Origin of the sequence: Acinetobacter sp. Gutcm_16 (assembly GCF_028649355.1) — a bacterium.
GTDB classification, from domain to species: domain Bacteria; phylum Pseudomonadota; class Gammaproteobacteria; order Pseudomonadales; family Moraxellaceae; genus Acinetobacter; species Acinetobacter johnsonii.
Genome location: NZ_JAQSUV010000037.1, coordinates 57672 through 115342 on the forward strand (window position 1 = coordinate 57672; position 57671 = coordinate 115342).

Consider the following 57671-nt stretch of genomic DNA (forward strand, 5'->3'; position numbering starts at 1 on the left):
CCATCTGGAGAAGGTTGAACTTTATAACTCAGCGCAATACCAAATTGAGAACCATCCCCTAAAAGTTTCTCAAAGTTTGGTAAGTCCTCTGGTGTTGAGATAATCAAAATCTCTTTTATGCCCGCCAACATCAGCACTGATAAAGGATAATAAATCATCGGCTTATCATAAATAGGCAACAGTTGCTTCGATACCCCTTTCGTAATAGGGTGCAGACGAGTTCCTGAGCCTCCAGCAAGAATAATACCTTTACGTTTTAAACTCATTTCTTGAGTATCTCCACTAGTGTTCTTTCTACACCTAACTGCCAATCAGGCAAATATAGGTTAAATGTATTTTGAATTTTTTGATTATTCAATCTTGAATTATGTGGTCGTTTGGCTGGTGTCGGATAAGATGATGTCGGAATAGGATGAACCTGTTTGACCACTAAGTTTTCACCCAACAATTGTGCCTGTTCGAAAATAAACTTGGCATAACCAAACCAGCTTGTTTCTCCACTTGCAACCAAATGATAAATCCCAGTCTTAGCTTGCGAGGATTGAATTTGCGGTATGATCTGTGCAGTGACATCTGCAATCAGTTCAGCCGATGTCGGAGCACCAATCTGATCATTAATCACCGAAAGTTCTTCTCTATTTTGAGCAAGCATCAACATCGTTTTAAGGAAGTTTTTTCCTTTCGCTGCATACACCCAAGATGTTCTAAAAATTAAATGTCTGCAACCTGAATTTACAATCGCTTGCTCGCCCAGTACTTTGGTTTGACCATAAGTATTGATCGGTTGTGTATTATCATCCTCAGTAAATGCATCAATCCCATCACCATGAAAAACATAATCGGTCGAGTAATGGACAAATAATGCATTAATTTGGGTACATGCCTCGGCAATTTTTTGAACCGCAATATGGTTTACGATATCAGCAGTGACTTGATCTGTCTCTGCCAAATCAACAGCCGTATATGCGCTAGCATTCACAACAATATCTGGTTTTATCGCTAAAATTGTTTGAACAACATCTTCTGGTAGACTTAAATCCCCAGACCACTCATTTAAGCCATGTCGATCAAGCGCTATCAGCTCCCCCAACGGTGCTAAGGAACGTTGCAACTCCCAGCCTACTTGACCATTCTTACCCAATAATAAAATTTTCATGCGTTAACCGTGATAATGTTTTTCTAACCAAGATGTATACGCTCCACTTTGTACGTGTGAGACCCATTCTTGATTATTTAAATACCACTCAACGGTTTTACGTAAACCCGTTTCAAATGATTCTTCTGGTACCCAACCTAATTCATTTTGAATTTTAGATGCGTCAATCGCGTATCGAACATCATGACCAGGTCGATCTGTAACATAGGTGATCAAGTCTTTATAATGCTGAATCCCTTCAGGTTTATTTGGTGCTAACTCTTCAAGTAAATTACAAATACTGTGGACCACATCAATATTGGCTTTTTCATTGTGACCACCAATATTATAGGTTTCCCCCACAACGCCCTCTGTAACGACTTTATAAAGTGCGCGTGCATGATCTTCAACAAAGAGCCAGTCACGGATTTGCTGACCATTACCATACACAGGCAAAGCTTTAGCCTGTAGTGCATTTAAAATCATCAGGGGAATAAGTTTTTCTGGGAAATGGTAAGGGCCATAGTTGTTGGAGCAATTCGTTACAATCACAGGCAAACCATAGGTACGGTGCCATGCACGTACCAAATGATCTGAACTCGCTTTAGATGCCGAATAAGGTGAGCTTGGAGAGTAAGCAGTCGTTTCCGTAAATAAATCTGTAGTCCCTTCTAAATCACCATAAACCTCATCGGTCGAAATATGATGAAATCTAAATTTTTGTTTTGCATCATCATCCAAACTAAACCAGTATTTACGCGCTGCTTCCAAAAGCTGATATGTACCAATGATATTGGTTTCAATAAAATCCAATGGGCCTGAAATAGAGCGGTCCACATGTGATTCAGCAGCCAGATGCATGACGGCATCAGGCTTGAAGTCACCAAATAAAGTATCTAATGCTTCCCTATTGCAGATATCTGTATAACTGAATTGATATCTTTCATGGTTTTCCACGAGAGCAAGTGACTCAAGGTTACCTGCATATGTCAACTTATCGACATTCAGTACAGTATGATTGGTGTTTTTGATTATATGACGAATTACAGCAGATCCAATAAATCCTGCTCCGCCAGTCACAAGAATTCTCACGCGGCCTCCTCAATTTCTTATTCAATATTAAATTTTCGCGATTCTAGCATATGTTCAATCCCGACCTATCCTTGTCAAAATGGTTTCACGTATTATTTTCTTTTCAGGCTTTCAATTGATGTTTTTTTGATTTCCTCTACGTTACTTGGACACAGTCTTTTAGAGCATGAAGATGTAGCTTTGATGCAACACACATCGTGTTCATGCAACTTAGATTCGTCTGTATTTAAAATTTCAAAAGCCGAACAATGATTTTTCGGATAACCCTTGTATACTAGTCAGGCGATGACTGCTTCCCTCTCAAATAGATTAATCATGATCCAACTATCCATTCTTATTGTTAATTATAATACTGAGACTTTCATTGAAAGCTTACTCATTGATTTAAAAAAACAATCCATACAAAAAAATGCTTTTGAAATTATTATTGTGAACAATGTTCAAAATACACTGCTCAATGAGGTTATCGAAAAAAATACTAAATTACATGACCTAAATATTAAGATTATCAGCTCTGAAAAGAATGTCGGATTCGGGCGAGCAATGAACCTCGCTGCAGCGCATGCCGAAGGTGCCGAGTTATTAATAGGCAATCCAGATCTAAGAATGCTACAAACAGATTATCTAGAACAACTATTAAAACATGCAAAACAACATCAGAATTATGGCGTCATTACTACACGCCAACTCAATGATGACGACAAAGATACTTCCGAATATAAAAACTACGAATTTGGTCAAAACCTAGGGTATGAGAATCAAACCAATTGGCTTTGTGGTGCACTCCTGCTGATACAAAAAACAGTATTTGATCAAATTTTTGGTTTTGATCCTGATTTTTTTATGTATTGTGAGGATGAAGATCTCTGTCTCAGAGTTAAAAAATTAGATCTCCCTTTAATCAAAATCAATGAATTAAAAATTTATCATAAAGGTGGATCAAGCGAGCCACTAAAAGACTACGCGTTTTATCATCGTTGGTTTAAGTCAAAAATCCTGTTTGCGTATAAACACTACCCTACGGATATGTTTCATGAAATTCTCAACAGCTTAGAAAAAAAATCAACATCAAAAGCTCGCCTCTATGGGCTGATTGCACTCAGTAACATAAAAAAATATCAGTCAAGAAAAGACAAATGGAATGCAATGAAAGATTGCATTCAAAAAACAAAAGCAGAATCAGTTGATTGGTTGTATTTTAAATCAGTATAAAATGATTTAGCCGCAGTACATGACTGCGGCTGAAATTATTTAAATTCAATCGTTTTCTTATAGCGTGAAGTCTGTAATTGCTGATTTAAACGCTTCCATTCGCGTGCTAATTTCTCGCCAAAGGTACGTGCTTTGCTTTCAGTCTGACGACGCTCCACACGCTCATTTTCCAGCATGCTACCAAACTGATGCTCTTGAGCTTGGTCATATAAATAGCTCTGGATACATAAAGCAGGTTTCATCTGATACAGTCGCATATCCTGCGTATGATATTGCGGATCAAATAAAAGATGATCCAGCGGCTCTTTAATTTCAGCCTGTCTTAATAATGCCATCAAATATTGTGCGGCATTTAAGCTTAGAATATAGCCTGCTGCCCCAACATGTCTTCCCTTCAGCTTAAACAGACTACGCTGTTTTCCTAAATCTAACCCTTGGCGTTCGTGTAGAATTTTTTTTGCAAACGCTTCAAGTTTAATGATCTGCCAATCGGACTGAATCCAAGTGTCGCTACTGAGAAAATAGTCAGCATTCTGCCCCAAATACACATCATCTTCAAAAATAGCCAAATGAGGAATGTGCTCATCTACCATTTTTTGCCAAATCGAGACATGACTCATAAAACAAGCCAATTCACCTGGACTTAAAAAGTCTTCCTGAATATTAAGCTGCATTTTTTCAGCTAGAGGACGTGCTAAATCGGGCGTTAGCGCATCGAAAAACTCAAACCCAATTTTTTGTTTGCCAAACTCTTGCACGATGTGCTCACGACGCGCTGTGGCTGTCTTTAAGCTGATGACTATATTTTTCATATCAATACTACTTATTTCGATGCAACCAAATGCTTTACAGCATAAAACTTATCACGCCACATCCGTTTTTGTTTTTTAAGGCCGTGAGAAAAACTACGCCCTTCTTTTTCTTTACGAGAAATACCTTGTGCTGCCACGGTGCCCAAGATATCACTATCCAAGCCAGCAGGTTTCACTAAAGCAGGCCACACGCCTAAACCCTTCCCATTTTTACTGAGCCATGTTTGAAAGAAAATATCGACAGGCATGGTCATTTTTCTCCCAGCTTGCATAAATGCTTCTGCACCTTGACGTGACCACACCAAACCTAAACCACGAATAGGAAAATAAAAAGCATGCCACAAACTCATACCATCAACATTCGTAATATCTTTAGCTAGCTTTTTCTTTTTGGCTGCAATATTAATCAGATACCAATCCAGTTCTTTATGCTGATCAAGATACTCAATCACACCATCAAGCTTGTCTTTAAAGTCTTGGTTGATTTTCATATCATCTTCAAGTACCACCAAATAGTCAGCATCCGTACTTAAAAATTTTTCCGCACAGCCATAATGACTTAAATAGCAGCCCAATTCCGAATTCATCAATCTGCGACCGAGCACGTCATTCGCCCCTTGATCATCGTAGTTTACAAATTCAGTTAACTCTTTACCACGTCCATCGACTGCAGAAAAGCGTTCAAAAGGCCAGTTGACTTGATTCAGCTGCTGAGTTGCTCTTTCAAGTCGTTCCTGACTGCCGTCCAAATTAATCAAATAAGTAACAACTTTCATCATGAACCTTTAAACTAAAACTGAATGGGGCAAATAGCCTGCTAATTTTTCCTGCATAGCCGTACTGATTTTATTCGCAGCATCACTATCAAGCTGATCTAAACTCTGTATACAACCGTACTTAATATCAGGATTATGCAACGCTTGTATAAAACTATTCAAACTGTCCTGATTTTTAAGGTAGGCCAATTCAAGATCTGGTTTCAACTCTGCCTGCTGTTTTTGAATCTTAATGTGGTTCATTAATGAAATGGGATTCAACTGCTCTACACTACGAAATTTAAACTTGATCTGAGTTTCTAAAAGCTGTGGATGTTCCAGCAAATAATCTTTTAATGCGTGACGATCTACAATATGTGGATAATGATGGATTTCAAAAAATTTATTGAATCCCAAAACATCCGCACCAAGCATCTGCGCAATCATATGTTTCGGCTGAATTGGCTTTCCAAATTGGCGACTCATCAGCTGACGATATTTGAGCTTTGCCTTGAGTGCAAAACTATTCTGCCAATGACCATAGATCACCAAGTTTTCCGCTTTTAAAAAGTCTTCGACTTGTGCAGGCGCATTAAAAAAGAAATCATCATTCAGATAAATAAAATAATCTGATAAGCCTTCAATATTCCAAAGCATACTTTCAATGGAACGGGTATTGAAGGTCGGTAAATGCTCTTCAAAACCTCTAAAAATTTCTCGGTGATCAACCACACGAATTTTATCGGCAGCGCACAAACCTTGCGCTGCAAATTCATCGATAAACTCAGGACGCTGACTATCTGCCACCACATAGATATGTCGACAGAACGGTACATATTTCAAAATGGAAGCGATGTTATAATAAATTTCGTTATTACTGGCAAAGCGCGTCGCACTGACTGCGTCAGATGCATCTTCACCAGTCAGATATTTATGACGTTTCTTTTTTAATTCAAGATCATTGCCATCTACCCAGGCAATCACGATATCAATATTTTGCATTCACTTGATCACTTCAAAATCTGAGTCTAATAGGCATTTATTGCCAAGCATCCTTAATCCACTGTGAAGGCAATACATAACGATACCATTTTCCACCACCACCATTAATAGCATCAGGTGGATTGATTTCACCATGGAAAATAATGACCTTAACCCCTTCAGGTTTTACAGGGGGTTTAAAGTATGCCAACGGAATTTTTTGCAAACAGTGATATTTGTAACTCTTACACCAACTATCAGGCCAGTAAGAAAGTTTTTTCTCTTGATCGACATACCAAGACAAATAAGCTTGCTCATTGCGGAATTTTTGACGAATTTCATCAAAATGCTCCCGAAAATAAGGCATCAGTCCAGGGAAAGCACCCAGTTTAAAACGGTAAACCGAGCTGTTGCCTGTAATCCGCCAAGGACGTTTCCAGTCATGAATAATTAGGAAGTCCCCAGGATGGGTAAAGAAACTGTCAATATTGTCAACAATCACCACATCCAAATCTAAAAAGAGCGCATTACCTTGTAAACCGTACAAGTCTGGCTCGAATGTAGACAATTTATTCCAACCTCGTTCAGGACTTCCCTCTGGAAGCGCTAAAGGTGGAATGGGAAAACAATCAACTGCAGGATCGATCCCTTCGGTGCGGTCTGTTAGACAAACCATTTTAAAATCAACCGTGGTGTGACGCTTCACCATGTTATATAAACGATTGACGTACTCGGCCCCATATTTGGTGCCCCATTTCATGCATAACACAATATTTTGATCTGTCTGTGTTTCAGCCTGTTTTGACAACGAGTCGTTTACGTTTTCCAGCATGTTCTATCATCCACCAGCATTCTGCGTTGTATCATAACATTTCTTGCAATAAGTTAGTGTATGGCTTTTTCAAAGCCCTCATAATACTCAAAAATAGTTTGTGCTATGATACGGAGTCGCTTAGATAAATCCTTTACAGGGTTCACTTAGCTCTCATATGAAGAATATATAATCAGGTTGATATGAAAATAGCAGTTGCAGGCACAGGTTACGTCGGCCTTTCTAATGCCATGATCTTCTCACAACACCATGAAGTGATTGCACTAGACATCATCGACACGAAAGTTGACATGTTGAATCAAAAAATCTCCCCGATTCAAGACACAGATATATCAACATTTTTAAGCGAGAAACCGCTCAATTTTCGTGCCACAACTGACAAATATGAAGCCTATCGAGGCGCTGATTTTGTCATCATTGCAACACCCACCGACTATGATGTGCAAACTAATTATTTCAACACGCAGAGTGTGGAAAGTGTTATTCGAGATGTCGTCGAGATTAATCCTCAGGCAACGATGATTATCAAATCAACCGTGCCAGTGGGCTTTACGCAAAAAGTCAAAAGCCAGTACAACACTGACAATGTGATCTTCTCCCCAGAGTTTTTACGTGAAGGCAAGGCTCTGCATGACAACCTTTATCCCTCTCGGATTATTGTTGGTGAAAAGTCAGAACGTGCTCAATTGTTTGCAGATATGCTGATCGAAGGTGCAATCAAAAAAGACAGTCCTGTATTGTTTACTGACTCAACTGAAGCCGAAGCGATCAAGTTATTTGCCAACACCTATCTCGCGATGCGTGTCGCTTACTTTAATGAACTCGATACTTATGCCCAGTCTTTCGGTCTAGACACTCGTCAAATTATTGAAGGCGTATGTTTAGATCAACGCATTGGCAATCATTATAACAACCCATCGTTTGGCTATGGTGGCTATTGTCTACCAAAGGATACAAAACAACTTCTTGCCAACTACAATCAAGTGCCAAGTAACCTGATTCAGGCTATTGTAGATTCTAACAGTACCCGTAAAGACTTTATTGCAGACTCTATCATTGCAAAAAATCCCAATACTGTCGGTATTTATCGTTTAGTGATGAAAAGTGGCTCCGATAACTTCCGTGCCTCCGCAATTCAAGGCGTCATGAAACGCATCAAAGCAAAAGGCATTGATGTGATTGTTTATGAACCAACCTTAAATGAAGATGAATTTTTCAAATCCAAAGTCATTAATGATTTAGAACAATTTAAACAACAAAGTGATGTCATCATCGCCAATCGCAAGTCGCAAGATTTAAGTGATGTTGAGGATAAAATCTATACCCGGGATATTTTTGGAGGCGATGAATGAACGTTTTAGTAACAGGCGCAGCAGGGTTTATCGGCTTTCATGTCTCTAAAAAACTACTTGAACGTGGTGATAATGTTGTCGGTTTTGACAATATGAATGATTATTATGATCCTGCTTTAAAGCAAGCTCGTATCGACTTATTACATCAAACTGCTCAGCAAAGTGCTAGCCAATTTGACTTCATTCAAGCCAATCTTGCAGATAAAACAGCAGTTGATCAATGCTTTCAACAACACCAGTTTGACCGTGTGATTCACTTGGCTGCACAAGCAGGCGTGCGCTACTCACTTGAAAATCCAATGAGTTATGTAGAAAGTAATATTATTGGCTTTACCAATATTATTGAAGCTTGCCGCTATGCGAAAACACCACATCTGACCTATGCCAGCACCAGCAGCGTATACGGTGCAAATACCACCATGCCTTTTAGCGAGCAGCATGGCGTAGACCATCCTATTCAGTTTTATGCAGCAACAAAACGTGCAAATGAATTAATGGCGCATAGCTATAGTCACCTATTTCAATTGCCAACCACAGGCTTACGTTTCTTTACGGTCTATGGACCTTGGGGACGCCCCGATATGGCGCTGTTTAAGTTCACCAAAAACATCATTGCGGGTCAATCAATTCCCGTATTTAACCATGGTAATCACACCCGCGATTTCACATTTGTCGAAGACATTGCTGAAGGCGTGATTCGCTCAAGTGATCAAATTGCTGAGGTCAACCCAAATTGGGACAGCAATCATCCAGATCCAGCGACCAGCAATGCGCCTTTCCGTATATTCAACATCGGCAATAACAATCCAGTGAAACTCATCGAATATATTCAAGCAATTGAAAAAGCCGTTGGCCAAGAAGCCATTTTAGAATTACTCCCACTTCAAGCAGGTGATGTACCTGATACCTTCGCAGATAGCAGCGCTTTAGAAAAAAGTGTGGGGTATAAACCATCTGTTTCTGTTGAAGATGGTGTGAAACAATTTGTAGATTGGTATCGCGACTTTTATCTGGTTTAAATAAAAACCACTATCTAATTAATTAAACCAATCTAAAATAAAACCCTAATTACACAGTAGTTAGGGTTTCTAAATACAAGTCTATTTAAATTAAATTGTAGATTATTACACCATAAAATTTTTCTTACCAAATCACCACCCAACACAAAACAGTCTCCTATACCCATAAAAATTCTTTGAGATAAAAAAAACCTATCCTTCGGTTGAAGATCCTCAACTAAATAAACGAAACTTATTTTTAAATAGCAACATCTTAGCAATAGGATAACTTTTACTTATACTCGCTGAGGTTAATGAAAATGGCTTTTATTAAAAATTACAGTATCAAAAAACCATTAAGCTTATACAAAATATTGGCTTAAATTACTCAAGAGAAATAATAAATTAAACACCACCGAGCAATCATAGATAATCCTATGACGACTCTACTCTTACAAAAACAATTTATTCATTTTAATTTTTTCATACATTTATCAATATATGATTAAGAACGCCATAATTCTCCAAGTTTTACATCCCACTCAACAGGAGAAATAACCATACGCCCTGCATTTGGGGTCAATGTGATTTCACTAAACAGCACTTCATCTTGTGACAATAGGAAGTCAATTCGGCTATAACCATATTCCAAACATAACTGCTCAGACAGCTCAACCATTTTATACATCTTGCACGGTTCTATCACCGCTTCTGGCGTATTCTCTTTGCAATCTACGGTAAAAGGCTGTAGCACCCAAGAGGTATCATAAATATTTGAATACTCTGTACCATCACTCCCTTGGACATCGACTTCAATATACTTAGGCTGCCCCTCAAAACAATGGACACGACATGTTGTAATGGTGGCATGCGTGTTAGCATCACGGTATAAATCAACATAATGCTCTGCCAAAATGAGCGGCGAAATATTTTTATAGTGCCACTCTCGCTTGCGGTAGTACATATTCATTTTTAAACTGTTATTTAGTTTACTTTCCGCTCTATTAACATCAAATGTACCTTTATCGCGACAAACAATAGCGCTTCCACTGTCGTGGGTACATTTCAAAACAAACTGGCTTGGAAATTGATCAAAATCAATATTCTTAAAGTCACAATATGTGCCTATAAGTGGGACCAGATGTTTTTCTCCAATCCGATCTATAATCAACTCTCTTACTGCCGATTTATCAGCTAATTTGGTATGTAATGCACTCCTTTCAAAAATCATTCGTGCAGTAACTTTCTCATTAAAACTTTCAGGTTGATTAAAATTTGGCATATACCCTAATTTATTAATAAACCTCTTTTTTAAATATCTCTCATCAGAAACAAACAATGTTCTAAATACTTTTGCTTTATATATAAGACTGTTAATCATGGGTAAGAATTTTAAATACATCTCATTTTTACCAAATAATAACAAATTAAATTATATTATGTATGCTTTAAGAATATTATTTTTACTAAAAGTTCAAAATATTCGATCCTTTATAAACAATTAAATGCTATAAAATATAATCCATATATCTTTTTAAATAATGAAAACAAAAAAGGGCTCCAAAGAGCCCTTTTTTTTCATCGAACCACTTATTTTACATAAGTTAGCCAGTGTGCATATTTCGGGTCTTTACCCTGTACTGCATTAAAGAATGTGGTTTGAATTTGTTCAGTGATTGGACCACGTGTACCCGAACCAATTTCACGGTCATCATATTCACGAATAGGCGTCACTTCAGCAGCAGTACCTGTAAAGAATGCTTCATCCGCAATGTAGAATTCATCACGTGTAATACGACGCTCAACTACGTCATAGCCCAAGTCTTTTGCAATCGTAATAATGGTCTGGCGCGTAATGCCATCAAGTGCACCGCCCGCGATATCTGGCGTATGTAAAACACCATCTTTTACCAAGAATACGTTTTCGCCAGAACCTTGGCATACATAACCTTGAGGGTCGAGCAACATTGCTTCGTCATAACCTGAGTGCGCTACTTCTTGGTGAGCTAAAATCGACAAGGTATAGTTACCTGACGCTTTTGCTTTACACATCGTCACGTTTGGATGGTGATGGGTAAATGATGAAGTTTTCACACGAATACCTTTCGCCATTGCTTCATCACCTAAGTACGCACCCCAGCTCCACGCAGCAACCACCGCATGAATCGTATTGTCTGTTGCAGCAATACCTAATTTTTCAGAACCAATAAAAATAATTGGACGCAAGTAGCAAGACGCTAATTTATTTTCACGAACCACATCAATTTGAGCTTGCTCTAGTGTTGCTTGATCAAATGGGACTTTCATTTGATAAATTTTTGCAGAATTCAATAAACGCTTAGTGTGTTCTTTTAGACGGAAAATAGCCGTGCCATTCGGTGTTTCATAGGCACGGACACCTTCAAACACACCCATGCTGTAGTGCAAGGTATGTGTTAATACGTGAGTTTTTGCCTCACGCCAGTCAACCAATTGTCCATCTTGCCAAATAAAACCATCACGATCAGCCAAATTCATGACACACACTCCAAATTTATATACACAGTCATGTTACCCAATGCTCACGATTGAGCTTGGATCAATTAATCTTTGCCATAATTTGCAAACGATCACTCGGGTATCGCGCCAGTCCGCAGCATTTACTTGCATGGATTGATTCGCAAGGGCTAAACGGTGGCTCTCGGCTCGTTCACTGAGATAAGCTTGAATCAATGCAGTCGCATCGTCACTGGATAAGCAACTGGCTTTTGCAGCGTCCTCAAGGATTCGTACATTGTCGGAATAATGGGCAAGATCTGGATGAGATCCGCTCCATGCCAACACAGCATACTGTGCCATAAATTCGATATCGACGATACCACCTGCGTCTTGTTTTAAATGAAAAATTCCATCTTTTTGTTGTTCTTTAGAAGAACCCAAATGGTCTTTCATTTTTTGACGCATCTTCAGCACTTCTGCGCGTACATTTTCCTCATCTCGTGGCTGCGTCAAAATCCGACAGCGCAATGCTTCAAACTTATCACGCAAACTTTGCTCACCCGCAATCGAACGAGCACGTACCAAGGCTTGATGCTCCCAGACCCATGCATTTTTCAACTGATATTGCTCAAAGGCTTTTAAACTGGTGACCAACACCCCTGCTTCACCCGATGGGCGTAAGCGCGTATCGATTTCATAAACCCGACCATCGAGGGTCTGCGTAGTCATCAGCGACATAAATTTCTGTGCAACACGCATTGCAAACTCAAATCCACTGATCGACTTCAGCCCATCTGTATCGGCTTGCTCATCCATATAATGAATAAAGACCAGATCTAAGTCCGAGCCATAACCCAGCTCAATCCCGCCAACTTTTCCATACCCCACCACAGCAAATGCCAAATGATCAATCGAACAGCGCTGTCCTTCAACATCGAGCGGATAACCATGTTTCTTTGCCGTCATTTGGTAAGCCAAATTTAAAGTTGTACTGACCGAAACTTCTGCAATATCGGTCAAAGCATCGGATACTTTCATCAACGGACTTTCAGCCAAGACATCACTAGCCGCAACTGCCAAAACATTGGATTTTTTAAATAGGCGCAGCACACGCATCAAATCTTCAACGTCATCAAGTTCAATGCGAAGCAACTGTTGACGCAACGAATCTTCCAAATCTTGACGGCGCGGCAACTCAAAGTCCATGGACAAAAATTCATCCAAGAGCACTGGATAATGGGTCAATTCTTCACAAATCCATGGACTTACGGTTGCCATTTTCACCAAGCGCTGTAACGCCCCTTTACTCTCAATCAACATGACCAAATATACGGTACGTCGCATCACCGACTCGACCAAAGGCATGAGGCGAAGCAACGCGGCTTGCGGCTTATCTGACTGTAAAATCGCTTCAATCAAATGCGGCCAAAACATTTTTAAACGCTGCACCGCTTTTGCAGGCAGTTTTTTCAGCGCATGACCATTCCAAAATTCATGAATGAGGTTTTTTGCATTCGCATCCAACGCCTCATTTAACCGCGCTTCTAACTGACTAAAACTTTCTACGAAAGGGTCATGCTCTTTTTCTTTAATTAAATGCTCAAACTGGTAAATGACTTTGGCGCGCTTTTGATTTAAATGTTCAATAAAAGCATCCCAGCTTACAAAGCCTAAGGTGTCAATCATCCTTTGTCTAAGTTCTGGTTCCAATGGCAAAGACTGGGTTTGCTGATCATTTAAGGCTTGAATTGCATGTTCTACACGGCGCAGAAATAAGTAGGCATCTTCCAGCTCACTGACTGCTTGCCCATCCAGCAAACCCACTTCGCCCAAATGATGTAAGCTGACTAAACATTGACGGTCTTGTAATTCTAATTTTGCCCCACCATAAATCAGCTGAAAAACCTGCACAATAAATTCGACTTCTCGAATACCACCCGCCCCCAGCTTAATATCATCTTCGATATTACGGCGTAATACTTCACGCTCAATCATGGCTTTCATTTCGCGCATGGCTTCAAAAGCGGTGTAATCGACATACTTACGGAACACGAAAGGACGAGTCATGTCCAACAACTCATCCCCCTCTTTGCCCCCTGTCACAATCCGCGCCTTAATCCACGCATAGCGCTCCCACTCGCGCCCATGCTGGCTTAAATACTTCTCCAGCGCCGCATGACTAATCGCCAATGCAGAACCATCACCCCAAGGACGTAAGCGCATATCCACACGGAACACAAAACCATCAGCCGTGATATGGTCCAACAAGTAAATGAGCTTCTGACCCCACAAAATACAGAACTGTTGTACATCAATACATTTACGACCATCGGTTTCACCTTGCTCATCAAAGGCAAAAATCAAGTCGATATCACTGGAGAGATTCAGCTCTTGTGCACCGAGCTTCCCCATTGCGACCACAATTAAATCTTGAATTTTATGGTTATAACCCACAGGCTGACCATGTTTAGTCACCAATGGCGCTAAGGCAAACGCTTTTGCCACACAAATGGCTGCATCGGCAAAATCCGATAACTCTCGCGTTAGCGTCATCACATCGATCAGTTGATTGGCATCCTGCCAAATCCAGCGAAACATTAAACGCGCACGTAAAATTCGGATGGTGCGCATCCATGTGCTTTCATCACTGATCTCTTTTAAGCTGTTTTGAACGACATTGAAAATTTGTTCGGTGGTCAATGGCTGAGAAAATTGATCAATTGCATAATCTTGTTCAAGATAAACCTGATGTATAGATAGGACTTGTTCCGCATATTGACTTGCGCGCAATGTCTTTTGCAATTGCTCAGCATTCATGATCGACCCTTTCGCATTGTTTTGGTTATTTATAACAGCAGATCATGAGATTAGGGGAATTATTTTATAAGAAAAATATGATTATTCACTAAATTCTTGCTGGGATGTCTCGAGTGACAATGCTTGATGTGCGCTGTTCGAACGTGGCAGGCTGACGATAAAAGTTGAACCTACACCTTCTTTCGATGTGACTGAAATTTCACCTTTATTCAAATCAACAAAACGCTTACACAACACCAGACCTAGACCAGTCCCTTTCTCCCCAGCTGTCCCCTTAAAACTAACGGTTAGTTTCGGTTCAAACAAAGATTCGATTTGCCCCAAGGTCATACCTAGACCCGTATCTTGAATGTAGATATCGATAAAATCATCACGTTTTTTGGCATCAATCGTCACAACACCTTCGCCATGCATATGGGTAAATTTCAGCGCATTTGAGACCAAGTTTTGGATCACCGAGGTCACCATATTGATATCTGCAAAAATTTTTAAATCATCGGGGACACGGTCAATCAGTTGAATATTTTTATTGATGGCCAACGCATGCAACACATCAAAAACAATTTGAGAGGACTGCTTAAGCTTGTAATGGATGGGGTGATAAACAAAGCGCCCGCCTTCTGCCATCGCCCAATTCAATAAACTCTCTAACAAGCTATAAGTCGATTGTGCTGTATCATGCAGATAATCTGCAATGCTTTGCACACCAGACTCATCCAAACTTTTGCGCTCTTCAGCCAACACTTCTGAGAAACCAATTAAGCCATGAAAAGGCGCTCTTAAGTCATGTGCAATAATTTGGAAAAATTTAGTTTTACTGACATTCATAGCCACCTGTTGTTCATACAACTCTTTGAGCTCCGCATTTTCCATGCGCAAATGCAGCAGATTAAGAAAACCAGAGGCCAGTTCATAGACATTTTCTACAGCATCTTGCGTAAAAGCGTCCAACTGTTCATCAAAGAAAATCACTTGCCCCACGGATTTATCCGATGCCTTTAAATCCAATGCGATGATCCGCTGATGTTTAAACCCTAAAGCACTCACCTGCTGAGAAAGATGATGATAATGGCGATGCAGGGCATCAATCGTGCTATCACCTTCAAAATGAGTAGCAAAATTGGCTTCAGCGGGTAACTGAAAAGCATTGAATGCATGTTTTCCCGCATACCAACTATAAGGTTCATTGCTAAACGTTAAAATTGCGGCATGTGCACCTAAAATTTTTCGCGCAAATTTGAGAAAACTCTTAATTTTATTGTCATTACTGTTCACGCCCAATAACAAAGCTAAGTGACAAGCACTTAACTGTTCTGTATCAGACCCGACATCTAGCAATTGAATACCCATTTCTGCCTCATCTTTTGTGATTTTTTCGGCACAAACCTATTATTTACTTCTATTTATTAGCAAATTTTCAGCATTAAAACAATATAAAAATACAACAATACAAGCGTGGCAGTTAACAAAAAAATCAATTATGTCAGACTTTTATCTTGTGACTGCTTTTGCTTTTTGAAAAATCTTTATTTATCAGAAGGATTAAAACAAAATTTGAGTCCATCATATGAGGAAACAATCAATCAAACCCACACCAAACATTCAATTGCTTTAAGCCATCTGTAATGTTTTACAGTGATTTAATTCAAATCTTAAATTTCAGGCAATAAAAAACCCAAGACTGAATATGCTTGGGCTTTTAATATCTTGGTCCCGAGGGTCGGACTCGAACCGACACGTCATCTCTGACAGCGGATTTTGAGTCCGCCGCGTCTACCAATTTCACCACCTCGGGAAGGTGTTGATGCGTATATTAAACTTTTTGAAAAACTTGTCAACGCAAGTTGGTGGTGATTGGCTATTTTTAAGTCACATTTAATTTTTTAGCTTTATATTTGTGCAATTTCAGCGTTTTTCTGCAAAAACGCATATACTAAGCGCAATTTTGACCTCCCTTATTTTGACGCTGTTTTACCATCATGCAACTTTCTGATTTTAATTTCGACCTCCCCGATGAACTCATTGCCCGTTATCCTTTAGACACGCGCAGTGCTTCTCGACTGTTACACCTCGATGCTCAAGGTCAGCATCATGACTTTCAATTCACCGACATTTTAGATTTGCTCGATGCAGGTGATTTACTGGTCTTAAATGACACCAAAGTGATGAAAGCACGTCTCAAAGGCAAACGTGCCAGCGGTGGAGCTGTCGAGGTTCTGGTAGAACGCATGCAAGATGCATTTATTGCACACTGCCACATCAAAGCAAGCAACACACCCAAAGCCAGCGCTGAGCTCTTTATTGGCCCTGATGCCGTTAAAGTCACGGTGCTAGGTCGTCATGAAAATTTATTTATTGTAGAGTTTTCCCAGCCAATTTTAACGGTGCTGGATTTATACGGACAACTTCCGATCCCTCCTTACTTCAACCGTGAAGCTGAAGCCATTGATACCGAGCGTTATCAAACAGTATTTAATGATCCAACCAAGTTAGCCAGTGTCGCTGCACCTACCGCAAGCTTACACTTCGACCAAAAGCTGTTGGATCAACTCGAAGCCAAAGGTATTCAAAAAACCTTTGTCACTTTACATGTGGGTGCTGGTACCTTTCTGCCTGTACGTACCGATGACATTGCCAATCACATTATGCACAGTGAATGGTGTGATGTTCCAGAGCACGCCGTTGAGCTGATTCGCCAAACCAAAGCTCGTGGCAACAAAGTCATTTCTGTTGGAACAACCGCCACCCGTGCCGTAGAAAGTGCAGCGCAGGCACATGATGGTGAACTCAAAGCATGGACGGGAGATACTCAAATTTTTATCTATCCAGGTTATGAGTTCAAAGTGGTGGATCGTCTTATCACCAACTTCCATCTGCCTGAATCGACCCTCTTGATGTTGGTTTCAGCGTTGTCAAATCGTGATAATATTTTGGCAGCTTATCAACATGCGGTAGCCAACCAGTATCGTTTCTTTAGTTATGGCGATGCCATGTTAGTCGACCAACTTCAACCCAAATAAGAACCTCACATGCCTATCGATACGATTAAACATTCCATTCATATTCGACGTAAAAAGAATAAAGTTGTGTTTGATAATATCGACAGGCTTTGGGACATCGGTCAAGGGGCAGATTCTGCACAAGATATTCTTGATCGACTGCATCCTTGGAATGCCCCGATTACCCTGAAATTTGAAAATGTGCTGCCTATTCTACTTGGAATAGTCGGCATTTTTTTTATTGTGCCAGTGTTCTTTGCGGGAGAGCACATTTGGACCTTATTCAGCTTTTTATTCGGCTTAGGCTGTCTACTTTGGGCCTATTTAAGTTATGAGCAAGATGATCCTCTTGAAGAGGTCACCGACTATCTCGAAAAACAAATTATTCATAAAAAATACCAGCTCAACGAGTTTAGCCCTCCGCAGCATATGGGCGTGGCCCTACAACCTGCATTTTTTATTGCCCATTTAAAGCAGCTGTTTCCAATTTTTAATCAAGGCACCATCAGCAACGATATTCCTTACTACGCCAGTACCACTTGGCAGGATGAAGCAGGACAACAACATCAGGTTTTGTTGTTTCAATATCATTTTGTTGATGAAATTCGCCTACGTGATAAAGATGGCAATGAGCTAAAAGTGAAAGAAGTGCATAAAGACTTATGGGGATGTTTTGTCTTTGAGGTACCCACGCAAGGACTCGCGATTACCGCATACAATAAAAAATTTTATTATCCTTATAGTTTTCCATGGCATAGCAGTGATATTCAGATTAACCAGAAACTCAAATTTTTTGGTACTGACCAGATGCTGATGGCCAAACTTCTCTCCCCTGCATTTGTGCTGCGTACTGCCGATTTTTTCCGTTCTCGTGAAGGAGATTTACTTTTTCATCCTGAAAAAAATATCTTGTGCTATATCAGCCCACAAAACCTGTTTGAAATATCCAGCAAAGCAAAAAAAATCAATGACATTTCGACATTGCGTGGACACTTACGCACTTTTAAATTACCTTATCTAGAGCGCTTAGAATCTGATCTAACGCAATTTTTAAAATAATGACATTTTGCCGTTTGAGGACTGTATGGGGCTATTGATTTTCTTATTGATTATTATTGCAATCGTGTTTGGCGTGATCGTCATTCGCAATAATATTGTGCGACACCACAATGCAACCATTCGCGCATGGTCGGATGTAGCAACCTATGAGCGTCAGAAAATAAAAATTCTAGATGGCTTAGAACCTTTGGTCGAACAATACTCTAGCTTTGAAAAAGGTACCTTGGAAAAAGTCACGGAACTGCGTCAAAACATTCTAAACCTGAACTTAAACAATACAGATGTCAATCAGTTGCAGCGTATCGAAGCATTAAACCAAGAGCTAATGCGCAGCCTCAATGTTGTAGTCGAAAACTACCCTGAGCTCAAGGCCAATGAGATTTATCTAAAGATGATGAATGAAATTGAAGAGCAAAATGAAAATGTCGGTGCTGCGATCAGCATCTTTAACCGCAATGTCGAGTTATTTAACAACCACATTCAAGTTTTTCCAAACAACATTGTCAACACCATGACCGTGGGTAAAAAAGCGGTACGTCCTTTCCGCGACGCGACTGCACTACAAAATTTTGATTACCGTCCAAATTTCAATTAAAGCCGTAATAAGCCAAAGGTATATTTAAAGGCACTCCGATGAGTGCCTTTTTCATCTCCTGTGTTATTTTTTCCAGCAAAGCCTCCCATCACATCTAACACCACTCCACAGCATCAACACAACTTTAAACAACCGTAACCAGCTACGATTCAACTTAAAAAGCTTTGCTTTAAAAGTGTTACAACACTGGTGTTTATTTGCATAATCAAGGAAAATAGCCTCCTTTTAGCGGCGAACTGTTTTTTCGCTCTTGCGCTGCAAGCAGAGCAGTGCTTTGCTCTTGTTCAGGATATTCTATGAAGTTTGAAAAATTAGGTCAGTCGGGTCGCGCCCGTCGTGGTCGTTTAACTTTAGAGCACGGTGTGGTTGAAACCCCTGTGTTCATGCCTGTCGGTACTTATGGTACGGTGAAAGGCATGCTCCCGCGTGATATTGAAGACATCAAAGCGCAAATTATTTTAGGTAACACCTTCCATCTTTACCTACGCCCTGGCCTTGAAGTAATTAAAGAGCACGGCGGCCTGCATAAATTCATGAAGTGGGATAAACCCATTCTGACCGATTCAGGCGGCTTCCAAGTCTTCAGTTTGGGCGCGATGCGTAAAATTAAAGAAGATGGCGTAACGTTCCGCTCTCCAATTGACGGTTCTAAAGTATTTTTGTCTCCTGAAATCTCAATGGACATCCAACATACATTGAACTCAGATATCGTGATGATTTTTGACGAATGTACGCCTTATCCTGCAACGCATGAAGAAGCGCAAAAGTCGCTACAATTGTCATTGCGTTGGGCAAAGCGTTGTAAGACTCAGCATCATGATGTGCTTGAAAATAAAAATGCGCTATTCGGCATTATTCAAGGCGGTATGTATGAAGACTTACGTGATGAGTCTTTAAAAGGCTTGCTTGAAGTGGGTTTTGACGGTTATGCCATTGGTGGGCTGTCCGTCGGTGAACCGAAAGAAGAAATGATTAAAGTGCTGGATTATCTTCCAGAAAAAATGCCAGCAGACAAACCGCGCTACCTGATGGGCGTGGGTAAACCTGAAGACATCGTGGAAGGCATCCGCCGTGGCGTCGATATGTTTGACTGTGTCATGCCTACACGTAATGCCCGAAATGGACATTATTTTGTAACCGACGGTTTAGTACGTATCCGTAACAGTAAATACCGTCATGATCAAAGTCCGCTGGATCCACACTGCGACTGTTATACCTGTACCAACTTTACTCGCGCGTACTTATTCCATTTGGAAAAATGTGGTGAGATGCTGGGTTCAATGCTCGGTACTATTCACAACTTACGTTACTACCAACGTTTCACTCAAGACATTCGTGATGCATTGGATAACGATCGCTTTGATGCCTTTGTTGAAGATTTTTATGCACGTCGTGGTTTAGAAGTTCCACCTTGCCCCCAAGATTAATTGTTGTGAGCATTTGCGCTTGGTAAAAAGACAAGGTAAATTGCAGAACAAGTCTATTTATGATCAATTCGTTGGTCACCGTTTTTTTAGTTTAGGAATTTGAAATGAGCCTTTTTATTTCTACAGCTCACGCAGCGGGTGAAGCTGCACAACAACCAAGTATGGTCGCAAACTTATTGATGATTGCTGTTTTTATTGCAATCTTCTACTTCTTAATTTGGCGCCCTCAAGCAAAACGTGCCAAAGAGCACCGCTCTTTGGTTGAAAGTCTTGGAGTAGGCAGCGAAGTGGTATTTGCTGGTGGCTTAATGGGTAAAATCACTAAACTCGAAGGTGACTTTGCAGTGGTTGAACTGAGCCGCGGTGTAGACGTAAAAATTCAACGCGCAAGTGTGATTTCAGTTCTTCCTGAAGGCACATTAAATAACCTTTAATCAAAAAAATTAGTCGTGCATCCGCACGACTTTTTTCATTTTAAGAAGAAAACAAATGCGTTACCCAGCATGGAAATATCTACTGATTCTCGTGGTTTTGACGATCAGTACATTATATGCCCTGCCTAGTTTGTATCCGGATGAGCCTGCGGTTCAAATTTCTGGTGCCAAAGCTGGTACCCAAATTGACCAAAGCATCGTACAAAAAGCAGAGCAGATTTTAAAATCTGAAAGTATCTCAAGCCATGACAACAGTTTTAGCAATAATGCTGCACTGTTACGTCTTGACTCTAGCGAAGCACAATTAAAAGCCAAAGAAGCGTTACGTCGTGGCCTTGGTGATGACTATGTTGTCGCGTTGAACTTGGCGCCAACCACGCCAGAGTGGCTACAAAAAATTGGTGCAAAACCAATGAAGCTCGGTCTGGACTTACGTGGTGGTGTTCACTTCTTATTAGAAGTGGATATGGATAAAGCGATTGCTCAGCGCATGGAAACCTCTGCGACGGATTTACGTCGTCAGTTCCGTGACAACAAAATTAAATTTAACAGCCTTGCATTAAACAACAACACCATTACCGTTCAGTTCGCCAACAATGATGATCGTACTGCGGCTCAAGACTACTTACGTAGCAATGGTAATGAGTTTAATCAGCAAGCGGTCGCAACTGCGACAGGTTCAACCTTACGCTTAACCTATACCGATGTTCGCCGCCAAGAAATTCAGTCTTATGCAGTGAACCAAAACTTAACCACTTTACGTAACCGTATTAATGAGTTAGGTGTGGCAGAAGCCTTGGTACAAACACAGGGTAGTAACCGTATCGTGGTTGAGCTTCCAGGTGTTCAGGACACTGCTGAAGCAAAACGTGTCTTGGGTCGTACAGCAAACCTAGAGTTCCGTTTGGTCTCTGACCAAAATGACCAAGTGATTGACCCTTATACGGGCAAGAGCAATGGTCAACCGCTTCCACCAGGAACCGAGCTTTTTGCATATCAGTCTTTAGACAGCGGACGTGAATTACTTTTAAACCGTAACCGTATTTTAACGGGTGAACGTGTTCAAAACGCATCAAGTGGCTTTAGCCAAGACACAGGCGGTGCTGAGGTAAACATTACCTTAGACACAGCAGGTGGTAAACTGATGGCGGATGCAACCCGTAATGCAGTGGGTAAGCGTATGGCTGTGTTGTTCATTGAAAATAAACAACGTATTAGCTATATCACCGATCCTGCGACTGGTGCGCAAACCGAAGTCCGTACACCTTATGCAGAGTCTGTCGTGATTAACGCTGCAACTATTCAAGCAGTCCTCGGCTCTCAATTCCGTATTACGGGTCTAGATTCACCTCAAGAAGCGTCTGAACTCGCACTAATGCTACGTGCGGGTGCACTTGCTGCGCCAATGTACTTTGTTGAAGAACGTGTAGTGGGTCCAAGCCTCGGTCAAGAAAACATTGATAAAGGTGTGCTATCAACTCAAATCGGCTTCTTACTAGTCGCGATCTGGATGGTGGTGTTCTTCCGTCTCTTTGGCTTAATTGCTAATTTTGCCTTGGTCTTCAACTTAGCCATGATTCTAACCGTCATGTCTTGGATTGGTGCTTCCCTCACCCTGCCGGGTATTGCGGGTATCGTGATTACCATTGGTATGGCGGTCGATGCCAACGTCTTGATCTGTGAGCGAATACGTGAAGAAATGAAGTGGGGAGCATCACCCAAACAAGCCATTGTGGCGGGTTATGACCGTGCTTATAACACCATTTTCGACTCAAACTTAACCACATTCTTGGTTGCGTTTATCCTATTTGCTATCGGTACAGGCCCAATTAAAGGCTTCGCTGTGACCTTAATGATCGGTATTATCTGCTCTATGTTTACTGCTATTACAGTAACACGTGCGATTGTACAGCTCATTTATGGCAAAAAACGTAACTTGAAAAAGTTGAGCATATAAGGAGATCGATGATGACTGATGTGACTCAACAAGATTCAAAAAAATACGGCCGTCCAGATGATGAACGTGTGATTGATTTTATGAAGATTGCGCTGCCTGCAGCCATTCTTTCTATTGTCTTAACCATCGGCAGCCTATTCTTTATTTTCACCAAGGGTCTTAACTTAGGTTTGGACTTTACTGGTGGTATTTCTGCCGAACTAAACTATAGCAAACCCGTGAAGTCAGCCGATGTCTCTGCTGCACTAACCAAAGCTGGCTTTCATGACCCTGTGGTACAAACCATTGGTTCAGATCGTGATTTGATTGTGCGTATGCCTGTACAAGAGGACACAGCCGCAGAAGACTTAACCAAAACCATTACCCAAGCTGTACAGCTACCGGGTAACTCAGCTTCGGTCAACAAGGTTGATGTAGTGGGTGGGCAAGTCGGTAATGAACTCTACATTCGCTCAGCGGGTGCTGTGGCTTTAGCGTTACTGCTGATGTTGGTCTACGTAACGATTCGCTTTGAATTCAAACTGGCGATGGGTGCAGTACTGTCTTTGTTCCATGACGTGGTGGTCACCATCGGTATTTTTGCCATGATGCAGTGGCCATTTGACTTAACTGTATTGGCTGCAATTCTGGCTCTGATTGGTTTCTCATTGAATGACAACATTGTCGTTTCGGATCGTATTCGTGAAAACTTCCGTAAGATTCGTGGCGCTTCGCCTTTAGAGATCGTTAACATCGCTTTAACTGAGACCCTACGTCGTACCATTCACACCTCAATGACTTTATTGTTGGTAGTGATCTCAATGATGCTTCTTGGTGGTGATGGCCTTAAATGGTTCTCCGTTGCAATGTTTGTGGGCGTCTTTGTGGGGACTTACTCTTCAATCTACATCGGTACAGCTTTTGCTTTATGGCGTGGCTTAAACCGTCAAGACTTCATTGTTCAAGTGAAGCCTGAGTTTGAAGAAGAAAATGAAATTCCATAAATGCACACCATAGTGTGAAAAAGAAAGCCTCTCAATCGAGAGGCTTTTTTATGTCGGTGAGAAGGTGTTGTACCAGCTCAATCTGAGGCAACGCATAGCCACGGCAGGACTGTTCTGCCCGCCAAGCCACGGTCAACATCACATCTCCCAACTCAAAATTTTGATAGGCAAAACTCCCAATCAGCGGATGACTACACATGCCGCCATTATGCGTTGGATGTGCTTGGGTATTCAGTTCATTTAAGTTTAAACGAATGCCTAAACCCGAGGCTTTAAGCACCGCTTCTTTGGTGGTCCAGACCTTAAACCAGTATGCTTTGTCCTGATCATACTGTTGCCACACGCGAAGTTCCTCTACGTGAAAAGCATGTTTAGCCAAAGCCTCAAAGCGTACTTTTCGGCTTAATTCTTCCACGTCCACGCCTAGATCTTGCATCCGCTCACTGGTAGCTAAAGCATAGTAATTTTGGCTGTGACTATGATTAAAATGAAAGGAAGGCTGATCAAGCAAATAAGGTTTACCTGTCTCACTCAACGCAATGGAGTGATCATCCACAATCATCTGCCGTTGTTCGGATAAGCATTGATTGCGATATTGATAAATGGCTTGTTTTCGCTGTGCAATTTGCTCAACACGTGACAGGTTGTGATCCACCAGCACAATGTCCTCAATCTTTTTCAGCTCAACACGTATTGTCCTTGCCACTTTGCCTTCCTATCATAGTTTCATGCATCATAAAATAAAAAAGCCCAAAGATCACTTTGGGCTTTTCAGCATCAAAACCTTAATGCCTGATTAGCGTTTGAATTTCTTCTCAGCTTTCTTAAATTTCTGAACATAACGACGCTTACGCGCTGCTGTACGTTCATCCACCTGTGATTTACGTCCTTCAAATGGGTTTTCAGAGGTTTTAAACTCAATACGTACTGGCGTACCTTCAAGTTTGTACACTTTACGGAATACGTTTTCTAAATAACGACGATAATCCGCAGGCGTTTTATCAACTTTGTTACCATGCACCACAATCGTAGGTGGATTTTGTCCACCCATATGGGCATAACGCATTTTAATACGGCGACCACCGACCATTGGCGGTTGGTGCGCATCCGTAGCATCACTTAAAATTTGTGTGATTTTTGCAGGTGAAACTTTCAAATGTGACGAATCATAAGCACGGTGAATCGATGGATATAGATCCCCCACACCCGTACCATGCAATGCAGAAATCAAATGCACTTTCGCCCAAGGAATAAAGTCAAAGCGACGATCGACATCCAATTTACATTGTTTGCGATCATACTCAGACATATTGTCCCATTTGTTAATCGCAATCACCATCGCACGGCCCGCTTCAAGCGCGTAACCAATCAAATGTAGATCTTGCTCAACCACACCTTCACGTGCATCAAGTACAACCACGATAACATGGGCATCTTTAATCGCCTGTAACGTTTTCACAATTGAGAACTTCTCAATCATTTCATCGACTTTACCTTTACGGCGCACACCTGCAGTATCGATTAAGGTGTACTGACGACCATCACGTTCATACGGGATATAAATCGAGTCGCGGGTTGTCCCCGGTTGGTCAAATGCAACCACACGCTCTTCACCCAATAAACGGTTCACTAGCGTCGATTTACCGACGTTTGGACGACCAATAATCGCTAAACGTAAGCCTGTGTTCTTGTCGTGCTCATCTGCATCTTCATCTTCAGGCACACTTGAAAGCACATCTTCAAGCATTTGCTGCACACCGCGACCATGGCTCGCAGCCACTTGCATGGGTTCGCCCATACCCAACTTGTAAAATTCAACAAGTGCAGCTTCGGCATGTACACCATCAACTTTGTTCGCCACAAGGTAAACTTTCTTACCGAGTGTACGTAGCTCACGCGCAATTTGCTCATCCGATGCGAGTAGGCCTGCGCGTGCATCGACGACGAAGACAATAATATCGGCTTCATTGATGGCAGTTTTAGACTGTTCTGCCATGTAAGAGTCGATACCGCCTTCATTTTCGCCAATACCACCAGTATCAACCACAATGAAAGACTTATTTTGAAATACAGCATCACCATATTTACGGTCACGAGTCAGACCGGCAAAGTCAGCAACAAGCGCGTCTCGGCTTTTGGTGATCTGGTTAAATAGCGTTGATTTTCCGACGTTCGGACGACCAATGAGCGCAATTACGGGTTTCATAGATTAACCTTTATTCAAGATCAGCCAGTGAGACTGGTCTGAACATCAGAAACTGGAAGAAAATTAGGTGAAAAACCTGAATAAAAACTCGGGGTTTTGACTAAGCAAACACCCCGAGGAATTTAAAAAATACGAATTTCGACTAGTTTAACATAAGTCGAACAGAATTAACGATTCTGCCAAATGCTTAATGCACCCTTTCGTGTCGCAACATAGAGCTGATCATTAATCACACGTAACGTACGCACTTCGCCAGACGTCTTCGCACGACCGATCAGTTCACCTGTCGCAGGGTTCAGCATGTGCAATACGCCATCCAAATCACCAACAATCAGATCTTGGCCCAACATCACTGGATTACTCAATTGGCGGTTCAGCAAGCTGTCATTTTCCCAAAGCTTTTGACCCGTGCTAATTTCATAAGCCACCAACTTGCCATCAGTTTGCGCCACAAATACACCATTACCCACCACTTCAGGGCGCTGCGTACTGCTTGAGTCTTCACTCCACACCACCTGCTGTGAAGCCAAATCTGTCATGGTCACTTGACCTTGATAGCTAGTCGTAATCAAGTACTGACCTGCCACTACAGGATCACCATCAACATCATTCAAACGTTGAATATCCGAACGACCATCCGACACAGCTACACGGCGCTGCATACGTGGCACGCCTGTAAGCACATCTAAAGCATAAACATAGGCATTAGCTGAAGAAATCAGCACTGTACGCGCATCAACAGGAACAGGCGCTGCATTACCACGTAAGCTAAGTTGTACATTTGGTAAGTTATAAGTCCACACTTGCTGACCTGTTGCCAAATCATGCGCAAAAACAGTGCCATCATTACTGACAGAAATGACACGACCAGCTTGAATCAACGATGGCGCAAGAAGTGCACCTGTTAATTGTGCTGTCCATTTTTGCTCGCCAGTTGCCTGATCTAAAGCAAACAATTGACCTTTGGCGTTACCTACAATGACATGACCATCGGCAGCTTCAACGCCTGAACTCAAACCGGCTTTAGATACTTCTTTCTGCCATAGTTTTTGTTTACCTTGATATGCCGTCACTAGACCTTTAGGGTCAAGTGCAAAAACTACACCGTTGTCTGCATCTAAGCGTAAACGTAAAGGATCAGCAGTCGAAGTTGAAGACACACTTTGAGAAAATACAGGAGTCAGGGTTTTCGCCTGCGTCAGTTTTGGAAGTGGATTCGGCTTAACTTCTTCTACTTTTCCGCTACTTGCACAACCCGCAAGTGCTAAAGTTAATACGGTTAATGCGCACGAAATTTTGTATTTTCTATTCATTCAGTTTCTTCCGCTGCTGTTTCTATAAGTGGACGTTCGATTTCAGGATCATCAACTAAAATACCAACACTTTCGAGTTTAATTTGTAAAATTTGGCGTTCTTGTTTACGTTCAACCAACTGATCCCATGCACTTTGGTAGGCTTTTTTCGCATTTTCGATGTCATTTTTAGCCACATAGACATCGCCCAAAGCTTCATCGGCTGTCGCTTTAAAAGCAGGATCTTTTACCAATGCGAGGTTTTTAATCGCATCATCAAACTTCTTTTGCGCCAATTGTGCATACGCTAAACGCAATTTCACAATTTGCACTAAGCCGTCGTCATCCACTTTCGAGTTTTCAACTTTCTTCAACGCTTTTTCAGCACTGGCATAATCCGCTTTGTCATAGGCCAATTTTGCCATTAACAATTGCGTTTGAATGGCTTGCGCCGAATCTGGTGCTTCTTTCACAATTTTGTCCGCAGTTGCAGACAAGGCTGTAAATGCATCGCCTTGCGTTGCACGTGCTTCATCCATCAATTGCTGAACTTTAGCCGTGTTCATTTGGTTCTCGGCCAAAGTTTTCTTCTGCCAGTATTGCCATCCAAAAAAGGCAATCAGCGCAATTAAAATCCCACTAATAATGGCTGAACCATATTTCTTAGTGAAAGACTTTAAACTATCAAGTTGTTCTTCATCACTTAATGCGCTCATGTGACTACCCTTTCCTTATATTTTGGCTTATTTTGAAGAAAATTTTTCAATCATAAATGGCACGATGTCATCCACCGCAACCAAAGTTTGTTCAGCTGTCGCCAACTCTTTTACGGCAAACTGAGCAGCTTCCACCTCGCGCTCACCCAAAATGAGGGCAAACAATGCGCCAGACTGATCCGCTTTTTTCATTTGCGACTTCATTGAACCATGTGATCCAACTTTCAAACGAAGCGCACTTGATGCAGCATCTAACTGGTTACGAATTTGTTCTGCAAGGACCAAAGCTTTGCCTTGAGAAGCGGGATCTGCCAATAAAAACATTTCGCAGTCACGTACAGGTGTAGCGTCTTCGACTTGCTCAAGCAACAACAATAAACGCTCCATGCCCATCGCAAAACCAACTGCAGGTACAGACTGATCTGCCTTGCCTTTAAGCTGACCCACTAAGCCATCGTAACGACCGCCCGCACAGACTGTGCCTTGTGAACCTAAATGCGTGGTGGTCCACTCAAATACAGTTTTATTGTAATAATCTAAGCCACGCACCAGTTTTTGGTTAATCACGAAGCTCACACCTGCATCGGTTAAATACTGCTGCAAAGTGGCAAAATGCTGTAGTGTCTCCTCTCCCATAAAGTCATGCAACTTCGGCGCATTTTCTAAAATGGCTTGGGTTTTTGCATCTTTAGAGTCAAGAATACGTAGTGGGTTGGTGGTTAAACGACGCTGTGAATCTTCATCTAAATCATTTTTATGTGATTCTAAGAACTCCACCAATGCCGCACGGTAAGCTGCACGCTCATCAGACTCACCGAGAGTATTCAACTCAAGTTGAACTTTATCTGCCACACCCATGCGTTTCCATAGACGTGCTGTCATCAAAATCAGCTCAGCATCCATATCTGGGGTTGCGACACCAAAGGTTTCCACGCCGAACTGGTGGAACTGACGGTAACGACCCTTTTGCGGCTTTTCATAACGGAACATCGGCCCGATATACCAGACACGAGGCGTCGCACCTCGAAGCAAGTTATGCTCCAGCATGGCGCGTACACAGCCTGCTGTTCCTTCAGGACGCAAAGTCAAAGACTCAGGCGGATTACCTTTGTCCAAGAAGGTGTACATTTCTTTTTCAACGATATCCGTTGCATCACCAATTGAGCGTTTGAACAAATTGGTTTGTTCAACAATAGGCAAACGAATTTGCTGGTAGCCATACGCATCCATCAATGATGCGAGATGCTGTTCAAGACGTCTCCACGCTGGTGTTTGCGTAGGAAGAATGTCATTAAAACCTTTGATTGCGACAATTGAACTCATGATGAACTACGGATGATCTCTTTAGATTTAGCTTCTTCAAGCTCTGAAACACGCTGACGAACCATCGTTTCGATTTCGTCAACCAACTGATTTGTGTCAATTAAATGGCTCTTTTCACCATTACGATACACCAGTGAACGTGGACTTGCACCAACTACACCAATATCGGCTTCTTTGGCTTCACCCGGACCATTCACTTTACACCCAATCACCGACACATCCATTGGGGTACGAATATCTTCTAAACGCTCTTCTAAGGCTTGCATCACTGAAATCACGTTGAACTCTTGACGTGAACAACTTGGACAAGCAATGAAGTTAATGCCATTTGAGCGAAGACTGAGTGACTTTAAAATATCAAAACCAATCTTAATCTCTTCTTCAGGTTCCGCTGCCAAGGAAATACGCATGGTGTCACCAATGCCATCCAATAACAAACCGCCCAATGCAATCGCAGACTTCACTGAACCTGTACGGTAAATCCCAGCTTCCGTTACACCCAGGTGTAACGGATTATCAATTTGCTGTGAAAGTAGGCGATAAGCGTCCATGGTTAAAAACACATTGGATGCTTTCACTGAGACTTTGAATTCGTGGAAATCTAAACGGTCTAGAATATCAATATGACGCATCGCCGATTCAAGCAAAGCCTGACCAGTTGGCTCACCATATTTCTTTTGAATATCTTTTTCCAGTGAACCTGCATTCACCCCAATACGCATAGAAATATCGTTATGGCGCGCTGCAGCTACCACTTCACGGATTTTAGCTTCAGAGCCAATATTCCCGGGATTAATCCTTAAACAGTCCGCACCCAAGTCTGCAACACGCAGTGCAATCTTGTAATCAAAATGAATATCTGCAACCAACGGCACTGATGAACGCTTGCGAATTTCACCAAAAGCCTCTGCCGCTTCCATCGTCGGTACAGAAACACGCATGATGTCCGCACCCACATCTGCACAACGCTGAATTTGCGCCAGCGTTGCTTCCACATCACAAGTTTCAGTATTGGTCATACTTTGAATGCTGATAGGTGCATCACCACCGACATAGACCGAACCTACACGAATCTTGCGAGTAGGCTTGCGTTTAATTGGATTTACAATCATTGCTTTTCCTTGATCCCATTAACGTGACAAGCGGAAATCTGCTTTTCCACCGACGGTATATGGTGACAATGAAATACTTTCATTATTTAAGCTGAGTGACACAGCAGCGGCATCATCGATACGAATTTGAAAAGGTGTCTCGCCAGCAAGCTCAAGTGTAGAGGCTTGACGCCCTGTTGCCAGTACTTTCCCAGTTGAATCGACAATATGTACAGACGTAGGACGATTGAACTCAAGTTTCAACTGATCCCCTGTAGTTGCAGCAGCCCCATTCATATTGATGATTTGTACATCAGATTCAGTCTGCGGAGTCGTAGCCTCATCTGTACTGCCTGACCAATTCTGAATCATGCCGAACAACGCTGCCAAAATCGCAATTACAATAATCGCAATCAGTCCACGTTTCAACCATTTACGGTTACGGTCACGGTTAGAGCCAGGTAATTTACCCATGATTTTAATCGGTGAATTATTCAATGCATGATTTGGCAATAGCCCCGTATCATTGGCATAGATATCATCAAAACGCTGAATAATCGTAGTAGCATCCACTTTTAGGAACTTCGCATAAGTACGATAGTAACCCTTAATAAAAGTTGCTTCTGGAAGCGCCGTATATTCATCCTGCTCAAGCGCAGTTAAAGTCTTGAGTGGAATATTCAACTCTTTGGCAACGTCGCTTAATTCACGTTTTTGCGTAATACGAATTTGACGAAGATAATCACCCGGACGTTGGATATTTCCTAAAGCATTGCTAGAACCATTCGATTGTGGTGAATTAGGATTTACTTCCATACGGCCTCAGTAGTGTACTGTAATTGCAAATAACGTTTGTATTCTTGACTGTCTGGATACAATGCACGTAACTGGTTGACCAGTACTTGCGAACCCATCGTGTCATGATTTGCTCGCGCAATTCGGATCCCAATCCAAAGCGCACGTGCATCTAAGTTTTTCTCGCCAACCGCTCGCACAAACTGTTCATAGTACTGCGTAGCTTCAGCATTTTGCTGACGTAAATATGAAATTTCCGCCATTTCGATCATGGCAAGATAGGCACCTGAGTTTACCTGTAGGGCTTGTTTAAAAGCAGCTTCTGCTTCCGCCACTCGACCTACTTGTAGATACGCACGACCTAAATTTTCCAATGCTCGATAACGTTGATCATACCCTAAAGTTGAACCTGCAACTTGAAGTTGATCAATCGCGTCATTATAACGCCCAATTTGATATAAATACGTACCGTAGTTGTTACGAGCCTGTGCATTTTTTGGCTCAGCCGCAATTGCATGCTTAAAATAACGCTCTGCCTTTTCCACATTTTGCGGACTGCCTTCGCGCTGTAACAACACCCCCATCATCATATTTGCAGATGCATCACGAGAGTCGATATCTAATGCCTGATCCAATGTACGTTTCGCAGCATCGTAATCATTCGACTTAATATATTCAGCCGCCAATTGCGTTCTAACTTGTACTGCTTTACTTGGGTCACCTTTCGTATTCACGGTTTGGCAACCCACCAAGTACCACACTGACACACCCAGTGTCAGCGCAAGGTAAAGTTTAGAAACGGGTTTTTTCAATTGGCATCCCCTTATATTATCCTTGTGAACGTAGAATCTCGTTTTTCTCTGCTACTTTCTTTTTCCACTGCTCAGCACGACGTGTTCGATCAGCCACTTGACCAACCAATTGTCCGCAGGCAGCATCAATATCATCACCACGCGTTTGACGAATCGTACACACAAATCCGGCGTCAGACAAAGTTTTTTGGAAAGAAATAATGCGGTTGCGACTTGAACGACCATAAGGCGCATGTGGAAATGGATTAAACGGAATTAAATTAATTTTACTTGGTAAGTTCTTCAACAGTTTAATCATCTGCTGTGCATGCTCAGGATGATCATTCACCCCATCCAACATCACATATTCAATCGTGACATGCTTACGCGCACTTTCATTACCGTCTTTAGCAATATAACGCTGACATGCTGCAATAAGTTGTGCCAATGGATATTTTTTATTGATTGGAACCAATTCATTTCGCAGTTCGTCATTTGGCGCGTGTAGGGAGATTGCCAGTGCAACATCAATATCTTGTGCCAATTGATCAATTTTCGGCACCACACCTGAAGTTGACAAGGTCACACGGCGCTTAGACATACCATAAGCAAAGTCATCAAGCATAATACGCATTGAGCTCAATACAGCATCATAGTTCAGTAATGGCTCGCCCATCCCCATCATTACGACGTTGGTCACCGAGCGCTCACGCTCAGCCACAGGCACATCTTCCATATAAGAATAGTTTGCAACCCATAGCTGACCAATAATTTCATCTGGGTTTAAGTCGCGCTGAAAGCCTTGTTTACCGGTTGAACAGAATGAACAATCCAGTGCACAGCCTACTTGAGATGAAATACATAAAGTACGGCGCAAACCACTGCGATGTTCAGCAGGAATCAATACGGTTTCAACCAAAGAACCTTCGCCCTCACCAACACGAAACACCCACTTACGCGTACCATCTTTAGAATAATTTTTATGCACCACTTCTGGCGCTTTAATTTCACAAAGTTTTTCAAGTTTTTCACGTAACTTGCCTGAGATATTGGTCATCTCTGCAAAATCAGTCACAAAAAACTGGTGAATCCATTTCATCACCTGTCCTGCGCGAAACTTTTTTTCTCCCATATCTTCGAAGAATTTTTCAAGCTGCGGACGTGACATGCCAAGTAAGTTCACTTTCGCAACAGAATTTTGCTGTGCAGGAGCGGATGGAGATTGTTGCTGTTCAGCCGAAACTGTAGAGACAGCGACCACTTCAGTACTCATGTGTATTACCTAAACCATGTCTAACGATGAAAGGAGAAGCTCAATAAACGAGCAGAAATTTATTCAGGGAATAAAAAAACCAGATAAGTATAATAACACTTATCTGGTTTAAATACTTCGAATTAACGAGTACGTGGAGCAATCTCAGTTTGAGCGAAGAAGTAGTTAACTTCACGATCAGCAGATGCTACAGAGTCAGAACCATGAGCAGCATTTTCGTCGATGCTTACAGCGAAGTCAGCGCGGATAGTACCTGGAGCAGCTTCTTTAGGGTTAGTTGCGCCAAGGATTTCGCGGTGAGCAAGAACTGCGTTTTCACCTTCAAGAACTGAAACAACAACTGGACCAGAAGTCATGAACGCAACTAGATCAGCAAAGAAACCACGTTCTTTGTGCTCTGCGTAGAAACCTTCAGCTTCAGTTTGAGTCAAGTGTTTCATTTTAGTTGCAACGATTTGAAGACCAGCTTTTTCAAAACGAGCAAAGATGTCACCGATGTGGTTTTTAGCAACTGCGTCTGGTTTTACGATAGATAAAGTACGTTCAATAGCCATGATTGGCTCCTTAAGTCAATGTAGACATGAAAATTTTGGCGCATTATACCGACATAATGCACAATTTTCTGCTTTTACTCTGTAAAAAGTTGCTTTTTTCGATGCAAGGATTATCGTGCTTCGTCAATCCATGCCATTTGAATTGCTTCAAGCAAACCTTCAGTCGACTTGGTCGGATCATCACTAAAGTCTGGTAAGGCACACACCCAAGCATGTAAGTCTGTAAAGCGAATCCACTGCGGATCGACATCTGGATGAGCTTCATACAACTCAATAGCAATATCAATAGTGTCTGACCAACGTAAGCCCATGGTGGAGTCTCATAACAATGTAGAAGATGCTGTACTGTAGCAAACTCTGAAATTTAAGCGCTAGTTTGTTTGGGATAAAATTGGGCTTTTTTACAACACGATATTTAAAAATGGTGCACTACAAATTAAAGTAACAGCTACCACCGCACCTATAGCCGCTCCCACCAACACATCACTTGGATAATGTAGCCCTAAAATCATGCGTGACGCGGCAACCAAAATAGTAAAAGGCAACATGAGCACCAATAAAATTGGCTGTACAAAGCCCAATAACGTACTGACCATCACCGCATGTAAAGTATGACCAGAAGGAAAACTAAAATGGTCAAGCGGTCGCTCACCCATTCGAATTACCTGATGCACTTGATAAGGTCTTGGGCGAATAGTTTTGATTTTTAAGACTTTATAAATTAAAGTCCCGCACAATGAACCAAGAACCAAATACACGATTTGTAAACTGTAGACCAATCCTTGCAACAACCAAGTTAAAGCCAACATCGTGTACCAAAAGATGCCATCTCCCAATCGACTGATCCGCTTAAAAAAATTGGCTACGGTATGCGAATGGGAAAAATGATTGAGATAAACACAGCCTTTTAAATCTAAATCTAATATTCTTATTTTTGCAGTTTTAAGATTCATACCACTTCTCCTTAACAACAATGTTGAAAGTTCAGCTGGAAAATCATTGTTATATGACGATTTAATTCATCAAAATCGCTTCTCGTTAAGCTCATATTAAAGGGTGTTTTTGACAGTTTGATGATTTAAGTTAAAACTCATCAAAATTACCCAACTCATCTTTATCACTGACACTTTTAAAACAGCTATTGGCTAAGGTGCTGCCTTAATATTGGCCACATGATATAAGGCTTGCTCAAACTGTTTCACAGGATACTGCCAGCCTACACTTTCAATATCTTGACGTGCTTGAGTTCCCATACATCTAAGCACCTTTTGCTCTGGCAGTTGAATAATAGTCTGCATAAAATGTGCCACTTGTCCAAAAGGACTTAACCACCCTGTTATACCTTGCTTGATATAACGCTGCGGACTGGCATAGTTATAGGCCACCACGGGCAAGCCACTGGACATGGCTTCGAGTACCACATTACCAAAAGTCTCTATTTGACTAGCAAAAACAAAAGCATCTGCACTGGCGTAGACTTGAGCGAGTGACTGCCCTGTTAAGCTTCCCGTAAAAATAACATCTGAGCCATTTGCCATCTCAGTTAAGCGCTTGCGATCTGGCCCATCTCCCACAATCACCATTTTCAACTTGCGTGATTGCTGCTTCTTGATATTCAAATAACTTTGAATGAGCACATCGACTTCTTTTTCCGGAGATAAACGTCCCACATATAGCAACACAGAAGTATTGGCATCTGCTTGCCAACGCTGACGCAATTGTTCTGAGCGATACTCTGGATGGAAGCGAGTTGTATCGACTCCTCGTCCAACCTCAACCAAAGGACAAGTCACACCAAAGGCCTGGAGTTGATTTAACGTCGTTTGACTCGGCACACAGGTGAGTACCGTATGGTTATGAAACCAGCGAAGATAACTTTCAATCGGTTTAACCAGTAAAGCCAAATCAAAGAAGCGACTAAAGTCATGAAAAGTTGAATGAAATCCACTTGATACTGGAATCTGATGCGCTTGAGCAGCATACAGTGCGGTCAGCCCTAGAGGACCTTCCGTCACAATATGGACCACATCTGGCGCGAAGCGTTCAATCGCTTTGCTGACTTTGACATACTGTGGCATACCAAATTGCATGTCGGCATATTTAGGAATGCTTTTTGCCCAGACCAAACACTCATGTTCTACCTGAAAGTCAGTACATATAGTTTTTTGTATTGGGCGGATGAGCTGAATACGATGTCCCAGTGTCTGCAAACCTTTACACAGTTGTAACAAAGAGTTCGCCACACCATTAATTTCTGGTGACCATGTTTCCGTCACGATGGTTATTTTTAACTTGGGCTTGAGTGTTTCTTGAAGGATAAAAAGCTCTTGCTGAATATTATGCTGATGTTGTTGCTTGAGATAAAATCGCTGAGGTTCTGGGAAATTGTGCTGTTTGAATAATTTTGTTGTCATTGAACCGATCATGTTATTCCAAACTTTTCTTATTTTGGTCCAAGTTTAGTTAAACTTTTTGACAGTTTTATGATAATGAATGCAATCAAATAAAAAGATACCTATGATTAGTAGGTATCTTTTTACATATTAATAGTTTAAAGACCTAAAATTTAAAACATCAAATTAATATACAAGCTATCCTTATACACACCTGCTGGGGTTAAGGCAGTTGGGCGTTCCATCAATTGCACCAAGACTACAAACTTATTTTGCTCAGTTGCTGGTTGAGCAATAGGGCTATTCCAACGTGATGCACTTGCTCCTGAAATATTCATTTGAGTTCTCAATTTATAGTTTTTCTCATTGACTAAATAACTACTCCCTGTTGCATTAGTTAAATTACGCGAATTGAATTTAATCGCGTAATTACTATCACAAGCCACTGAGAAAGAAGTTGCAGCTTGACTAAGATACGATGAACTTAGATTCAACTGGCTTGAAGTTAAACGCTCAATTTGACACTGTTTTGCATAAGCTATTGGGGTAGCCGCCACACAAAACAGCAGTATAATAATGTTCAGTTTCATGGCTCTACTCCATTTATTTACACTGAAGATCCAGTACTGATGAGTTGTCATCATTCTTAGTATCTGTAATTGTAAGTTCTGCCGAACAACTGCGTGCTTCTTTAGTTTTAATTTGTATCTTATATATTCCCGGAATCAAACCATAAAGCGTTACGCTACCATCGGTAGAAATCGGATAAACCTCTCCTTCACCATTATTATCAATATAAAGCTCTGAACCAGCAGCAAAAGACCGATTGTTACTATCTACTGGCTTAACAGTGACTTGTTTCGCATGGAATACTGGGAAATTGATGATATAGCCGCGTTGATTTAAAGCTGTTAATTGTTTGCTTGAATACTGTATTTTATCTTCGATAGGTAGTTGATTTTGATCAAATGCAATGTCGTATTTAACATAAGGAATAACATCATGAATAAAGGCATACCCCTTTTTATTAGTTTTATCAACATAGGTCAGCGATCTTAAAATATCAATATCTTGATAATCCCCTACTTTGACTAGAGTAAATGCGTTATCAACCATTTTAGTAAAACTGATTTTATTACCCAACCAAACAACTGCTCCTCGATAATTTAACTGTGATTCACGATCTTCACGACCTTGCACATGATAGAAATCTAAATCTCCTACATCTGTTTTAACAACACCATTAAAGTTAAACATCGTGTCTTCACTACGACGGTTTACTCCAAGAGAATAATCGAAACCGACTTGATTGGAATCATATTTCACCAACTGGAGGTTTGTATTTTGGTCTGCTGATTGACTAAAGTAAACGGACTTATTATCAAAACTGTAGCTAAGTGAAAGAATGCCGCCTGAGTCTTTCCTGTCACCAAAAGAGTTGAAATAGCTTAAACCAAATGAAATTCGACGACCAAAATTCCGATTAAACCCAACATTTATTACCTTTTGGTTACTATTAGGAAACTCAGGATTTTCATAATATTTTTGTTCTGCATAGTTAATATTTAGATTATGTAAATAGGGCACATTACTCATACCAAAATATGCAAGATTTTCAAATTTCGGATAGTTAGAATTGGCACCTAACTCATCTCCTAAAAATTTAAAATCTTTTTCTGTATATTTTGAACTTGCCCCCATTGAAAATCGACCAAAGTCTTTACTTGCGGATATCCCATAGGAATAATTAAATTGGTTTTCATCATCATGAGAAGCAAGAACAACACTATCGAGAACAAAAATATTACTAATCGCCTGTGTCCACATGAACCCTATATTTTGTATATCTTTACTGTAAGATAAATTGCTTCCTAACGTAGTTGAGTTTGACATACCTCTGCGAAAATAAGTATTCACAAAGAAGTCCCTATAATCACTGCTATCCAAATTATAGTTATAACGAAGTTTACCTGCTGCAACACTATATTCATTCAAACCAGATCGTAATAGTCTATTGGTCACCATAATAGGAAAGCTTTGTACACTTCGATTCCCGAGTACATCCTCAACTACAATTTGCGCATTACCTGCCTGTTGGATTTGTGCCCCCATCAGTAAGTTATAATCACCAGGGCTCACCTTTTGATTATAAATATTTACGCCATTTATATATAAGTCAACAGTAGAAGGAACGCGCGCACTCCCTTGTAAGCTTGGCATATTCCAGTACACAAAATTTGGTCTTTCAGTGTAATTCGTCCCCCAATTTAAACCTGCAAAACGTAAAGAATTAATCAAAGGGTTATATGTAGTTGTAGTATCCCCTATCGTTAAGCGGGTCATATGTTTAGGAAATTCAAAATCGACACTACTACTCAGGCGAACCACCCGCTCATCAGTGGGGGTATTCTGATACAACATCGAGTTTTTCATGATCCAATAATCTTTGAAAACCCCTAGCTCCATAAGTCCACTATATGAGTTATTAGAATTACTAGTTGCATAAAGAAAATCATAATTTATGAAACCACCAAAACTGGCTTTTTCTGGAATAACACTTCCATTTAAGTTATTAAAATCAGATTCAAAAGAGTCTGTAGGAATAGTCAATTTAATGGATTGTGATGTGTCATCAAACGCTGACTGAATTACTCCTGATGATACTGAACAAAACTCTGGCCGAGAGGAGAGCGTTTTTAATTGGCTTGTTGTAATTTGACGTTCTGCCAGTATATTACATTCAATATAGTATTGATCGCCTTCTTTTAATAAGGCAACATCCGTATGATGATCTAAATCATTAATCCATAAATTTGCAATATTTTCTTCCAGCACAGCTTCACTGGCATTCACATTTAGTGCAAAAAAAATATGAATAACGATAAGTATTCTTATTTTCGTATTCATCGTAAACTCCCCACCTCAGACTAATCCGAGAATTTGAGTTCCACCATTTTATCGTTCTTATCAGTAAACAATTGAACATAATAATTTTTAGGATTTGATATTCGTGTATTGTTTAAATCATAAGACGTGCTTTTATTTGCAAGCAAATAACTCATAGTCTCCGTTTTAAAAACTTCTTTTTTATTAGCATCGACAATCTTCAAATTTGCAATTTGAAGATGTGACTTCGCCACATTTTTAACAATTAGCTTATTATTTTCTATATTAAATTTCAATTGTATATCTTCTTGCTTTCCAACAAAGAGTGGTAAGTTAAAACTTACAAGAAAATTCACAGATGACTCTTTCACTGCCTGCGGAATCTCATCAACCATCACACGCCATGTACCTTCTTGCTGTCCACTTAAAATAGACTCAATGGGACGGTTAAAGCCCACACGAATAGTCTGTTTACCATTCGGCTGCAAAATAAAGTTTTTAGGATTAATAATTAAGGAGTTATCAGGCTCCAGTACGTTTTCGCCATTTTCTTTTTGCGTCCACTTAAATGCTTTTACTTCAAAAATTCTCTTCTCAGTTTCATCTTTAGATTCTAAGGTAAGTGTTGTGGTTCTTTGTTTTGTTGGATTTTGAATATACATTTGGACTGGATCAACTGAAACACCAGCATTTGATACCGACATATAAAACATCGAAGACACCAAAATCGCTATTATTTTTTTCATGTTACACCGCCTTATTATAATTTATAAAAAAACCTAACCTGATGCTGTGATCAAGTTAGGTTTAGTAAAAAATTAGTAATAGACTTTGATACGATAAGTATCAGTATATGTACCCGCACGTTGGAATGCACCAACTGCTGCATTAGTTACCGAAACAGAATATTGATCGTCAGCTAGACCATTATGATTTGAATTACCGAATGGAATTACACCGCCACCTGTTTTATTTGTAACAATTGTTGTTGGTACACGAACACTGCCATCGTCCTCATGTTTAACATAAGTACTTGCACTTGTACCTGTGTTCGCTGTTTGAATGTTAAGTGTATAGTGCGTATTACTACGTACAGTGTAATTTGAACTTTGTGTTCCACCATTTTTATTCAGCGTAATGGCACTACCGCCAAGCACTTCACATTTTTTAGGGATTTCTAATTTAATAGGAATATCTTTTTCACAACCTAGAGAAGTACAGTTCCCCCAGTTATAACTAGGGCGTGATGCTGTATCATCCTCTGCATAAAGGGCTGTAGAACCTGCACCTAATAGTGTTGCAACTAGTGATGCTTGAAGTATTTTATTCATAGCTATTCTCCGAGATTTTTCTTCTAAACCAAATTAATTGTTATGGTGTTTACCCTTAATCAAACTGGGCCTTGCATGGCTACCAAGCTTTTCTTAAGTGTGTGTTTATTCTAATTGTTCTGTACAAAAAACCACCTATGCACCCTTTTTCACTCAAATAGAGGACCAACTTTAAAACTCCAAAAAAATAAAATTAAAATAATGTTTTTATTTATATTTTATTTATTAATTAACTTTATAAATCCCTAAAAACAGTTACACCACTTTCAGTGATGCACAATTTTAGTGCTTTTTTATATTTTAAATAGATCTCTGTTTTATTTTAGAAATTCACTTTTACATTTCATTACATCTTCAGTTGGATAATTTCTTAAATCGCTAAAAAATTCATTTTTCATCTTTTTTTTACTTTATATTTCCATTAATTTTTTAATTCAGGCCGATCATCTAGCTAAAATCCAAAGTTTATTCACATGCTATTTACCCAATTTCAGTGATTGAACAACATAACTAAAATCACATAATCAAGCCTTAAATTTACATGACCCACTATTTTAGAAAACTAAATCTCACACTAAAAACCCAAACGTAAGCATAAATACACTTTGTTGAGAGTTTCATTTATTGCAATAAAGCCCATTGATACGTTATTAATCCAATAATTTTTTGACAATATATGCTGCCCATATATCTAGCACTGAAATGGAATTCTCGTTGACTCCTTATAACGATTTTGAACACGGGTAAGATCAACTTATAGCTGTGTACCGATAGCCATATCAGCACCCTATTTATACTCACATCTTTTTAATTACTAGCTTTTCCCTACATAAAACATGATAGTAGATCAATAAAAAAACCCTACCGAAGCAGGGTTTTATTACTTAAAATCAGCTAGATCATAACCTTAGTTCTTCTCTTTATCTACAATCTTGTTCGCTTGAATCCAAGGCATCATCGCGCGTAACTTACCACCTGTTACTTCAATACCATGCGCTGCGTTTTGACGACGACGTGCAGTCATTGATGGGTAGTTCAACGCACCTTCGTTAATAAACATCTTCGCGTATTCACCAGATTGAATACGTTTAAGAGCATTACGCATCGCTTCACGAGACTGTTCATTGATGACTTCAACGCCAGTTACGTATTCGCCATATTCAGCATTATTAGACACTGAATAGTTCATGTCCGCGATACCGCCTTCAAACATTAAGTCAACGATTAACTTAAGTTCGTGTAAGCATTCGAAGTAAGCCATTTCTGGTGCATAACCCGCTTCAACCAAAGTTTCGAAGCCCATTTTCACCAATTCAACTGCACCACCACAAAGAACTGCTTGCTCACCAAATAAGTCAGTTTCAGTTTCTTCACGGAATGAAGTTTCGATGATACCTGTACGACCACCACCTACGCCAGAAGCATAAGAAAGTGCTACGTTACGTGCATTACCAGACGCATCTTGGTGAATTGCGATTAAATCAGGAACACCTGAGCCACGTTGGTATTCTGAACGTACAGTATGACCTGGTGCTTTTGGAGCAACCATGATGACATCAAGGTCAGCACGTGGAACTACTTGGTTATAAAGAACAGAGAAACCATGAGCAAATGCTAAAGTTGCGCCTTCTTTAATGTTCGGTTCAATGACATCACGATAAAGTTGTGATTGGAACTCATCTGGAGTCAAGATCATGACGACGTCAGCTTGAGCAACTGCAGCAGGAACTTCAGATACTTTAAGACCTGAATTTTCAGCTTTTTTCCAAGAAGTAGAACCAGCGCGTAAACCTACAGTTACGTCTACACCAGAATCTTTAAGGTTAAGCGCGTGTGCGTGACCTTGTGAACCGTAACCAATGATCGCTACTTTCTTAGATTGGATGATAGATAAGTCGCAGTCTTTATCGTAAAAAATTTGCATTGCTGTCTCCGCTAAAATGCTTGGTATTCTGTAATTCCATCAAGGGGTTTATTGTTTGATGAAATCCTCCTCTTTCTCAAAAGGAGGTTGAATCGTGTTGATTAATTAAATGGTTAAAACTTTTTCGCCACGCGCGATGCCTGAAACACCTGAGCGCACAACTTCCAAAATGGTGTTCTCTGCTAAAGCATCAATAAAACCATCAATTTTTTCAGTCGTACCCGCGATTTGAATGGTATATGTCGTTGGGGTGACATCAACAATTTGCGCACGGAAAATGTCCGCAGTTCGTTTGATTTCAGCACGTGCCGAGCCAAGTGATTTGACTTTAATCAACATCAACTCACGCTCAATGTGCGCACCTTCAGACAAATCAACCACTTTCACCACTTCAACCAATTTGTTGAGCTGTTTGGTGATTTGTTCAATTTTATGATCATCGCCATAAGTCGTTAATGTCAAACGAGATAAGGTCGGATCTTCCGTTGGCGCAACGTTTAAGGTCTCAATGTTATAACCACGTTGAGAAAATAAACCCACCAAACGAGAAAGCGCACCAGCTTCGTTTTCTACAAGTACAGAGATAATGTGTCTCATGACGTGCGCTCCCCTTTGCCTAACCACATATCTTGCATTGACTGACCTGCAATAAGCATTGGATAAACATGCTCTGTACGATCAACCATCACATTAATAAATACACATTTATCATTGATCGCCATTGCTTCAGCAAGCTTCGACTCTAGCTCATCCGCATGGTCAATTTGAATACCAACATGACCATATGCTTCCATCAATTTAGGGAAGTCAGGCAATGAATCGATATAAGAACTTGAGTGACGTCCTTCATAGTTCATATCTTGCCACTGCTTCACCATCCCTAAAGCTTGGTTATTCAAGCAGAGGATTTTTACGTTTAGACCATATTGCTTACAGGTCGAAAGCTCTTGGATACACATCTGAATCGATGCTTCACCCGTGATACACACTACTTGCTGATCGGGGAAAGCCAATTTCGCCGCCATCGCATAGGGTAAACCAACACCCATGGTACCTAGGCCACCTGAGTTAATCCATTGGCGTGGACGTTTATACTTGTAATAGTTCGCACCAAACATTTGATGCTGACCTACGTCAGAAGTAATGATCGCATCACCATTGGTGATTTTATCCAACGCTTCCACTACTTGTTGTGGTTTCATTACGCCGTTTGCACCAGACTCATAACGCATGCCATGAACTTTACGCCATTCATTGATTTGCGCCCACCAAGCAGCGATATCTTCAGGATTTGGTTTAGACACATTCATTTGTTTCAACTGTGTCAACATTTCTTGAAGGACAGGTTCTACCGCACCCACGATCGGGATATGCGCCATGATGGTTTTTGAAATCGTCGCAGGGTCGATATCAATATGAATCACTTTGGCATTTGGACAGAATTTTGCTGGATTATTGGTTACACGGTCATCGAAACGCGCGCCGATACACAAAATCACATCAGCATTGTGCATGGTCATATTGGCTTCATAAGTACCATGCATACCCAACATGCCAATAAACTGCGGATCATTGCCAGGAAAGGCACCAAGCCCCATCAAGGTATTGGTGACTGGGAAGCCCAAAATATGTGCCAGTTCGGTCAATTGTGCAGAAGCATTGCCTTGTACCACGCCACCGCCAGTATAAATCACAGGACGTTTAGCGTGAATCAACTCTTCAATCGCTTTACGAATTTGACCTGAGTGACCACGATGCGGCGGTTGATACGAACGCATCTTCACTTTTTCTGGGTATTCGTAAGCAAATTTCTCAGCAGGATTGGTTGCATCTTTTGGAATATCGACCACAACTGGACCCGGACGACCAGAAGCTGCAATATAAAATGCCTTCTTAATAATCGAAGGAATTTCGCTGGCATGGCGCACTTGGAAACTATGTTTTACGATTGGACGAGAAATACCGACCATATCTGTTTCTTGGAATGCATCTTCACCAATTAAATGTGACGCAACCTGACCCGACAAAATCACCATTGGGATTGAGTCCATATAAGCCGTTGCAATTGGAGTCACAGTATTGGTTGCACCCGGACCTGAAGTCACGAGGACCACACCCGTCTTACCTGTTACGCGTGAGTAAGCATCTGCCATATGACCAGCAGCTTGTTCATGGCGCACGAGGTAATGATTGATTTTGTCTTGTTGAAAGAACGCGTCGTAGATATGTAAAACTGCGCCGCCTGGGTATCCAAATACATGTTCAACGCCTTCGTCCGCCAATGCGCGAACGAGCATTTCACCACCAGATAAAAGTTCCAACGTGATTCACCCTAATCTTTATCACTGCAATGGTGGAAGGCACCAGCAGTGTTTCATTCATTGATTGTCTGCACTGTTATAGCACACATATTTCTTAGTTTTCATAGCAATAGGAAAAAATTCTGATCTGTATGCTGTTTGAGCAATATGAGATCTAAAACGTGTTGGGATAAACACATTTTTTTACTTTGTTCACGGTCTCGGCTAGAAAGCGTGTCCATTGCATGAAATGACACTTTATCGAAGGGTGATCGAGTAAAGGCATATAAAACTAAAGACAGCATTTTTAGGAGTTTCGTGACTAAAGTCAAGTTTAAAAATTAGCTTTTTTTTGTTTATTTACAGAGCGTTTATTTTTTATTCATCACGGACAAACAAAACTGAGCTGCTTTTTCTTGGTTTTTTAGTGCAAAAACAAATAGATTTCTATTTCACTGAATTTATTAATAAAAAAACATAATAAAACCCATAAATAAGTTTAATAAGATATTCACCCAAATTTAAATCCAACATCTATCTCAGGTTTTTTCATTTTTAAGTGTAGGTCAGCATTTGTACATCAGGTTTTAGCACAACCTTCTTATTTTCATACTGTGTCATAACGCATATTTCACACTTTAAACTGAGGATTTGACCTGCAAAATATTTCAAAAAACTCAGATGAAAAACGCATCAAACACTGCTTATTGCTCTAAAATTGGCATAAAATAACGACAACGATAAACCCGATAAAATCCAATGACTACGTATATAAAAAGGACAATGGTAGATGAGTATTCAGTTTGCAAAAATGGCAGCATGTTTGGTGGGGATGGGGCTTGCTATGAGCAGCACACAAAGCTTTGCCAAGACGTATTATAAGTGGGTTGATAGCCAAGGCTCGACACATTACACCACGACACCTCCACCCAAAACAGCAAAGAAAAAAGGCAAAGTCGATACCTATGGTTGGAAAAATTCGCCACAAGCTGCTTCACCGGAAGCACCTCCACCTGCCAATATGCCAAATACCGTACCAGCTCCCTCCAATGCTGTACCAAGCGCTGCCCCAGCACCAGCGGTTGAGTTAGAAAATCAACGACGTGAAGCGAATGAAGCACTTCAACAAGGCCAACAAGTCCGCCCTGCGGTTTAATCATTCCGTACGGTTCCAGATTTATTTTCAGCTTGTTTAATTTCCTGCACAAAACATAGCGCAAAATTCACTTTTAGGTGCATTTTGCGCTATGCTGTGCAACAAACTTTTTAACCATTGTTCTACATACGTATATGACTACTCACATTGACCCTGAATATCAAGCGAGCGCGATTGAACCTACCGTCCAACAAGACTGGGAAGCTCGTAAAGCCTTTAAAGTTGCCGACTCTGTAGAAGGTCCACGTCGTTATATCCTCTCGATGTTCCCTTATCCAAGTGGCAAACTGCATATGGGTCATGTGCGTAACTACACTATTGGTGATGTCATCAGTCGTTTCCACCGCCTTAAAGGGGAAACCGTCCTGCAACCGATGGGTTGGGATGCTTTTGGTTTACCTGCTGAAAATGCGGCGATTGCACACCAAGTTGCACCTGCAAAATGGACCTTTGAAAACATCGCATATATGCGTGACCAATTAAAAAAATTAGGTCTTTCAGTCGATTGGGATCGTGAATTTGCAACGTGCACCCCTGAATACTACCGCTGGGAACAGTGGTTGTTCGTGCAACTTTATAAAAAAGGCCTTATTTACCGTAAACTATCAACAGTAAACTGGGATCCTGTGGATCAGACGGTACTGGCCAATGAACAAGTTGAAAATGGTCGTGGCTGGCGTTCAGGTGCATTGGTTGAAAAACGTGATATTCCAATGTATTACTTCCGCATTACCGACTATGCGCAAGAATTATTAGACGATTTAGATACCTTAAAAGATGGTTGGCCACAACAAGTCTTGACCATGCAACGCAACTGGATTGGTCGCTCACAAGGGATGGATATCACCTTCCCTTCAGCGAATCCTGACGTATATGCAGATGGCTTAACAGTATTTACGACACGTGCTGACACCTTAATGGGTGTGACTTATGTTGCAGTTGCAGCAGAACATCCAATGGCGCTGAAAGCTGCGGAAAATAATGCTGAACTTAAAGCATTTATTGAAGAATGCCGTATGGGTTCTGTGGCTGAAGCTGACCTTGCCACTGCTGAAAAGAAAGGCATGGCAACAGGTCTGGCGGTGAAGCATCCTGTCACTGGCGAAGAAATTCCTGTTTGGATTGCCAACTACGTGTTGATGTCTTATGGCTCTGGCGCAGTGATGGCTGTACCTGCACACGACGAACGTGATTTTGAATTTGCCAATAAATACGGCTTAACCATTAAACAAGTGATTGATGCTCAAGGTGCAGACGATGCAGACTTTGATGCTGCACAATGGCAAGAATGGTACGGCTCTAAAGAGGGTAAATTGGTCAATTCTGCTGAATTTGACGGTTTAGACTTCCAAGCTGCTTATGATGCGTTCCTTGCGAAATTAGAACCAACAACTCTTGCAAGCACGAAAGTTCAGTTCCGTTTACGTGACTGGGGTGTATCGCGTCAGCGTTATTGGGGTTGCCCAATTCCAATGATCAACTGTGAAAAATGTGGTCAGGTTCCTGTACCTGAAGAGCAACTTCCAGTGGTCTTACCAACTGATGTCGTACCTGATGGCTCGGGTAACCCATTGAACAAGATGCCTGAGTTTTATCAAACCTCTTGCCCAAGCTGTGGTGGCGAAGCACGTCGTGAAACTGATACTTTAGATACCTTTGTAGAATCATCTTGGTACTATGCACGTTATGCATCTCCTGATTTTACTGATGGTTTAGTTAAACCTGAAGCTGCTCAAACATGGCTTCCAGTAAATCAATACATCGGTGGTGTTGAACACGCGATTCTGCACTTACTTTATGCACGCTTCTTCCACAAATTGATGCGTGATGAAGGTGTAGTACAAGGCAATGAACCATTTACCAACCTGTTAACTCAAGGTATGGTCTTGGCAGACACTTATTACCGTGAAGCTGAATCAGGCAAGAAAACTTGGTTTAACCCTGCGGATATCGACCTCGAACGTGATGAAAAAGGTCGTATTCTATCTGCGAAATACCAAGGCGATGGTCAAGACGTGATTGTTGGCGGCCAAGAGAAAATGTCGAAATCGAAAAATAATGGTATCGACCCACAAGCCATTATTGATCAGTACGGTGCAGATACGGCACGTGTGTTCATGATGTTTGCAGCGCCACCAGATCAATCCCTTGAATGGTCTGATGCAGGTGTGGAAGGCGCAAACCGTTTCTTGAAACGTGTATGGCGTTTGGTTGCCAGCTTCCTTGAAAAAGGCAATGCTGCCTCTGCAATTGATACTGCTCAACTGTCTACAGAAGCACAAGACTTACGTCGTAAAACGCATGAAACCATTCAAAAAGTGGGTGATGACATCGAACGCCGCCATGCCTTTAACACGGCTATTGCAGCAATGATGGAACTGTTAAATGCGAACAACAAGTTTGAAGCGAAAAATGATAACGATGTTGCGGTTGCTCGCGAATCGATTACGACACTTTTAACTTTACTTGCGCCATTTGCACCACATTTAAGCCAGACTTTATTGGCTGAATTTGGACTGGACTTAACCAGCGTGTTGTTCCCGACTGTAGACGAATCTGCACTCACACGTAATACGCAAACGATTGTTGTTCAAGTGAATGGTAAACTGCGTGGCAAATTAGAAGTGTCTATCGATACATCGAAAGATGAATTGCTTGCACTGGCTAAAGCATTGCCAGAAGTTCAACAATTCTTGACTGGTCCAACCAAGAAAGAAATTGTGGTGCCAAATAAATTAGTGAATTTGGTGGTTTAAAAAGCTTTAAAACTCCTTCTTAAGTTCCCTCTCCTTCAAGGAGAGGGCTAGGGAGAGGTAAACTCCCCTCATCCTAACCTTCTCCCTAAGGGAGAAGGAACTGAAAACGATAAACAAAACCCAAACAAAGCCCGTTGCCAGTCAACGGGCTTTGCACATACAATCACGACATATTATTTTTCTTTTATCAAAAAGAGCAAACAGAGGACAACACATGCATTTAGGCAAACGTTTGGCAGCTATTGTTTTAACTTGTGGCCTAAGTGCTGGCTTGGTCGGGTGTGGCTTTCATTTAAAAGGCACCAATCCAAGCGCAACACCGATTGCTTATTCAAAAATGAATTTGGTGCTTCCGAAGAACTCCGATGAATTGCATGAAAAATTGGCCATTTATTTAGGTGCGTCGGGTGTACAGCTGAGCAGTGGTTCAGATGCCTATGTGCTTCGCGTGCTAGATTATAAACCGCAGCGTTTAGAGTTGAACGGCAAACTGATTGAAGTGTTATTGCGCCTCAATGTCACCTTCCGTATTGAAGATGCCCAAGGCCGTCCAATCACTGAACCACGAACCGTAGTTGCAACGCGTAGTTATCAATACAACGTTGAAACCGTCAACACCGATGACCAAGAGAAATACTACTTGAATCAAGTCATCGTAGATGATGTCGCTCAGCAAATTGTGCGTCAGATTTCTTCGAACCGCCTACCACCAGCACAGCAGTAAGGTTTAACAATGAAACTTGACTATTTGCAGGCCCTAAAACGTGTCGATGAAGCTCGCGGCGCGTGGATTATGCAAGGTCAAGAACCATTGCTTGAGCAAAATTTACTGGATGCCTTTCGAGCAAGTTGGCAAAAGCAAGAGATTGAACGACAACGGCATGACATCAACAATGTCAATGACTGGAAAAATGTCTTTAATGCACTCAACAGCTTGTCCTTATTTTCAAGTCAGCTTGCCATTGAAGTTCATGGCAATATTAAACCCGATGCTAATGCTTTAAAGTTGCTAAAAAGCTATATCCAAAGCAATGAACAGAACTTGCTTTTGGTGGTGATGCCAAAACAGGACAGCGCCAGCCTAAAAACGGGCTTTTTTCAAACGGTTGAAGCCAATGGTGTGCATGTTGCCCTGACCGCGAATTATCCGCGTGACCGTCAGCAGATTTTAAGCATTGAAGCAGATAAGCTTGGGGTTAAACTGAGTCAGGATGCATGGCAGTGGTTAGAACAACACCATGAACACAACTTACTCGCAGCTAAAAATAGCTTAATGCGTGTCAGCGACACCTTTGCCGAGGTTGAGCTGATTCAGATTGATCATTTACATGCCTGCTTACAAGATCAGTCCCGCTATAGTACTTTCGATTTAAGTGATGCTCTGCTCGAAGGCAATTTGGCGCAATCCATTAAAATTTACCAATACCTGATTGCCTCAGGTGAACCCCTCAGTCTGATTTTGTGGAGTATCAGTAAAGAAATGCGTTTACTCATGCAACTGTTTGAGCAACCGCAAAATGCACTGCAACTGGGGATTTGGAAGAATAAAGTCAGCGTCTATCAACAAGCATTACGTCGACTGAACCCGCAGTGCTTTTTAACGTGGCCCAGTCTCCTGCTTCGCATTGATGCTTCGATTAAAGGTTTGGGGCATGAAAATGCGGAACATATCGTGATGCAAGCCATTGCAACGCTGTGTGGAAAGTCACTCTTTCCCGCTTAAATTACCGCAACGAGTCTTTTTAAAATAATAATCATTTCTATTTGTTCAAAAAATTCACGATTTATCCGTATTTCGCTTTTATACTATCTGCAATTCTGTTTACTCCCTGATTCCAATGCAAAAAATAAAAGCTGTCAAAATGGTTATCGCGGTACTGTGTGTTGCCGTACTTGCTTATGTCGCGTGGACATATTTCAAACCCAAACAAGAACAACCACAATATATTAGCGAATCGGTCACTCGTGGTGATCTTGAAAATACGGTATTGGCGACAGGTACTTTAGATGCAACCAAACTAGTGAGTGTTGGCGCACAGGTCTCAGGTCAAGTACAGAAAATGTATGTGCAACTGGGCGATGAAGTTAAACAAGGTCAATTGATTGCGCAGATTGATTCAACCACCCAAGAAAACAGCTTCAAAACAGCAGAAGCCAATATTAAAAATTTGCAAGCGCAGCGTCTACAACAAGAAGCCAGTCTTAATGAGGCGCAACTGGCCTATAAGCGTCAACAGCAAATGTATGCACAAGATGCCACATCAAAAGCAGAATTAGAATCGGCTGAGGCCAGCTATAAAACAGCACAAGCACAGATTAAAGCCATTGATGCACAGATTGAATCTGCAAAAGTAACCAAGTCGACCGCACAAACCAATATCGGTTATACCCGCATTGTGGCACCTACTGATGGTACTGTGGTGGCGATCGTGACTGAGGAAGGTCAAACTGTAAACGCCAATCAAAGTGCGCCGACTATTGTTAAAATTGCAAAATTGCAAAACATGACCATTAAGGCGCAGGTCAGTGAAGCGGACATCATGAAAGTTGAAAAAGGCCAACAGGTGTATTTCACCACTTTAGGTGATGACAGCAAGCGTTATGCTAGCTTACGTCAAGTTGAGCCCGCGCCAGACTCGATTACCGATGAAAGTACCACCAGCACATCAACCAGCACCGCAATTTACTACAATGCTCTATTTGATGTACCCAACCATGATGGCAAGCTACGTATTGATATGACTGCACAAGTCTACATCGTGCTCGATTCTGCAAAAAATGCGTTATTAGTCCCTTCTTCTGCAATTTCCACTCGTCCTGCAAATGCAAAGCGGAACAGCGGTTCAAATACGCAAGCAGCGTCATCGACACAAAGCAAATCGGACTCAGACCGACCTCAAGGTCCGCGACTTGAACGTCTAAATTTAAATGCAGCGCAACAACAATTGGTCAAAGAAGGTAAAGCTACGCTGAGCGTAGTCCGTGTCTTACAAGCGGATGGCTCAGCTCAACCCAAACAAATTTTGGTGGGTATCAATAACCGCGTCAATGCACAGGTGCTTGCAGGCTTAAAAGAAGGCGATCAAGTGGTGATTGCAGACAGTTCGGAGAACTCTGCCGCTTCTGCCAATAGCAGCAACCGCCGTCGTAACAGTCCACCGATGGGAATGTAAGCATGACCAAAAAAGCCTTGCTTGAAGTCAGCAATTTGGTGCGAGAGTTTCCAGCTGGCGAAAGTACTGTCCAAATTCTCAAAGGCATTGACCTGACCATTTACGAAGGTGAATTGGTTGCCATTGTCGGTCAGTCTGGTTCAGGTAAATCGACCCTGATGAATATTTTGGGCTGTCTCGACCGCCCAACCTCAGGAAGTTATCAGGTCAATGGTCGCGAAACCGGTAAACTCGAACCTGATCAATTGGCCGAATTACGTCGTGAGTATTTTGGTTTTATTTTCCAGCGTTACCACCTTTTAGGCGACTTAACCGCAGAAGGTAATGTTGAAGTACCTGCCGTTTATGCAGGGGCAACACCGTATGCGCGTAAACAACGTGCCACTGCTTTACTGACAGAATTAGGACTGGGCAATAAAACTCAAAACCGACCAAGTCAACTTTCTGGGGGACAGCAACAACGTGTCTCGATTGCACGTGCCTTGATGAATGGCGGTGATGTCATTCTCGCTGACGAACCGACAGGTGCCCTAGACTCGCATAGTGGCGTGGAAGTGATGCGGATTTTGCGTGAGTTAAATGCCGCAGGCCATACCATTATTTTGGTCACTCATGATATGCAAGTGGCGAAAAATGCTTCGCGGATTATCGAGATCAGTGATGGGCAAATCATTGCAGACCGAGTCAATCAACCTGAGCATGACACTGAACTACACAGTGACCCTGATGCAGAAACTGCGATTTCTGCCCAGCAAGAAAAAAATAAAAGTGTTTCCGCATGGCGTTCCCTGCTCGACCGTTTAGGTGAAGCCTTCCGTATGGCACTTTTGTCCATGAATGCACACCGCATGCGAACATTTTTGACCATGCTCGGCATTATTATCGGGATTGCCTCCGTCGTGACAGTGGTGGCTTTAGGAAATGGATCACAACAACAGATTTTAAGTAACATCAGTAGCTTAGGAACTAACACCATTACGGTGTTTCAAGGGCGCGGTTTTGGTGACAACTCCAAAACGGCCAACTTTAAAACCCTTGTTCCTGCCGATGCTGAAGCGCTCGCCACCCAACCGTATGTGAGTGCGGTCAGTCCCATGGTGAGTTCATCCAAAACGATTCGCTATCAACAAAGTGAAGCCAATGCCACCATTAATGGTGTCGGTGGCGATTATTTCACAGTGAAAGGCCTGACCTTCAAAAATGGACAAACCTTTGACCAGCGGAGCGTCCGTGACCGCACCCAAGACGTGGTCATTGACACCAATACACAAAAACAGTTTTTTAGTGATGGTAGCAGTCCGATTGGGCAGGTCGTACTTTTGGGCAGTGTTCCTGCACGCATTATTGGTGTAGTCGAACCACAAACCAGTGCCATGGGTTCCGATGATACTTTGAATGTCTATATGCCCTACACCACGGTCATGAGTCGTATGCTCGGTCAGAGTAATGTGCGCAATATCGTGGTGCAAATCAATGATAAGTACTCCACCAGCGCGGCTGAAAACGCAATTGTGAACTTACTCACCTTGCGTCATGGTCAACAAGATGTGTTCACCATGAACAGCGACAGTATTCGCCAAACCATTGAAAAGACCACCAGTACCATGACCCTATTGGTTTCTGCAATTGCCGTGATTTCTTTGGTGGTGGGCGGTATCGGTGTAATGAACATTATGTTGGTTTCAGTGACCGAACGGACGCAAGAAATTGGGGTTCGGATGGCGGTGGGTGCGCGTCAAAGTGATATTTTGCAGCAGTTCCTGATTGAAGCCATTTTAGTCTGCCTGATTGGTGGGGTTTTAGGCGTGTTGCTCTCGCTGGGTCTAGGACAAATCATTCAAAAATTTGCTGGGGGGAATTTCGGGGTTGCCTACTCCACCACCTCAATTATCGCCGCATTTGTATGCTCGACTTTAATTGGTGTGGTGTTTGGTTTCTTGCCTGCAAAAAATGCGGCCAAACTCGACCCTGTTGCAGCACTTGCCAGAGAATAAGGAAAAAATATGCCTTTTTTATTAACGCGCCTTTGTACCGCGATGCTGCTTGGCAGCACTTTGGTTGGCTGTGCAGCTGTGGTTAAAACACCTTATCAAGCGCCAGCGGTACAGACGCCATCTCAGTTTCAATACGACAAAGTAACATCGCAACAACGCCAACAAGCCCTGTATGCCGATCAATGGTGGACGTTATTTGGTGATGTACAGCTCAATCAACTGGTCGATGCCGTACTAGCAAAAAATGCCGATTTGGCCGTTGCAGGGATGACTTTAAAGCAAGCGCGTTTACAAGCAGAACTGGCTGAAAATCAGCAAAAGCCAAGAGTGAACTCTACGGTGTCAACAGGTCATCAATTCGACTTAAACTCAGGCAATGACAGCTCAAGTGGTCTGTCTTTGGGTGCTGGCTTAAGTTATGAAGTCGATTTATTTGGTAAATTGGCCCGTCAAACTGAAGCAAAGAGATGGGAAGCACTGGCAACTGAGCAAGATTTACAAGCCACTGCTCAAAGCTTAATTGGCACCACGGCGAAATTATATTGGCAGTTGGCCTATTATAATGAAAGCCGTACAACGGCTGAGCAAAGCCTTGCGACCTCACAAAAACTGTATGACTTGGTTAAAGTTCAATATCAAGCTGGTGCTGTATCAGGACTGGACTTAACTCAAGCTGAACAGTCAGTACAAAGTCAAAAAGCCAGTCTGAGTCAAATTCAGCAAAGTTTGGTCGAGACCCGTACCGCAATTGCCGTGTTACTGCATATGCCTGTACAGCAGTTGAGTATTGATGAACCTCAGCGTTTACCACAACTGGCTTTACCAACCATTGCTGCGGGCTTACCTGCCGACATTTTGTCGCGCCGTCCAGACTTAAAAGCGGCTGAGCTACGTTTACGAGAGAGTTTAGCCACCAAAGATGCCACCACGGCGAGCTATTATCCTTCGATCAGTTTGACTGGAAATCTTGGTTCAAGCAGTACCTCGCTCACGCAACTGCTCAAGAACCCAGCCCTAACCTTAGGCGCAAGTTTAAGTCTGCCGTTCTTGCAATATAACGACATGAAACGTGACCTTGCGATTAGTCAATTGGACTATGAAAAAGCCATCGTGCAATATCGTCAAACCTTGTACCAAGCCTTTGCCGATGTGGAAAATGCATTGTCTGCACGTACTGAAATCAGTCAACAAGTGCAATTGCAACAGCGGAATTTGGAACTTGCTGAGAAAGTAGAACGTTTGACCCAAGTGCGTTATCGCTATGGTGCCGTGGCTTTAAAAACCTTATTGGATCAACAAGAAACCACGCGTACTGCGCGCTTAACATTGGTCAATACCAAACAGAGCCAATACAACGCCTATGTGACGTTGATGCAAGCCTTGGGTGGAAGTCCTGTAAAAGAACTAGCAAAACAATAGTCCTAGCACTATTGTTTTGTTCTCTTATTCTTTCACCAGATCTGGATTATTCTGGATCTGGTGAATACGTTTAACATTGTCTTGGTCATCAAAAACAACTTCATACGAAAGTTGCTGACCATCGAAATACATCTCGGCTGGAGAGCCGATCACTTCCCATAGACCAATCGAGGCAATATCCGCAGTCGTGTGCCATAACGTACGACTGATTCTGGCTGCTTTTGAGTAGCCCTGTTGGAAAGTATAAATCTCTTTACGCTCTCCATTGACGGTTTCTGAAGTAACTGGTGCACCCAATTCAGAAATCACATAATTACGGTGTTTTCCAACCTCTAAAACTGTCAGATTCTTTTTATGCGGCTGGTTACTCGCCATCACTGCGGCACAACCCTGAAGTGAAAGAAGAGTTACTAATCCTAAAACAACAGTTATTTTTTTCACGCTTTAACCTACCCCGAAAGCTAAAAATTATATTTTTATCGACATTATCTTTAGAATTTTAATTCAACAAACCCAGCATTAATTAGCATATAAAATATTCGATGGCAAATGATTAGTTATATCCGTCAGTTGATTTTTAATATATTTCTAATAGTGATAGAAATATATTATATGTATAACAGTAATAAATTTCTTTATAGAGATCGAATATGGATGAAAAAGTTAAGGCGTCTTGGGAACGAGCACTTCATCCCAAAACACTTAAAACGAATATTATTACTGCATCAATATTTTCAATGGCTTTCGAAATGCTCAAAAGTAGTATTATCGAAAAAATTGAGAGCTTCTTTACAAATGGATTCAATGAAAATGGAATGATTGTTGATCCAGAATATAAAGAAAAGGTACTTTCACTCAATAGAAGTCCTCTCTATGCATCATTGAAATGGTTGCAAGATATGGATGCCATTGACGATAATGACTTAGAGAGATTTGAGCATATTAAAAGATGCCGTAATACCTTAGCTCACGAAATGCTTACCTTTGCCTCATCAGGTGTCGACTTTGATGTAACGGAGGCATTCAATGAGATGATCGGACTACTACATAAAATCGAAATTTGGTGGTTTGAAAACTTAGAAATGGCAATCACCCCAGAATCTGACCCTGAAGACCTTGACTTAGATCAGGTGATACCAGGTCCAGTATGGGCTCTTCAAATGCTTATTGATGTAGCACTTGGTCCAGAGGAAGTGGCGAGAAAATATTATGACTACTTTGTCGAAAATGCACATAAAACTTAACAATGGGCTGCTATCAGACAAACTTTCTCTACATAATTAAGTTTTTTCTAAAAACAAAGCCGCTATAAAAGCGGCTTTATCAAATAATTTGAATCAATCTAATTAGTCATCGAGCATCAAGTCTGCGCTCATGCCTACCGTATTGAAACCTGCATCGACATACATGATTTCACCGGTAATACCATTTGCCCAAGGTGAGCAAAGGAATAATGCGGCATTACCCACATCTTCAATGGTCACATTACGTTTAAGTGGCGAAATTTTTTCGTTTACATCTAACATTTTGCGGAACGATTTAATCCCTGATGCCGCCAAAGTACGGATTGGACCTGCTGAAATCGCATTCACACGAATCCCTTCTGCACCCAAGCTTGATGCCAAATAACGTACGCCCGCTTCTAGCGACGCCTTCGCCATACCCATCACGTTGTAGTTTGGCATCACACGCTCAGAACCTTGGTAAGTCAAGGTCAACAAGCAACCTTGACGAACTAAAAGTAATGGCTTCGCAGCACGCGCCATAGCAATAAAGCTATATGCACTGATGTCATGTGCCACTTTAAAACCATCACGATCCGTTACATCGGTAAAGTCACCATCCAAGGTATGCGCAGGCGCAAAACCAATCGAATGCACCACACCGTCTAAACCATCCCAGTGTTTTGCCAATTCAACAAAAGTTTGTTCAATTTCAGCATCGACAGCCACATCACATGGTAGAACAATCGTTGAGCCAAATTGTGCTGCAAATTCATCTACACGTTTTTTCAGCTTTTCATTTGGATAGGTAAACGCAAGTTCCGCGCCTTCACGATGAAGCGCTTGAGCAATACCAAATGCGATTGATAATTTACTTGCAATACCTGCTACTAAAAAACGCTTTCCAGCCAATAGTCCTTGTGCCATGTGACTCTCACTCAAAATAATTTATCTGCATAATGCCAAGTTTAAGTTGAAACCGAAATTGCATAATGCGCCTTTTTTCAATTCATCAACATTCAATAACAAATACGCCCCGATGAAGGGGCGTATTTGTTAAAACCGTGGAACTTAGTCGTCACCACGCAGCATGCTGAGTAGACGCAGGAATGAATAATACATCCACACCAAAGTTGCTAGTAGCGCAATACCACACA

Annotated in this window: 52 protein-coding genes and 1 tRNA gene (2 of these 53 cut by a window edge); 18 read left to right on the top strand and 35 right to left on the bottom strand. The window is 41.4% G+C overall.

Annotated features, from left to right (window positions below):
• The 3 genes in view from rfbA to rfbB are tightly spaced (at most 3 nt apart) and all read right to left on the bottom strand, a layout consistent with a single transcriptional unit that may run on beyond the window.
• Nucleotides 1-266 carry the 5' end (the start) of a glucose-1-phosphate thymidylyltransferase RfbA gene (gene rfbA, locus PTT44_RS15905; RefSeq protein WP_168159456.1) on the bottom strand. 619 nt of this gene lie to the left of the window's left edge, so the window shows 266 of its 885 coding nt (coding positions 1-266); the start codon lies at nt 264-266; its stop codon lies beyond the left edge, outside the window.
• Entirely contained in the window at nt 263-1156 is an 894-nt protein-coding gene (gene rfbD, locus PTT44_RS15910) for a dTDP-4-dehydrorhamnose reductase (RefSeq protein WP_168159457.1), read from the bottom strand. The genes rfbA and rfbD overlap by 4 nt, the downstream gene beginning before the upstream one ends.
• Before the next feature lie 3 nt (nt 1157-1159).
• On the bottom strand, nt 1160-2227 hold the full coding sequence (gene rfbB / locus PTT44_RS15915) for a dTDP-glucose 4,6-dehydratase (protein WP_168159458.1): 1068 nt from the start codon (nt 2225-2227) through the stop codon (nt 1160-1162).
• Nucleotides 2228-2542: 315 nt separating this feature from the next.
• Between rfbB and PTT44_RS15920 the strand changes: the two genes are divergently transcribed.
• The gene (locus tag PTT44_RS15920; RefSeq protein WP_216076761.1) at nt 2543-3439 is read left to right on the top strand and encodes a glycosyltransferase family 2 protein; all 897 of its coding nucleotides are present in this window, start codon (nt 2543-2545) and stop codon (nt 3437-3439) included.
• Between the two features lie 35 nt (nt 3440-3474).
• Here the strand turns inward: PTT44_RS15920 and PTT44_RS15925 are convergent, their stop codons facing one another.
• Genes PTT44_RS15925 through PTT44_RS15940 form a run of 4 tightly spaced genes read right to left on the bottom strand, consistent with a single transcriptional unit; the run spans nt 3475 to nt 6819 of the window.
• On the bottom strand, nt 3475-4251 hold the full coding sequence (locus PTT44_RS15925) for a glycosyltransferase family 25 protein (RefSeq protein ID WP_168159459.1): 777 nt from the start codon (nt 4249-4251) through the stop codon (nt 3475-3477).
• Between the two features lie 11 nt (nt 4252-4262).
• Entirely contained in the window at nt 4263-5027 is a 765-nt protein-coding gene (locus PTT44_RS15930; RefSeq protein WP_168159494.1) for a glycosyltransferase family 25 protein, read from the bottom strand.
• Nucleotides 5028-5036: 9 nt separating this feature from the next.
• Entirely contained in the window at nt 5037-6008 is a 972-nt protein-coding gene (locus PTT44_RS15935; RefSeq protein ID WP_168159460.1) for a stealth family protein, read from the bottom strand.
• 37 nt (nt 6009-6045) lie between these two features.
• The gene (locus tag PTT44_RS15940) at nt 6046-6819 is read right to left on the bottom strand and encodes a glycosyltransferase (RefSeq protein WP_148825491.1); all 774 of its coding nucleotides are present in this window, start codon (nt 6817-6819) and stop codon (nt 6046-6048) included.
• A gap of 182 nt (nt 6820-7001) precedes the next feature.
• On the opposite strand from PTT44_RS15940, the gene PTT44_RS15945 reads away from it, so the two are divergent.
• Together PTT44_RS15945 and PTT44_RS15950 are read left to right on the top strand one after the other, a co-directional pair.
• On the top strand, nt 7002-8171 hold the full coding sequence (locus tag PTT44_RS15945; RefSeq protein WP_148825490.1) for a nucleotide sugar dehydrogenase: 1170 nt from the start codon (nt 7002-7004) through the stop codon (nt 8169-8171).
• A complete protein-coding gene (locus PTT44_RS15950) occupies nt 8168-9190 on the top strand; it encodes an NAD-dependent epimerase (RefSeq protein ID WP_168159461.1) in 1023 nt (340 codons plus the stop codon). Before PTT44_RS15945 ends, PTT44_RS15950 begins: the two co-directional genes overlap by 4 nt.
• A gap of 484 nt (nt 9191-9674) precedes the next feature.
• Here the strand turns inward: PTT44_RS15950 and PTT44_RS15955 are convergent, their stop codons facing one another.
• The 5 genes from PTT44_RS15955 to PTT44_RS15975 all read right to left on the bottom strand — a co-directional run bounded on the left by PTT44_RS15955 (nt 9675) and on the right by PTT44_RS15975 (nt 16259).
• Nucleotides 9675-10550, bottom strand: a complete 876-nt coding sequence (locus tag PTT44_RS15955; RefSeq protein ID WP_168159495.1) for an ATP-grasp fold amidoligase family protein — start codon at nt 10548-10550, stop codon at nt 9675-9677.
• A 209-nt stretch (nt 10551-10759) separates the two neighbouring features.
• On the bottom strand, nt 10760-11686 hold the full coding sequence (locus PTT44_RS15960; protein WP_087528050.1) for a branched-chain amino acid transaminase: 927 nt from the start codon (nt 11684-11686) through the stop codon (nt 10760-10762).
• 33 nt (nt 11687-11719) lie between these two features.
• Entirely contained in the window at nt 11720-14464 is a 2745-nt protein-coding gene (gene glnE / locus PTT44_RS15965; protein ID WP_168159462.1) for a bifunctional [glutamate--ammonia ligase]-adenylyl-L-tyrosine phosphorylase/[glutamate--ammonia-ligase] adenylyltransferase, read from the bottom strand.
• Nucleotides 14465-14545: 81 nt separating this feature from the next.
• Nucleotides 14546-15814 carry a sensor histidine kinase gene (locus tag PTT44_RS15970; RefSeq protein ID WP_062031452.1) on the bottom strand — a complete coding sequence of 423 codons (1269 nt, stop codon included), beginning with the start codon at nt 15812-15814 and terminating at the stop codon, nt 14546-14548.
• 358 nt (nt 15815-16172) lie between these two features.
• Nucleotides 16173-16259 (bottom strand) — tRNA-Leu (locus tag PTT44_RS15975).
• Nucleotides 16260-16443: 184 nt separating this feature from the next.
• Between PTT44_RS15975 and queA the strand changes: the two genes are divergently transcribed.
• The 7 genes from queA (at nt 16444) to secF (ending at nt 23918) form a co-directional block, all read left to right on the top strand.
• Nucleotides 16444-17484, top strand: a complete 1041-nt coding sequence (gene queA / locus PTT44_RS15980) for a tRNA preQ1(34) S-adenosylmethionine ribosyltransferase-isomerase QueA (protein ID WP_062031297.1) — start codon at nt 16444-16446, stop codon at nt 17482-17484.
• A 9-nt stretch (nt 17485-17493) separates the two neighbouring features.
• Nucleotides 17494-18522: a hypothetical protein gene (locus PTT44_RS15985; protein ID WP_168159463.1), complete on the top strand. Its 1029-nt coding sequence runs from the start codon at nt 17494-17496 to the stop codon at nt 18520-18522.
• A 25-nt stretch (nt 18523-18547) separates the two neighbouring features.
• On the top strand, nt 18548-19117 hold the full coding sequence (locus PTT44_RS15990) for a LemA family protein (protein ID WP_168159464.1): 570 nt from the start codon (nt 18548-18550) through the stop codon (nt 19115-19117).
• Between the two features lie 296 nt (nt 19118-19413).
• Nucleotides 19414-20544 carry a tRNA guanosine(34) transglycosylase Tgt gene (gene tgt / locus PTT44_RS15995; RefSeq protein ID WP_004697695.1) on the top strand — a complete coding sequence of 377 codons (1131 nt, stop codon included), beginning with the start codon at nt 19414-19416 and terminating at the stop codon, nt 20542-20544.
• 104 nt (nt 20545-20648) lie between these two features.
• Nucleotides 20649-20978, top strand: a complete 330-nt coding sequence (gene yajC / locus PTT44_RS16000; RefSeq protein WP_004697692.1) for a preprotein translocase subunit YajC — start codon at nt 20649-20651, stop codon at nt 20976-20978.
• A 55-nt stretch (nt 20979-21033) separates the two neighbouring features.
• A complete protein-coding gene (gene secD, locus PTT44_RS16005; protein WP_058870295.1) occupies nt 21034-22935 on the top strand; it encodes a protein translocase subunit SecD in 1902 nt (633 codons plus the stop codon).
• Between the two features lie 8 nt (nt 22936-22943).
• Nucleotides 22944-23918 carry a protein translocase subunit SecF gene (secF, locus tag PTT44_RS16010; protein ID WP_171527554.1) on the top strand — a complete coding sequence of 325 codons (975 nt, stop codon included), beginning with the start codon at nt 22944-22946 and terminating at the stop codon, nt 23916-23918.
• Nucleotides 23919-23949: 31 nt separating this feature from the next.
• Here the strand turns inward: secF and PTT44_RS16015 are convergent, their stop codons facing one another.
• The 20 genes from PTT44_RS16015 to PTT44_RS16110 form a co-directional block, all read right to left on the bottom strand.
• Nucleotides 23950-24624, bottom strand: a complete 675-nt coding sequence (locus PTT44_RS16015; protein WP_171527555.1) for a 4'-phosphopantetheinyl transferase family protein — start codon at nt 24622-24624, stop codon at nt 23950-23952.
• A gap of 90 nt (nt 24625-24714) precedes the next feature.
• On the bottom strand, nt 24715-26124 hold the full coding sequence (der, locus tag PTT44_RS16020) for a ribosome biogenesis GTPase Der (RefSeq protein ID WP_004697684.1): 1410 nt from the start codon (nt 26122-26124) through the stop codon (nt 24715-24717).
• A gap of 167 nt (nt 26125-26291) precedes the next feature.
• The gene (gene bamB / locus PTT44_RS16025; RefSeq protein ID WP_168159466.1) at nt 26292-27437 is read right to left on the bottom strand and encodes an outer membrane protein assembly factor BamB; all 1146 of its coding nucleotides are present in this window, start codon (nt 27435-27437) and stop codon (nt 26292-26294) included.
• On the bottom strand, nt 27434-28132 hold the full coding sequence (locus PTT44_RS16030; RefSeq protein ID WP_005401704.1) for a YfgM family protein: 699 nt from the start codon (nt 28130-28132) through the stop codon (nt 27434-27436). The genes bamB and PTT44_RS16030 overlap by 4 nt, the downstream gene beginning before the upstream one ends.
• A 27-nt stretch (nt 28133-28159) precedes the next feature.
• The gene (hisS, locus tag PTT44_RS16035; RefSeq protein WP_168159467.1) at nt 28160-29455 is read right to left on the bottom strand and encodes a histidine--tRNA ligase; all 1296 of its coding nucleotides are present in this window, start codon (nt 29453-29455) and stop codon (nt 28160-28162) included.
• A complete protein-coding gene (gene ispG / locus PTT44_RS16040; RefSeq protein WP_004697677.1) occupies nt 29452-30567 on the bottom strand; it encodes a flavodoxin-dependent (E)-4-hydroxy-3-methylbut-2-enyl-diphosphate synthase in 1116 nt (371 codons plus the stop codon). The genes hisS and ispG overlap by 4 nt, the downstream gene beginning before the upstream one ends.
• Before the next feature lie 18 nt (nt 30568-30585).
• Complete coding sequence (locus PTT44_RS16045) at nt 30586-31362, bottom strand: helix-turn-helix domain-containing protein (protein WP_168159468.1); 777 nt, start codon at nt 31360-31362, stop codon at nt 30586-30588.
• Nucleotides 31353-32153, bottom strand: a complete 801-nt coding sequence (gene pilW, locus PTT44_RS16050; RefSeq protein WP_004697674.1) for a type IV pilus biogenesis/stability protein PilW — start codon at nt 32151-32153, stop codon at nt 31353-31355. Before pilW ends, PTT44_RS16045 begins: the two co-directional genes overlap by 10 nt.
• A gap of 16 nt (nt 32154-32169) precedes the next feature.
• Nucleotides 32170-33405, bottom strand: coding sequence for a 23S rRNA (adenine(2503)-C(2))-methyltransferase RlmN (gene rlmN, locus PTT44_RS16055; protein WP_004697671.1), 1236 nt, complete (start codon nt 33403-33405; stop codon nt 32170-32172).
• A gap of 122 nt (nt 33406-33527) precedes the next feature.
• Nucleotides 33528-33959 (bottom strand): nucleoside-diphosphate kinase, encoded by a 432-nt coding sequence (ndk, locus tag PTT44_RS16060; RefSeq protein WP_004983508.1) that lies wholly within the window; start codon nt 33957-33959, stop codon nt 33528-33530.
• Nucleotides 33960-34069: 110 nt separating this feature from the next.
• A complete protein-coding gene (gene iscX, locus PTT44_RS16065; RefSeq protein WP_004697668.1) occupies nt 34070-34270 on the bottom strand; it encodes a Fe-S cluster assembly protein IscX in 201 nt (66 codons plus the stop codon).
• 90 nt (nt 34271-34360) lie between these two features.
• Complete coding sequence (locus PTT44_RS16070) at nt 34361-34912, bottom strand: phosphatase PAP2 family protein (protein ID WP_168159469.1); 552 nt, start codon at nt 34910-34912, stop codon at nt 34361-34363.
• 192 nt (nt 34913-35104) lie between these two features.
• Nucleotides 35105-36385, bottom strand: a complete 1281-nt coding sequence (locus PTT44_RS16075; RefSeq protein WP_168159470.1) for a glycosyltransferase family 4 protein — start codon at nt 36383-36385, stop codon at nt 35105-35107.
• Nucleotides 36386-36525: 140 nt separating this feature from the next.
• On the bottom strand, nt 36526-36942 hold the full coding sequence (locus PTT44_RS16080; RefSeq protein ID WP_004983505.1) for a hypothetical protein: 417 nt from the start codon (nt 36940-36942) through the stop codon (nt 36526-36528).
• 13 nt (nt 36943-36955) lie between these two features.
• Entirely contained in the window at nt 36956-39259 is a 2304-nt protein-coding gene (locus PTT44_RS16085) for a fimbria/pilus outer membrane usher protein (RefSeq protein ID WP_168159471.1), read from the bottom strand.
• 20 nt (nt 39260-39279) lie between these two features.
• On the bottom strand, nt 39280-39984 hold the full coding sequence (locus PTT44_RS16090) for a fimbrial biogenesis chaperone (protein WP_168159472.1): 705 nt from the start codon (nt 39982-39984) through the stop codon (nt 39280-39282).
• A gap of 72 nt (nt 39985-40056) precedes the next feature.
• A complete protein-coding gene (locus PTT44_RS16095) occupies nt 40057-40569 on the bottom strand; it encodes a hypothetical protein (RefSeq protein WP_004983496.1) in 513 nt (170 codons plus the stop codon).
• A gap of 907 nt (nt 40570-41476) precedes the next feature.
• A complete protein-coding gene (gene ilvC, locus PTT44_RS16100) occupies nt 41477-42493 on the bottom strand; it encodes a ketol-acid reductoisomerase (RefSeq protein ID WP_168159473.1) in 1017 nt (338 codons plus the stop codon).
• Between the two features lie 105 nt (nt 42494-42598).
• Complete coding sequence (ilvN, locus tag PTT44_RS16105; RefSeq protein WP_004697653.1) at nt 42599-43090, bottom strand: acetolactate synthase small subunit; 492 nt, start codon at nt 43088-43090, stop codon at nt 42599-42601.
• The gene (locus PTT44_RS16110; protein ID WP_035327125.1) at nt 43087-44814 is read right to left on the bottom strand and encodes an acetolactate synthase 3 large subunit; all 1728 of its coding nucleotides are present in this window, start codon (nt 44812-44814) and stop codon (nt 43087-43089) included. Before PTT44_RS16110 ends, ilvN begins: the two co-directional genes overlap by 4 nt.
• A 790-nt stretch (nt 44815-45604) precedes the next feature.
• On the opposite strand from PTT44_RS16110, the gene PTT44_RS16115 reads away from it, so the two are divergent.
• The 7 genes from PTT44_RS16115 (at nt 45605) to PTT44_RS16145 (ending at nt 55291) form a co-directional block, all read left to right on the top strand.
• The gene (locus tag PTT44_RS16115; protein WP_435781938.1) at nt 45605-45949 is read left to right on the top strand and encodes a DUF4124 domain-containing protein; all 345 of its coding nucleotides are present in this window, start codon (nt 45605-45607) and stop codon (nt 45947-45949) included.
• Between the two features lie 134 nt (nt 45950-46083).
• Nucleotides 46084-48705, top strand: coding sequence for a leucine--tRNA ligase (leuS, locus tag PTT44_RS16120; RefSeq protein ID WP_168159475.1), 2622 nt, complete (start codon nt 46084-46086; stop codon nt 48703-48705).
• A gap of 214 nt (nt 48706-48919) precedes the next feature.
• Nucleotides 48920-49429 (top strand): LPS-assembly lipoprotein LptE, encoded by a 510-nt coding sequence (locus tag PTT44_RS16125; protein WP_010327541.1) that lies wholly within the window; start codon nt 48920-48922, stop codon nt 49427-49429.
• A 9-nt stretch (nt 49430-49438) separates the two neighbouring features.
• Nucleotides 49439-50428 carry a DNA polymerase III subunit delta gene (gene holA / locus PTT44_RS16130; protein WP_168159476.1) on the top strand — a complete coding sequence of 330 codons (990 nt, stop codon included), beginning with the start codon at nt 49439-49441 and terminating at the stop codon, nt 50426-50428.
• 115 nt (nt 50429-50543) lie between these two features.
• Nucleotides 50544-51878, top strand: coding sequence for a MacA family efflux pump subunit (locus tag PTT44_RS16135; RefSeq protein ID WP_078388512.1), 1335 nt, complete (start codon nt 50544-50546; stop codon nt 51876-51878).
• A 2-nt stretch (nt 51879-51880) separates the two neighbouring features.
• Nucleotides 51881-53872 carry a MacB family efflux pump subunit gene (locus PTT44_RS16140; protein ID WP_058870313.1) on the top strand — a complete coding sequence of 664 codons (1992 nt, stop codon included), beginning with the start codon at nt 51881-51883 and terminating at the stop codon, nt 53870-53872.
• 9 nt (nt 53873-53881) lie between these two features.
• Entirely contained in the window at nt 53882-55291 is a 1410-nt protein-coding gene (locus PTT44_RS16145; protein ID WP_168159477.1) for an efflux transporter outer membrane subunit, read from the top strand.
• A 24-nt stretch (nt 55292-55315) separates the two neighbouring features.
• Here the strand turns inward: PTT44_RS16145 and PTT44_RS16150 are convergent, their stop codons facing one another.
• Entirely contained in the window at nt 55316-55732 is a 417-nt protein-coding gene (locus PTT44_RS16150) for a hypothetical protein (protein ID WP_168159478.1), read from the bottom strand.
• A 209-nt stretch (nt 55733-55941) separates the two neighbouring features.
• On the opposite strand from PTT44_RS16150, the gene PTT44_RS16155 reads away from it, so the two are divergent.
• On the top strand, nt 55942-56535 hold the full coding sequence (locus PTT44_RS16155; RefSeq protein ID WP_168159479.1) for a hypothetical protein: 594 nt from the start codon (nt 55942-55944) through the stop codon (nt 56533-56535).
• A gap of 102 nt (nt 56536-56637) precedes the next feature.
• Here PTT44_RS16155 and PTT44_RS16160 read toward each other — a convergent pair whose 3' ends face one another.
• Together PTT44_RS16160 and PTT44_RS16165 are read right to left on the bottom strand one after the other, a co-directional pair.
• Complete coding sequence (locus PTT44_RS16160; RefSeq protein ID WP_168159480.1) at nt 56638-57441, bottom strand: enoyl-ACP reductase FabI; 804 nt, start codon at nt 57439-57441, stop codon at nt 56638-56640.
• A 144-nt stretch (nt 57442-57585) separates the two neighbouring features.
• Nucleotides 57586-57671, bottom strand: partial view of a Bax inhibitor-1/YccA family protein gene (locus PTT44_RS16165; protein ID WP_010327547.1) — the final stretch only. The gene runs 649 nt beyond the window's last position; the window shows 86 of its 735 coding nt (coding positions 650-735); its start codon lies beyond the right edge, outside the window; it ends in the stop codon at nt 57586-57588.

What these genes read in the sequence shown, in the direction of transcription:
- rfbD (WP_168159457.1), bottom strand. Translation starts at nt 1,156, where the DNA reads ATGAAAATTTTATTATTGGGTAAGAATGGTCAAGTAGGCTGGGAGTTG.
- PTT44_RS15920 (WP_216076761.1), top strand. Translation starts at nt 2,543, where the DNA reads ATGATCCAACTATCCATTCTTATTGTTAATTATAATACTGAGACTTTC.
- PTT44_RS15925 (WP_168159459.1), bottom strand. Translation starts at nt 4,251, where the DNA reads ATGAAAAATATAGTCATCAGCTTAAAGACAGCCACAGCGCGTCGTGAG.
- PTT44_RS15930 (WP_168159494.1), bottom strand. Translation starts at nt 5,027, where the DNA reads ATGAAAGTTGTTACTTATTTGATTAATTTGGACGGCAGTCAGGAACGA.
- PTT44_RS15935 (WP_168159460.1), bottom strand. Translation starts at nt 6,008, where the DNA reads ATGCAAAATATTGATATCGTGATTGCCTGGGTAGATGGCAATGATCTT.
- PTT44_RS15940 (WP_148825491.1), bottom strand. Translation starts at nt 6,819, where the DNA reads ATGCTGGAAAACGTAAACGACTCGTTGTCAAAACAGGCTGAAACACAG.
- PTT44_RS15945 (WP_148825490.1), top strand. Translation starts at nt 7,002, where the DNA reads ATGAAAATAGCAGTTGCAGGCACAGGTTACGTCGGCCTTTCTAATGCC.
- PTT44_RS15950 (WP_168159461.1), top strand. Translation starts at nt 8,168, where the DNA reads ATGAACGTTTTAGTAACAGGCGCAGCAGGGTTTATCGGCTTTCATGTC.
- PTT44_RS15955 (WP_168159495.1), bottom strand. Translation starts at nt 10,550, where the DNA reads ATGATTAACAGTCTTATATATAAAGCAAAAGTATTTAGAACATTGTTT.
- PTT44_RS15960 (WP_087528050.1), bottom strand. Translation starts at nt 11,686, where the DNA reads ATGAATTTGGCTGATCGTGATGGTTTTATTTGGCAAGATGGACAATTG.
- glnE (WP_168159462.1), bottom strand. Translation starts at nt 14,464, where the DNA reads ATGAATGCTGAGCAATTGCAAAAGACATTGCGCGCAAGTCAATATGCG.
- PTT44_RS15970 (WP_062031452.1), bottom strand. Translation starts at nt 15,814, where the DNA reads ATGGGTATTCAATTGCTAGATGTCGGGTCTGATACAGAACAGTTAAGT.
- queA (WP_062031297.1), top strand. Translation starts at nt 16,444, where the DNA reads ATGCAACTTTCTGATTTTAATTTCGACCTCCCCGATGAACTCATTGCC.
- PTT44_RS15985 (WP_168159463.1), top strand. Translation starts at nt 17,494, where the DNA reads ATGCCTATCGATACGATTAAACATTCCATTCATATTCGACGTAAAAAG.
- PTT44_RS15990 (WP_168159464.1), top strand. Translation starts at nt 18,548, where the DNA reads ATGGGGCTATTGATTTTCTTATTGATTATTATTGCAATCGTGTTTGGC.
- tgt (WP_004697695.1), top strand. Translation starts at nt 19,414, where the DNA reads ATGAAGTTTGAAAAATTAGGTCAGTCGGGTCGCGCCCGTCGTGGTCGT.
- yajC (WP_004697692.1), top strand. Translation starts at nt 20,649, where the DNA reads ATGAGCCTTTTTATTTCTACAGCTCACGCAGCGGGTGAAGCTGCACAA.
- secD (WP_058870295.1), top strand. Translation starts at nt 21,034, where the DNA reads ATGCGTTACCCAGCATGGAAATATCTACTGATTCTCGTGGTTTTGACG.
- secF (WP_171527554.1), top strand. Translation starts at nt 22,944, where the DNA reads ATGATGACTGATGTGACTCAACAAGATTCAAAAAAATACGGCCGTCCA.
- der (WP_004697684.1), bottom strand. Translation starts at nt 26,124, where the DNA reads ATGAAACCCGTAATTGCGCTCATTGGTCGTCCGAACGTCGGAAAATCA.
- bamB (WP_168159466.1), bottom strand. Translation starts at nt 27,437, where the DNA reads ATGAATAGAAAATACAAAATTTCGTGCGCATTAACCGTATTAACTTTA.
- PTT44_RS16030 (WP_005401704.1), bottom strand. Translation starts at nt 28,132, where the DNA reads ATGAGCGCATTAAGTGATGAAGAACAACTTGATAGTTTAAAGTCTTTC.
- hisS (WP_168159467.1), bottom strand. Translation starts at nt 29,455, where the DNA reads ATGAGTTCAATTGTCGCAATCAAAGGTTTTAATGACATTCTTCCTACG.
- ispG (WP_004697677.1), bottom strand. Translation starts at nt 30,567, where the DNA reads ATGATTGTAAATCCAATTAAACGCAAGCCTACTCGCAAGATTCGTGTA.
- PTT44_RS16045 (WP_168159468.1), bottom strand. Translation starts at nt 31,362, where the DNA reads ATGGAAGTAAATCCTAATTCACCACAATCGAATGGTTCTAGCAATGCT.
- rlmN (WP_004697671.1), bottom strand. Translation starts at nt 33,405, where the DNA reads ATGAGTACTGAAGTGGTCGCTGTCTCTACAGTTTCGGCTGAACAGCAA.
- ndk (WP_004983508.1), bottom strand. Translation starts at nt 33,959, where the DNA reads ATGGCTATTGAACGTACTTTATCTATCGTAAAACCAGACGCAGTTGCT.
- iscX (WP_004697668.1), bottom strand. Translation starts at nt 34,270, where the DNA reads ATGGGCTTACGTTGGTCAGACACTATTGATATTGCTATTGAGTTGTAT.
- PTT44_RS16070 (WP_168159469.1), bottom strand. Translation starts at nt 34,912, where the DNA reads ATGAATCTTAAAACTGCAAAAATAAGAATATTAGATTTAGATTTAAAA.
- PTT44_RS16075 (WP_168159470.1), bottom strand. Translation starts at nt 36,385, where the DNA reads ATGATCGGTTCAATGACAACAAAATTATTCAAACAGCACAATTTCCCA.
- PTT44_RS16080 (WP_004983505.1), bottom strand. Translation starts at nt 36,942, where the DNA reads ATGAAACTGAACATTATTATACTGCTGTTTTGTGTGGCGGCTACCCCA.
- PTT44_RS16085 (WP_168159471.1), bottom strand. Translation starts at nt 39,259, where the DNA reads ATGAATACGAAAATAAGAATACTTATCGTTATTCATATTTTTTTTGCA.
- PTT44_RS16090 (WP_168159472.1), bottom strand. Translation starts at nt 39,984, where the DNA reads ATGAAAAAAATAATAGCGATTTTGGTGTCTTCGATGTTTTATATGTCG.
- PTT44_RS16095 (WP_004983496.1), bottom strand. Translation starts at nt 40,569, where the DNA reads ATGAATAAAATACTTCAAGCATCACTAGTTGCAACACTATTAGGTGCA.
- ilvC (WP_168159473.1), bottom strand. Translation starts at nt 42,493, where the DNA reads ATGCAAATTTTTTACGATAAAGACTGCGACTTATCTATCATCCAATCT.
- ilvN (WP_004697653.1), bottom strand. Translation starts at nt 43,090, where the DNA reads ATGAGACACATTATCTCTGTACTTGTAGAAAACGAAGCTGGTGCGCTT.
- PTT44_RS16115 (WP_435781938.1), top strand. Translation starts at nt 45,605, where the DNA reads ATGGCAGCATGTTTGGTGGGGATGGGGCTTGCTATGAGCAGCACACAA.
- leuS (WP_168159475.1), top strand. Translation starts at nt 46,084, where the DNA reads ATGACTACTCACATTGACCCTGAATATCAAGCGAGCGCGATTGAACCT.
- PTT44_RS16125 (WP_010327541.1), top strand. Translation starts at nt 48,920, where the DNA reads ATGCATTTAGGCAAACGTTTGGCAGCTATTGTTTTAACTTGTGGCCTA.
- holA (WP_168159476.1), top strand. Translation starts at nt 49,439, where the DNA reads ATGAAACTTGACTATTTGCAGGCCCTAAAACGTGTCGATGAAGCTCGC.
- PTT44_RS16135 (WP_078388512.1), top strand. Translation starts at nt 50,544, where the DNA reads ATGCAAAAAATAAAAGCTGTCAAAATGGTTATCGCGGTACTGTGTGTT.
- PTT44_RS16140 (WP_058870313.1), top strand. Translation starts at nt 51,881, where the DNA reads ATGACCAAAAAAGCCTTGCTTGAAGTCAGCAATTTGGTGCGAGAGTTT.
- PTT44_RS16145 (WP_168159477.1), top strand. Translation starts at nt 53,882, where the DNA reads ATGCCTTTTTTATTAACGCGCCTTTGTACCGCGATGCTGCTTGGCAGC.
- PTT44_RS16155 (WP_168159479.1), top strand. Translation starts at nt 55,942, where the DNA reads ATGGATGAAAAAGTTAAGGCGTCTTGGGAACGAGCACTTCATCCCAAA.
- PTT44_RS16160 (WP_168159480.1), bottom strand. Translation starts at nt 57,441, where the DNA reads ATGGCACAAGGACTATTGGCTGGAAAGCGTTTTTTAGTAGCAGGTATT.